We start from the raw sequence: 57671 nt of genomic DNA on the forward strand, positions 1-57671 counted from the left end.
ATGTAACGATTACCTTCTGGATTTTCTACCCATACACCTTCTGCTTTAGCAATAACGATTGGCAGCGGATGATAATTGTTTGCACCGAATTTTTGAGTTTGTTCAATAATTGTCGTTGATTTTGTCGTTGTTCCGTTCATAATCTTTTCCTCCTTATTTACATGCCTTAGAGCATTTCTGATGTTGTTTTTGCCTGCATATGAAGCAGTAAGTAATCAGGACCGCCTGCTTTAGAATCTGTTCCTGACATGTTGAATCCTCCAAATGGCTGATAACCAACAATTGCGCCGGTACATGTGCGGTTAAAATAAAGGTTTCCAACATGGAATTCCGCCCGGGCTCTTTCAATATGTTCGCGGTTGTTTGAGATTAATGCCCCTGTTAAACCATAGTCTGTATTATTGGCAACCTGCATCATATGGTCAAAATCACGTGCTTTACAGAAGGTCACAACCGGCCCGAAAATTTCTTCCTGCATCAGGCGGGCATTTTCATCTAGATCCGCAAATATCGTTGGTTGAATGAAGTAACCAGTTGAGTCGTCTCCTTCTCCACCAGTCATGAGCCTGCCTTCTTCCTTACCAATTTCGATATAGTTCATGATTTTCTTGAACGATTTCTCATCAATTACTGGTCCCATATAAGTTTCAAGTGATTCCGGGTTTCCTAGTTTAAGTGTTTTCGTTAAGGCAACAGCTTTTTCGAGTACTTCATCATAAACATCCTGATGAACGACAGCCCGGGAGCCTGCAGAACATTTTTGACCTGAGAAACCAAAAGCCGAATAAACGATGGATGCTGCAGCTAAATCTAAATCAGCATCATTATCGACAACCACGGTGTCTTTACCGCCCATTTCTGCAATTACACGTTTTAACCAAATTTGTCCTGGATTTACCTTGGCAGCACGCTCATAAATACGGCAGCCCACCTCACGTGAACCTGTGAAAGATACAAAACGAGTTTTCGGATGGTCCACAAGATAATCACCAATTTGTGCGCCACTGCCTGGGACAAAATTTAATACTCCACTTGGCAGCCCTGCTTCATGCATTAACTCAACAAATTTTGCGGCAACAATTGGCGTAGAGTTTGCAGGCTTTAATAGAACGGTATTACCGGAAACAATTGCTGCCACTGTTGTACCTGCCATAATCGCTAATGGGAAATTAAATGGTGAAATAATGATCCCGACACCTAGTGGAATATAGCTAAATTGGTTATATTCTCCGGCGCGGCTTTGAACTGGTACACCTTCTTTGATTTTCAACATTTGTCTGCCATAGTACTCAATGAAGTCAATTGCTTCTGCTGTATCAGCATCCGCTTCTTTCCACGGCTTTCCTGCTTCTTTTACTAGATAACTAGAAAATTCGTGCTTTCGGCGGCGCAAGATGGCAGCAGCTCGGAATAAGATATTAGCTCGATGCTCCGGTTTCCATGTTTTCCATGATTCAAAAGCTGTCAATGCCGCAGTCATCGCTTTTTCCGCTAATTCTTGATCGGCCATTGAAACGCTGCCAATGACCTCTTCTTTATTAGCCGGATTAATAGAAACGATTTTTTCTTCGGTCGTAATCTTTTCACCGCCAATGACCACTGGGTAATGAGTTCCTAACTGGGATTGGACATATGCTAGTGACTCTTCAAAAGCTTTAATATTTTTTTCATCTGCAAAATTTGTAAACGGTTCATGTGTATACGCTTGCATTTTTTTACCCCCTTTTATTGTTCCGTTAAAACATTATGCAAGTTCCGTGCCAACATTATTTTTGCGGTGTAATAGGGTTCCTGATAATCATACCGCCATTATTTTTTGCATAATTCCGCATTATTTTTACCGTAATGCAAAATTATTTTGCATTATTACGTTTTTTTTGATTAAATAAGTGCATAAAGGATTAAACAAAGGGAATGAAGTCATCGTGGAAAGTACAAATCAAACCATTCAATACTTACAATATTTAAATCGGATGTATAAACGGATATTAGATGAGGTCGATGTCGGGGTACATGCCGTCGACGAAACAGGCAAGTCGATTATTTATAATAAAAAAATGATGCAAATGGAATCCATGGATTTTCAAGACGTTATCAATAAAAAGTTATTAGATGTGTTCATGTTTAAGGATGACCAATCTAGTACTCTCGTAAAAGCACTACAGGAAGGCAAGGAAACTGCCAACGTTAAACAAACCTACTTTAATAATAAAGGCCAGGCAATCACAACGATAAACAATACCATCCCTATTTATCAGGGTGATGCCCTGCAAGGTGCTGTCGAGATAGCAAACGATGTGACAAAATTAGAACGTCTCATGAAAGGAAATTTGAATAAGGGGTCTACGAGGTATACCTTTGATAAAATTATTGGAAAAAGTCCTGCTATTCGAGAGGTTATCGAAGCGGCCACCCGCGCAAGCCGTACCTCTTCTTATGTATTAATTGTCGGCGAGACCGGCACAGGGAAAGAGCTTTTTGCCCAAAGCATTCATAATGCCAGCGGCCGGTTATCTGCTCCCTTTATCTCGCAAAACTGTGCAGCTTTACCTGACAATTTAATTGAGGGCCTGCTTTTCGGAACGAAACGAGGTGCGTTTACAGGGGCAACAGATCACCCAGGATTATTTGAACAAGCGGAAGGCGGCACGTTATTGCTTGATGAAATCAATTCCTTAAATTTAAATCTTCAGGCAAAATTATTGCGTGTTCTTCAAGAAAAAATGATACGGCGCATCGGGGATACCAAAGATACACCTGTTGATGTCAGAGTCATTGCCAATATAAATGAGGATCCGATTGATGCCATCGCCAATAATCATTTGCGAAAAGATTTATATTACCGCTTGGGTGTAGTGACCATCTTTATTCCGCCATTAAGAGAAAGAAAAGAAGATATACCGTTATTAGTGGAGCACTTTATTGAAAAATATAATGAACGCTTCCAAATGAATGTAAAAGGATTATCTGAGGAGGTTAAACAATCCTTCTTTGAATATGAATGGCATGGTAATGTCCGTGAATTAGAGCATATTATTGAAGCTGCAATGAACATTATAATGGATGAGGAAATTATTCGTTACTCCCATTTACCCTATCAATATCGCAGCAGAATGCAGCTGAAGGAGCGGATGATCCCCCTCTCAACTGTAGATACATTTATAAATGAAAATGCAGATACCACGGTTCCATTAAAGGACCAAATGGAATTATTTGAAAAATCTTATATCGAGCATGTCTTGAAAAAAAATGATTTTAATATCTCTAAAACGGCGGGCCTTCTAGGTCTAAGCCGGCAAAGCCTGCAATATCGGATGAAGAAATTAAACATTGAGAATAGCTAAAAAGATAACCACTAGGTAAAAAGTATTATAGATAAACTTATAAATTAGTCTGTTGATTGGAGCGGAGGGCACTCGACTCCTGCGGGATATAGAGGTCACTGGAGACCACGCAGGCGCCAAAGTGCCGAGGAGGCTCCAGGACCTCCCCGCGAAAGCGAGTGCCAGGAGCGGAGATCAACAGGCCAAATAGCAGCGACAATCAGTTAATAAAAAATTCAAGCAAAATAAAAAAATGCCGAGAAAAATATCCTTTCTTGACAATCTGACGCTCACAAAAGTGAGCGTTTTTACATATAAAATATTATCAAACAATAATAAAGAAGTTTGATAAATGGAAAATACAAGCATAAAAATTCCATTTTTCCCCCATACTAATGTAAAAAGATGAGGTGAATTAAATGGGACTTCTCAACTCATTTAACCAATGGAAAGAGACAAGATATCAAAATCATGTTTCAAATATGAAAGACCAAGGCAAATGTCCTGATTGCCAAGGCAGAGGCTATACAGTTTATCCTTATAATGAATTTGCATATTTTAATTCCTTTGAATGTCCAGGGTGTCAAGGCAGCGGCAATTATACGGACTGGGAGGAAATGAGATAATCCTTACAAAAACCTTTCACAGCTCTAAAAATAGAGCTGTGAAAGGTTTTTTAAATTAGTCCCATGCTAATTGCTTCTTTTATTTCTTTTTCTAATTCAGTCGAAATCTTCCCAAGGTGCAAGGCATCACGCAATTCTTCTTTTGTTAGTGCGGTTCCTTCATCGTCAATGGGTTCTGATATGACCACTTGGAAATCGTCCTGGAGTTCAATAATCGAGTCAAGTCCTAAGTATTGACTAATTTCCTGAAGATAATTTTCTTCTGCACTCATATCTTGTGAGGCTTTACGAATCTCACTGGAAGTTTTGTTAAAATCTTTTTTGGCATGCTTTAATTGTTTAAGAAAATTATTTTTGGCATGCTTTAATTGTTTAAGAAAATTATTTTTAGCATTGATTGTATCTTGAAGATAGTCATATTTGGCCTTCATTAACTGATATTTTAACTTTTTCTTTTCTTGGTGAATTTCTTCGACATATTGCTTTTTTAAGTCCTTAAGCCTTGCAAGAACCACTTCGAGACGCTTTGCCATAAATGTATTGATTTCATCAAGCCTTTGACTTAATTCATTCATTGTTTCTTCTACTCGTTTTAGATCCTTTTTCACTTGATCATATACTTCCTGTGTTTCTTCACCCCGATTAAATGCTTCTTCCGTTTTCAGAAACCGAACCTTGACATCCTCAAAAACCATTTTTCTTACTTCAAATTCTTCAAAAAGTCCTTTTTTAGCAGTGGCATAACTTTCTTTCACGTTCGTCGCTTCATCAATATATTTTTGCATCATTGAGGCGTATTTACTTTGATCCATCCCATAGTTCCCCCTTCATCGGCTAAAATATTTTTTTATAGTCGATTTCATCCGTTATTAATCAAAATATGCAACAAACCAAGTGAAGGTTTAATAGCCATGAATAAATGGGTTTACTTCATCTGATAAAAAGACCAGCATCTTAAGGATGCTGGCCAAAGGTATTAATTCTATAATATCCTATTTAAATGGCTTTCTTAATAAGACTTTTATAAGCATTTGAGGTTCTTACCTCAACGGTAAGAGAACCTTTTTTTACAATAGCTTTTAAGACAATCGGTACACCAGTGGTATTTTTAAATCGAAAATCCTTACCTCCGTAGGATACTGTAGCATCCCTTCCTTCAGGAACGTATCCTACATGAAGGGAATGATGATGCTTTTCAATATAGCTGACAGCTAGCTGATCAATGGCATTATACAGGGTTGAAGAAGTCTGACAAATCCCGCCGCCATAGCCATCGACTAATTTCCCATCCTGAATCTCAGGTGCTTTTTGATAGCCGTGGGCTGCATCACTTGGGCCAACGGTTGTATTATAAGAGAAGCTGTCTTGGACACCGATGATTATATTATTAATAGCAGCTGCGGATAAAGCAATGTTTTTTGACCTGCCAGCAATCCCGCTATTAAAATGGGTCGTATATGAAGCGACAACTGTCTCCCCTAAATGGGATACGTCTTCCACCTTATAACCACTGGCAGTTACATATAGCGGGACTTCTACATCGCCGCCTGTTTCTGAAAGCTGGAGGATCTTTTCTGTTAATTCATCCTCATCTAGAATGGTTTGAGGAGTTCCTTTAATAACCTGACCATTTGCATCCAATTTATCAAGAATCATTCTTTTATCATATCCAGGGCTATCTTTTGTTCCCCGTGCAAAATCCTTCGCCATTTTTGCTATTTCGGCTTTATATTTTTCAACGTCGGTTTTAAATCCCATATCCTTTGGAGAAATTGTTTTTATAACCGTTTTAGTACTCGGGTCGATAATATTAATAAAAACAGGTTTCTCTTCTTCTTGTTTTTTAGGTTCATCCTTCTTTACCATTTTCTTTTCTTGCTTTTCCGTTGCATGTGCTACCTTTTCTTTTGATGTTTGCAACGAACAGCCCGCCAATCCTATTAAACTGCTTGCTAATAAAAATGAAATTGCCCATTTTAATTTTTCCATTTCCCTCAGCTTTTCCCCTTTTGATTTTCGTCGTTTTAATCTTAGACGTTTTCACACACAATTTTGTTTCAAAAAAATTCCAAATTGCTGCTATGAAAATATGAAACTTGTATCTTTAGTTTTTAATTCTATCACTTTACCAAAAATAAAATAATGACAAAAGTACTAATAAGGAGAAAAAGTCATTATCTATTCTTCCCTATGAATATTTAAGGGCAATTTGTAAATATTAACATTAAACTGGAATTTAATTGGGGGTGCTAAAATGTCTGTGTATGTTTATCAGACGTTTGAAATCAAACAGGATAAATTTAAAGAAGGGATTGATAATTTAAAAGAGATTAAAAAATTTCGGAATGAAAATTATGACCATAAGGTTGAAATATTGACTCCCATATCCGGAGAAGACCATACATATGCACTACTATCGACCTATGAAGGATTAGCAGAAATGGAACTTCAAAATAAAAAGATGTTTGATGATGAAGAATATTTGAAGCTAATTGGTGACTTTTTTCTAGAAAATATCATTCAAGGCAGTATGTATACGCAAATATACAGAGCGTTAAATGAGATGAAATAAAAAATCAAAGTCCGGCATTATGTAAATAAGGTCGGGACTTTGATTTTTTATACTTATTGCACAAAATGGTCATTTCGAATCTAAGCGAAAAAGGGATAATTTTATTAGGCACTATACATAATGTATTTTATCACTTAGAATCATTTAACAATCGAAAACTAGGAAAAATCCTCTCCTCACTTTGGTAGAGACGAGATTTTTCATAGATAACCTCCTATTACGCCGCACCCTCTCCTTCGGCCGGATTTTGAGCTTTTTTTCGATCCATCATGTGTTTAATGAAGAATAATCCTGCTACCATTAGATAAGCATAGACGAAAGGCATTAAGGCAGGCTGGGCAATCGCAACAGCAGCTGAGTGGATAATGCCTAGGAATGATAATGTTGCTGCAATGACAGCGACAATGGCTGCCCGAATTGGTTGGTTTTTTATAGCAAAGATCGCTAAGCATCCCCACAATAAACTACTAAGTGGAGCACCATTACCTAGATGGAACATGCCGTTATAATAAACACCATGGTGTGACATTGCTTCAGCTGTTACTTTAGCCGCATTGGTTCCAGCGGAGGTTAAAACGTTATTGGCTAGTGATAAAGCCCAGTTCCCAATCCATGGAAACAAACAAATGAAGATAACCGGAACTTCCAATTTCGGACTTTCACGAACCACTTGGTTAGCGGTTACGATACCAACATATACAAGAATCGGCACGATGGCGGAAACCGGTATGACAGCTAATAACAATCCTCCAATACCAAAGAGGGAAATGACTAACATAGAGAGGCCAGTTGCGATAGAATATCCAAGACCTGCACCCATGGATTTCCAACCAGCATGACCAATATAAACAGTTACTGGATAAGGGTTACCGCATAAAGCACCAATAGAAGAGGAAATACCATTTGCAAGCATTACCCGGCGTGTTTTATAAGGGTCGCCGGCAGCATGTGCACTTTCAATGTTTTCTAGGTCAAAAATATAGTTAGATAATCCAAGTGGTACAGCTGAAGCTAAATATGGAAGTGCATGTGCAATGCCAGAGAATAAGCTGTCAGCATGGAAAGTAGGAGGGTTAAATCCTAACGTATTCAACGCTGCTGAAATGGCTTCAGGACTTTGCAAACCAAATGCCCACGCAAGAGCAGTACCAGCGGCAAGTAATAAAAAGCCTGTTGGAATCTTTGCGAAAATAGGTGATTTACCGAACCAGTTAATAAAAATAATGATTAGGACAACAAAAGCTACCACAGGAGTTTCAAAGGATTGGAGCATTGGATTCATAGCCAGCAGCAATAATCCAAGTCCAGATAAACATGATAAAAGGACAGTTCTAGGAACAAGTTTTCTTAGTGTGTCACCTAGGAAAGCACCAACGATTAAGATTAGGGCTTCAAATAAACACCAAACTAATGCAAGTGAAAATGCGAATTCAGCATTATTAGTTTCTTTAAATACCGGCAAAATGACTAAGAAAGTAACAGTAAAAATAGAAGGAGCACTAGGGCCTGATGGTAAGGCCGTAATATCATTTCTTCCTGTTTGTTTTGATAATAAATAGCCAAAAACAAAGTAACAGCAGCTTGCTAGAAAGACGCCGAGTCCAAATCCAGGGACAATTCTTCCATAAACTATTTCTTCTGGAAATCCGACGACAAACAGCAATAATGAAATCATCGTTAATAGATTGGTTAAATTGTTGGCAAGTAAGCCGAAATAGGCAGCCCAGTCGCCTTTTTTCCAAAATTTTAATGTCTGATCCATTCCAAATCACCTCTAATGAATTAATTATAAAAATTTGAAACCCTTTACATTAGGAATTGTATTCTCAAAAAGCTATTAATTCATCGTCCACGCATACCAAAAAGAACGCCTTTCATTTATACAAGTTATACAATAGAGTTTGTACAAAATATGTCTTCTAAGCTAGACTAAAAGAAACTCCGAAAATACGAAATGAATTATGTTATAATAACGAAAATTCAACTAGAAAAAGACTGGATTTACTATCATGATTGGACGTGTGGATAGGAATGAAGAAAACAGTAATATACAAGCAAATTGACCAATGTACCATTAAGGCTGATTTTTACGGAACGAGCATCGAGAACTCTCCAGTGGTTATTTATATTCATGGGGGCGGGCTGATTTGGGGAACAAGAGAAGAATTGACAGAAGAAATGATCCAGCTGTACACAGATAATGGGATATCCCTTTTTTCAATCGACTACCGTTTAGCCCCAGAGACAAAACTACTGGATATCCTTGAGGATGTTGAAGACGCACTTCTGTGGCTGCAAACAGAAGGTGCAAAGCGATTTTCTATTGATCCAAAAAGGATTGCAGTAGTGGGCAGTTCAGCCGGTGGATTTTTGGCACTTTCTACTGGGACATTTAAACATAAACCTCGTGCAATCGTCTCCTTCTATGGATATGGCGATCTATTAGGCAGCTGGGCAACAAGTCCGAGTAAATATTACCTTGAAAAGGACCTTGTTTCGAGAAACCTTGCTAACGCACTAGTTACCGATCAGCCAATTACAGAGGCATCTGTAGAGCAAAGATTCCTCCTCTATGTGTATGCAAGACAACACGGAGATTGGATTGAAGAAATCACTGGTGTTAATCCTGCTTTCAACAAAGAAGCACTCCGTCCTTTTTGTCCCAAACACAATGTTACGAAGGAGTACCCGCCAACACTTTTATTACATGGTACAAAAGATACGGATGTCCCTTACGAGCAGTCAGTTTTTATGAGAGCTGCTATTTTAAAACAGTCCGTCGAAGCAAAGTTAATTACGATCCCTAACGGAGAACATGTATTTGATAAAGAATTCGATAATCCCATTGTTCAAAGTGCACTAAAGCAAGTCATTGAATTTCTACATACTCACCTTACAGGTATAGAGTAGCACTAAAAAAAGGCTCTGTTAAACTTTGTTGTTGATTTGCGCTCCAGGTGCTTCGCTCCAATCAACTGTGTTAATAATCAACATTGCCATTTAACAGAGCCCAAAAAAAACGACTTTAACATTCATAAATTTGAATATTAAAGTCGTTTTTTATAAGTTTGTTACTTCTCGTTAAGCTTATGAAAATGCTCAAATAAGTAATCGCAATCATCTCTTGGTTCTACTTTAACCATTTTTATGACGCTATTATCTTCACCTTTTAAATATTTGCGCAGGTGCATATCTGAAAACCCATGCTTATCAGCATCTTCTTTTGTATTAACATAGTAAACCTCATTAATACCCGCCCAAATCATGACAGATACACACATCGGACATGGCTCACAAGTTGCATACATTACACAATCTGATAAATCAAAAGTCCCTAATTTTTTACAAGCTTCTCTAACAGCAACCAGCTCTGCATGTGCGGAAGGGTCTGTATCTCTCATCATTGTATTGCTAACAGCGGCAATGACTTCACCATTGCGTACAATTGTTGCACCAAATGGTCCGCCAATTTTTTTGTTCATTCCATCAATCGTTGCGTCTACCGCCATTTTAATGAAATCCATAGCTTTTTTCCTCCAAGTTTACTTTTACTCTGTTACAGGTCCAATATTTTCTTTTTTATTTATATAGAGTTTAAATGCTAAAAATCCTGCAATTAATAGATATCCCCAAACGAAAGGCATTGCAGTTGTTTGTGCAATTCCGATAGTGTTTGTATGAATGGCACCTACAAAGGTTAAAACAGCCCCGAGCATTGCGGCTATTATGCCTCCAATAGGCGTGTTACGGATCGTAAATATAGCTATACACCCCCAAAGAACACTGGTAATAGGTGCACCATTACCTAGAGCAACCAAGCCATCGTAGAAAAGTCCAGCATTATGCAGGGCAAGTGTAGAAACTTGATTGGCAGCATTTCCAACCGACATACCAGTAGCTGAAATTGCATTATTAACAGCCGTAAGGGCCCAAGTAGCCACCCATGGGAAGAAACATACAAATATTACTGGAACTTCAAATTGCGGACTGTTTTTGACAGCTTGATGCCCTGTTACAATCGCTATAAATACGAGCATCGGAACAATAGCCGCAATTGGGATAACAGCTAGCAACAGACCCATAAGACTTAAAATCGATAATATGAATATGGCAACAGAGCTAGCAATAGAATAGCCTATACCTGCACCAACTTCTTTCCAACCTGCATGACCTACATATACTGTTACTGGGAATGGGTTACCACAAAGGCCGCCTATAGCAGAACAAATACCGTTTGTAAGCATAACGTCTCTAGTTTTGTATTCATCTCCACAAACAGCAGCTGCTTCAACGTTTTCAAGATTAAAAATGTAGTTTGCCAGCCCTAGAGGTACAGCAGTTAATAAATATGGCAGAGCAGCATCAATATGATCAAAAAGCCCATTTAAATGAAGCATAGGAGGATTAAAGCCAAATGATTTCAGCGCTTCACTAACCTCAGCAGGACTTTGATATCCAAATAGCCAAGCAATTGCAGTTCCAATTACGATCAATAATAATCCCGTAGGTATTTTCTTCAATATTGGATGCTTACTTAACCAGTTCATGAAGATGATGGCAATTGCAACAAATGCCACAACAGGCATTTCAAACGATTGCAGCATTGGGTTCATACCCAAGAATACAAATGCCAAACCTGCTAAGGCTGCCAGCAATACAGTTCTTGGGACGAACTTTCTAAGAGTATCACCCAGGAATGCACCTATTATTAGCATGGTAGCTTCAAAGAAGCACCAAAGCACACCGACTGTTGTTGTGAAAGCAGCATCTTTTGTTTGATGATATAGAGGAAGCATAATAACAAATACTATAAGAAAAATACCAGGTGAACTAGAGCCTGATGGTAGTGCGGTAACATCTTTTCTACCTGTTTTCTTAGCTAGTTTATATGCAAAATAAGCAAAAACAAGGCCAGATAGAAGGACAGCAAAACCAAAGCCGGGAACAATTTGTTTAAAAACAAACTCTTTTGGCATACCAACTACAGTAAGTAATAATGAGATCATAACCAAAAAGTCTGTCAAAACATTAACGAACAAACCGAAGGAAGCTGCAAAGTCTCCTTTTTTCCATAAAGCTATATTTCCCATGTAAAAATCTCCTTAAAAAAGTATTCTTTCTTATTGCAGCTAAATTGAAAAATCATTAATTTTTTAAATCGTCATGAGTTTCTTTTTTTTTACAATATGGGTTCCTGCTTTTTCTTGAATCGCATCCTTTAGACTTTCAGGGTTTGTAATGATGACCCTCGAACCGCCCTTTTCCAAGAAGTTTATACTTGCTTCAATTTTGGGAAGCATGCTGCCTTGAGGAAAGTGGCCTTCTGCAACATACTGTTTTGTTTCTTCAATTGAAATATTTTCAAGCGACTGTTGATTTGGCTTACCAAAATGAATGCAAACTCTGGACACGCCAGTCGTAATAATCAAGGTATCTGCCTGAACTTGTTCAGCTAATAGGCTTGTTGCAAAGTCTTTATCAATAACGGCATCAACGCCCACATACTTATTGCTTGCTGCTTTAACGACTGGAATACCGCCGCCGCCGACAGCAATGACAACAAAACCGGCCTCAATTAAGGTTTTAATTGCGTCTTTTTCTACAATATCAATTGGTTTCGGTGATGGTACCACTCTTCTGTAGCCGCGGCCGGAGTCTTCAATAAAGATCCAATCCGGATGTTCCTTCTTCATTTCTTCCGCTTGTTCAGAAGTAAAGAATGAACCTACAGGCTTTGTTGGATTTTCAAAATTCGGGTCATCCGCACTAACTGCAACCTGTGTAATAACAGTTGCCACTTTTTTGTTAATGCCTCTTTTGGCAAATTCATTAATCAAAGCTTGTTGAACTTGATAACCGATTCCGCCCTGGGTTTCGGCGCCGCAATTGACCAGGGGCACTTCCGGCATTCCGGCAATTTCATTGGCTATTTCAGATCTTCTTAGACCGAACCCTACCTGCGGGCCGTTACCATGTGTAACAACTACGTTTAAGCCTTCGGCAACCATATCAGCGATATTTACTGCCGTTTCGCAGACGGCTTCATATTGATCTTGAACGGAATCACGTCCATTTTCGCGGACTAATGAATTCCCTCCGATTGCGACAATCACTAATTTTTCCACTGCGTTCTCTCCTATCAGTTTTCTAGTTGTTTAATAATTTAATAGACTGCTCTTTATGAAGATGATATAAAGGGTTCGATGGGTCATGTTTAATGGCATTCTCAATTGCTTCTATCGCTTCAATATGTCTCCCTAATGATCTGAGACTGTTAGCCTTGTGGAAGGAGAAATCATAGCGATGTGGCTGCATGGCAAGCAGCTTATCCATTTCCCTTACTGCTTCCTCATGTCTGCCCAATTCTCTTAAATAATTGGATTTGTGGTAACGGTAAAACGTTTCATCAGGGTTTAATTCACAAGCTTTATCATATTCTGTAAGCGCTTCCTCAGTTTTGTTCATTAATCTTAAGCAATTTGCTGTATAGAAATAGAAATCAAGATCATTGGAGTTGATTACTAAAGCTTTGTTGTACTCTTCCAGCGCTTCTTCGTATCTCTTTAGTTCTTGCAAGCTATATCCTTTGTAGTAATAATAATCAAGAGTGCTTGGGTCCTCTGAAAGAGCTTGATTGATTACTAGGATTGCATCTTCAAAGCTATTTTCTTTATATAGCTTTTTGGCAGTTTGAATCGCTTGGTTATCTTCTTGATATTCCTTTTTAAGAATTTTAACTACTTTATCCTGCTTTAATTCTTCGGCATGCTGAAGGGATGATTTTCCGTCTCGATCTGGCAAATTCACATCTGCCCCAGCTTTCACAAGAACTTCAATAATGTTAGAGTATAATCGGCCTCCATTACCCAAAATCACAGATTCTAGAAGTGCTGACCAACCTAAATTATTCACATGATTGACAGGAACTCCTGCATCTAAGCATACTTGAACTGTCTTTAAATACCCTTTCTCACTTGAAGGTAATAGGGCTGTACCTCCAAAGCGATTGACACTTTCAAGGTCCGCTCCATACTTTAACATCAGGCTAAGAATTTCATGAAAACCATTTGCACCAGAACAAATGAAAGGAGTTAGCTGGGTAATATCTCTGGTATTTACATCACTGCCTGCTTCTAACAACAGTTTTACAGTATTTGATTGATTTTTTTGAGTTGCCGCCATTAACGCTGTCCGGCCATTTTCATCTTTAAAATCAACACTGGCGCCGTCCTGTAGTAATCTTCGTACAGCTTCTGCATCTCCCTGTTCACTTGCATAGATAAGTTCCATATTTAAGGATCTATTCTCCATTTTTAACCGCTCCTGTTCTAATATCACCAACACTGCTCCAATGACGCATTTGGGGAGGTTACCAAAACCAAATTATCAAGGTTTCGGATATCGCCTTCCCCAATACGTGTAATTGATTAATGAATATTTTCGCTTAAGGCCAACATTGCTTTCTCAAAAGACTCTACTGGTGGATGGGTAATCCCCGCACCAATCATTCCAATACCTGCCTCTTTATGGGCAATTGCAGTATTTATAATTGGCATAATTCCGGTTTGAACAACCTTTCGAACATCAATTCCAGTTGGAATACCCATAAAATCAAGTAAAGGAATTGTCACGTTAGGGTTTTGCGCTGTGGTGATTTCTTTCATTTTAGTTGTAAAACCGATCGCTTCTTCCACGGTACCACCCACTAATGCCACAATTGCTGGAGCAGTTGCCATTGCAAATCCGCCGAATCCATAGGTTTCAGTGATAGCACTATCACCGATATCAAGTCCGGAATCCTCCGGCTTGTAACCAGCAAACATTGGACCAATTACTTTTTGTGCTGGACCAGTAAACCATGTGTTTCCTGCCATTCCACTGACACGGATTCCGAATTCCACACCGTTACGAGCCATCGTTGTCACAATGGTACTATTTTCAATACCATGAGCTGCATCTAGGGCACATTTCGCCATTGCCATCCAGGTTGGGCCGGAGAAATAATCGCTGCTTGCTACAAAATCCAATACTTCCTTCTTCTGCTCGATTGTGTAATCTGTTTGCAAAATATAAGGAGCTAATGCTTGTATTAATAGAGTTGTTCCAGCAACATTCCGGTTGTGGCACTCATCTCCCATATGAAGGGCCTGTGCAAGCATCAAACGTAAATCAATGCCCTCTGAATTTAGTTTCATAGCATCTCTTAAAATAGGACCAAATACATCGCGCATCCAAACTAAACGATCGATAACACTCTGATCATTAGCGCCCATTCTAAGAATTTTTGCTAGCTGTTCACTTAAGTTTGTATAGGCAATATTGCCATATGTTTTGTTCTCAACGATATGCATGAACATTGATGCAGAAGTAACGCCAGCCATAGAACCAACACAGTTGTGTTCGTGACATGGTGAGAATGTAATTTCACCAGATGCAGCAAGCTCAGCTGCTTCCGCTAAATTCTTGGCCAAGCCTTCAAATACCAACGCACCGGTAACAGCCCCCTTCATCGGACCATTCATTTTATCCCAAGTGATTGGAGGTCCGGCATGAAGAATGGTTGTTTTTGTCATACCAGGAACACAGTTAATCGCTTGATCATAACCAATTAATACTGGCTGCGAATTTATAATTCTTTCAACTGCTAATCTATTAGCTTCTTCAATTTTTTGCATAATAGCTGGATTTTCAAGTTTATCAAGAGCCGCAATTAAAGCAGGATTCCCCCTACCAGGAGGTGTCCAATCTAAATGAATGACTTGTGCACCTTGTTGTAATAAATCATCTTTGAATGACTCAATTCCTACATTGACAACATGTGGCTTACTTTTAAAAAGTTCATTAATCTTACTCATGACTATTCTCCCTTCACAACAAATTCACGAGCCAATAAACCTGCATTCTGCATGCTGCTTGCATGAGTTACATCAGCAGCCAACAGTTTATTTATTTGCTCTTCATAATCTTGCGGATCTAATTCTGTACCAAGTACATATCCAATGATTTCTAAATGTCTTCCTTCTTGTTCCGCCTTCTGTTTTGCTTCTATAATGGCAGGAAGGAATGCTCCGACTGGATCTTCGTGAGCACCGTAGCCTAAAACAAAGTCCATTACGATTACACCAACGGATGGATCTTTTGCCTCTTGAATAAACCTTTCTAGACGAGTAGACGGATCAATCATTGGGTGCGGCTTACCTTGCGTGTATTCATCATCGCCAAAGTCGATAAATGTATGCTCCTGGCTTGTATATCTATCTTTCAAACGAAATTCTGGATTTCTTTGAATGTTACTGTAAACATTGTCAAACTTCTCCATTGCCGCATGCATTGCTTCATCAGCCAACGTTCCGCCGCTGAAAAGTCCACGAATATATTTCTGTTCCGCAGTTAACTTTGTGCGAACTTCTTCAATAAGCGGAATATTTAATGCTCGTTTGTTTAACTTGCTTTCATCTGCTCCAGCTAAAAGTACTGCTTTAAGTGCAGCTTCTTTGGACATTTTTGCAAAATGGGCGCCCGCAGCAGTAATTTTTTCTTCATCACCGCCAACAAACCAAACGACAACCGGTTTTTTACATAATTTAATTTTTGCTAACACTTTCTCTTCTACGCTAGATGCAGGCGGCTTTGAAACAAGAACGATTACATTTGTTTCTTCATCGTCTTCAAGTGCTTGAATACCATCAAGCATCATGATTCCTCCTACCTCTTCTTTCAAATCTCTTCCACCTGTACCGATCAATTGGGAAATTCCGCCACCAAATTCGTGGATGCGTACGCTTACCTCTTGGCTGCCAGTTCCAGATGCCGCAACAATACCGATGTTTCCTTTTCTTACAGCATTTGCGAAGCAGAGGGCTGTATTGCCGATAATTGCTGTTCCACAGTCAGGGCCCATCATTAATAAACCTTTTTCATGAGCTAAATTCTTTAATTGAATTTCATCTTCGATGCTTACATTGTCGCTGAACATCATGACATGTAAATCATTCTCAAGAGCTTTTCTTGCTTCTCTGGCTGCATATGCCCCATTTACAGCAATAATCGCCAAGTTCGCATCTTCGTTATTTTCGGCTGCCGCGGAAATCGTAGAATATTTAATATCACTTTTCCCTTTTTTGCCTGAATCTTTTTTAGTAAATAAATCATTAATTTTTGCGAAAGCGTTTTCGCAAAGTTCGTCAGTTTCAGCTTTTACTACAATGATTAAATCACTTGTGCCAGCTGCCTCCACTTCAGTTGTCATTAAACCGACATTTTTCATAACCTCTTTATTCATTTCTGTTCCCATTGCAATAATGGCCTGTTCCACACCATCAATTTGATTTGCTTTCGTTGATAGCGACATTAAAGAAACTGAATCGAAATATGTGTTTGGCTTAATTAAGGCTTGAACTAACATAGTTTACCTCCTGCTTTTATATTGGCTTCTAATCCGCAGACAAGTCCTAGGGCTAGATCTGTCCCAGATGAAGAACCGATGTTTAATACTTTATTTAAAGAGAGAATTAAGTCATCCTCATTCCCAATTAACAAGGAGTTAACCAATGAAATGATAGACTCTCTCACTTTACCAATGGATGCTTGCTTTAACGCTGAATAACTGATGTCATTCGTTAATGGTTTGGCTTTCTTTGTTACTTTTTCACAAAATGACCTGTGTTCAAAAAGGGGACTGTGCGCCATATGAAAGGTTATAAATAATCCAGTTAAGAAATCATCCCCTGATGGTGTCAACCCAGGTCCAAGTCCTACCAATGAAACGGCATGTTTAATTGCAAGGTCTATTCGATTCATGGCTAAATCATTTAAAAGAGATTTAGTTCGCTGTTCAAGCATTTTGCACGTTTCAGCTTCAAATGGGTTTAAGGGTTTTGGGCATTTTTTTATCCCTCCGCCTTTACCTTGACAATCAATGTATTTCCTTGCCCTCCTAACATTGTGAAGGAGGAATTCTTCATTGTTTGGATACGGCGGCAGAAGGCTTTCCCTTGTAATTGCTTGACTAATATTTAAGGCGAGTTTATTTGAGATGTATAAGATTTTATCTTCCACAAACACCCTGTCATTTACCTCAATGTTCCATTGACTAGTATTTTCTGTATCAACAATTAACGTATTGGGTGCATTATCAATAGATCTGCATGCAATCGTGAATAACTCGCCACTATCGAAACATTGAATATTAAAGGTCCGCTTAAATACACTATGAACAAATCCTAAGAAATTAGAGCCATTTATTCTCTTGATAAAATCGACATCACCAGATAATATATTTCTCACGAAAAACACCTCATAGATCCAGACTTTTTAGCTCTAATTTCTAATATTCAAATTGAACCCCCTTACAATTTCATTTGACAATTTAAAACCCTTACATGATTATTTTAGTAATAATGCATAAGACAGTCTTCGTTTAATCAAACCAAAAAGCTCTATTTTCATTTGTGCATCGTGCACAATGAAATGTGTGGAATTTTTGACAAGGGAGAGGTAAGGATTGCTTCGAGTTAAAGATCTTTTTGAAATAAAAGCTATCGATGGTTTAAAAATAGTGGCAGGAGAAAAAGGAATTAATAATGAAATATCATTGGTTAACATCATTGAAAATCCAGAGGCCTTTGATTGGCTTTCACCTAATGAACTTCTATTATCAACTGGATACATTTTTAAAGATGATACAGAATTACAAATTAGAATACTTAACGAACTTTCACAAATCAATTGTGCTGGCCTTATTGTAAAAATGAAACGATACTTCGAGACTCTGCCGCAAGCTATGATCGATCACGCTGACAAGTTAGGGCTGCCATTAATCGAGTTACCCTTTGAATATACATTATCAAGAGTTATTTCTATCATTAATGAAAAGGCTTCTGGAAGATACGACCTCTTGAATAGAAAAACATTGGACATGCATAACTTGTTTTTTAGAATTACCCTTGAAGGCGGTGGAATTGAGAAAATTTCATCAATGCTGTCGGAAACAATTAATAATCCGATTATTTTAGTAGACAATGATTGGAAATTACTACATTATACTGAGCATGTCGATAACAAAATCCCGCTCGCCTATTGTCTTGATTTAGTCAAAAACAGATCTGTATTCAAAAATGAATTCATCGAAACCATTCCACACAACATCAGTGAAATGAAGAAATCCATTAATCGGATGTATCGTTTAGAAGGGATGGAAATAAAATGCCGCATTCTTCCTGTTGCTGTATCCAATAATATTTATGGGTATTTAGTTGTTTGGCAGACAGTCCGTGAATTATCGGAGTTTGACTTTATTATTTTAGAACAGGCGTCAACCAATATGGCGCTAGAAAGGATTAAAGCAAAGGAAATCGAGGAAGTAAAATTAAAAATTAGGGAAGATTTCTTTGATGATTTATTAACTGGAAAAATAACCTCCAGTGAAACCATCCAGACCTTGAGTGAATTGCATGGACTAAATTCTAGTTATAAATACTATTGTATCGTCATTGATATTCAGTCAAAGGAATTGGACAAATATATTGACTTCATTGCACGAAAAGTCCAATTGGAAATCCGAACCAGAAAATGTGTGGACTTAATCTATGATCATTCAAATTTAGCAAACGGGGAGATTACTTGTTTTTATCGAAATAACCGCATTATCATTTTAATTGGTCAGAATGAACATAGACCGCCGATTACTGTAGTCGAAGCGAAGCTTTACGGTTCAAAAATTTATGATATTCTCAAAAAACAACTGAATGATACCATCCTACTAATTGGAATTGGAAGGCAGTATGAAAAGATCCATTCGCTGCACAAAAGTTTTTCAGAAGCTAATGAATCCTTAAGGCTGATGCAAAAATTTGATGAACGCGGCGGGATATCTCATTTTGAAGATCATTCCGTTTATTATTTCCTGGATTCCAATATTAAAGATCTAGAATTAGAGGACTTTTTTATGAAGCATCTTGGAAAAATCTATGAACATGATCAATTACACGGAACCGGTTATCTTTATACATTAGAGAATTATTTTTCAAATAATCTTAATACCAGTGAAACAGCAAAAGCAATGTTCTTACACAGAAATACGCTCATTTACAGGATTGAAAAAATAAAGGAGATCTTGAATACCGATTTAAAAAATTCAGAGGAACTGCTGCAGATTCAACTTTCTTTAAAGATATTTAGACTTTTAAATAAAAACTTGCGATTAGATTCAAAATGAATGGTCCCGTCCAAATTCTAGACGGGACCTTTTACTATAACACTTATTGGAGTTGACCAAATACCACTTTCCCTTTAAAGATAACAGCCTCACGTTTTGGTGTTCTGGCAACGGCTTCTGCTGAACAAGAAGCATTTAATAGAACAAGGTTGGCATCCTCGCCATTAAGCGGCCAGGCCATTTCTCCATTTTTAGTTAATGGTGTTGGTCCGCCTGTTGCAAATTTTAACGACTGGGCAAGCGAACGTTCATCACTTTTCCGATAAAGCTCACAATACTTTGTTACTTTTTCTAATAGATCCCCTGTTCCGTATGGGCCCCATGAGTCATAGAAGCCATCACAGCCAAGGAAGACATTGACACCCTTCTGTTCAAATAACTCGATTGGCGGTAATGTTCTGTTTATAGGGATAGTGGACATGATTGACATACCTAAATCACTTAATTTATCAGCAATTTCTTCTTGCTGCGGGAGCGGAACATCACCTAAACAAAAGGCATGGCTGACAGCAACGCGATTGTACCATTTTGCGTCTGCTGCCAATTCTGCTAATTTATCGACTGTATAAAAACCAACATGGCCGCCGTCATGCAAATGAATATCAACATCAGCATCAAATTCTACTGCAAGGTTCATAACCTCATAAAGAGACTTTTCGATATTATGATCAATTCCGGCTGGGTCTAAGCCGCCAACTAGATTCGCACCTGATCTCATCGCCTCTCTCATTAGCGGTAGGACATTCTCTCTTAAAAGTCCGTGCTGTGGGAAGGCGACAATTTCATAGGTTAGTCTATCTGAATAATCCTCAAGAGCTGCTTTGACGCCCTCTAAATTTTTTAAACCGATATAGGGGTCAATATTTACATGAGTGCGAATATGTGAAGCACCTTGTGATAGCAGTAAGTCGATCATGGCGCTTGCCCGCTGTTTAGTGGTTGAAGCCAATTCCGGTAGCTCCATCGCTTCCAGACGTAATCGTTCTTCCAAATTCTTGGCTGGTATTGGGGCTTTCCAATTTAGTGAAAGATAGGTTTTATCTAAATGGTTATGCATTTCTTTAAAAGTTGGCACGGCCAAATATCCTTTCCCATCAACCGTTTTCTCGCCGGATGTTATGGGAAAACGGTTCTTCTGCTTTTCGACTATTTTTCCATCTTGTATTTTTAAATGAAAAAGTTCTGTCTTTGTTTCATAGACTCCCTTTTCATCCTGGAAGTAGCCTGTTTCTAACCGTACATTTTTTAACCAATATGAGGTTGTCATTGTATCTCCTCCTTATATGTCTCTTTTAAAATTGCTGTTGATTTGCACTCCAGGCGCTTCGCTCCAATCAACAGGGTTAATAATATAATTTCAGCGTTTAACACAGCCTACATCTTAAACTCGTACTGAATCCGTTTCTGTCAGCTTGCTTTCCACTTTTTTCCCTTTGAAAAACAACGCTTCTACGGTTGCTCTTCTTGCAACTGCTTCTGCTGAACATGATGCATGGACGAGCATCATGGTTGCCTCATCGCCAACCTTTGGCCAGACGCGCTCTCCTTTTTCATTAAGTGGCGTCACACCGCCAGTTCCGTACTTAAGGACAGTAGATAAAGAATATTCGTCGCTCAATCTGAATCTTTCGGCAAGAGTTCCTAGCTTTTGGATTGTATTGCCTGTCCCGAATGGGGACCAATGATCCGTAATACTATCATGGCCAACAGAAACGGGAACACCTAATTTATCTAGAGTTGGAATCGGAATCGTCGCCCGATTAATCGGTACTGTCGTAGTCACATCCATCTCTTGATCTTTTAAAATAGCAGCCATTTCCGTAAGTGCTTCCCCATTTAAATCGCCTAATGCAATCCCATGGCTAACGGTGGATCTTCCTTTTAACCCTGCTTCCTTTGTATAATGTGCCATCCTTTCAAAAGTAAATGCCCCTAAGGTGTTGGGATCATGAAGATGAATGTCGACGCCTTTATTATTTTCAACCGCAATATCAAAGATGGTAAATAGGGATTTTTCGATATTACGGTCCACTGTTGCAGGGTCAACCCCGCCAACTAATGTGGCGCCATTCTTCATGGCATTCCGGATGAGCTGCACTGAATCACTTTTTAATAGTCCATGCTGTGGAAATGCGACAATATCATAGGTGAGCACATCCTCGTATTTTTTCAAGGCATTTACAGTTGCCTCTAAATTTTTCAAACCGATAACGGGATCCACATTACAATGGGTGCGAATATGGGTATGTCCGTTTTTCAATAATAATTCAATCATTTTCTCAGCCCGTTCTTGAGCCGTTGGAAGCAGCTTCGGAAGTAATTCTTTCTCCTCTTCCAATCTAGTAAAAATACCGTTGGTGATAGGTGTACAGGCTTTCCATGGTCCGCCATAATATGTTTTATCGATATGGATATGCATGTCCCTTAAGGAAGGAAGCAGAAGCATACCATTAGCATCCTTTTGCTTTACGTCCATTTCAGGCTTTATATTTGTAATTTCAGTAATGGTTCCGTCTTTAATCTTTAAGTGGCAAAGTTCGGTCTCTGTACCGGAAATACGATCATTTTCATATGTAAATCCTTTTTCTAAGCGGACATTTGTCAGCCAAAATGTTGTCATCCCAATTCCTCCTAATTTAAATTAGGAAAAGTACTTTTTTTTCAAAAGTACTTTTCCCTTTTCTTATTTTATGACTACATCATCAATCATTAAATAACTTGCAGCATTTAACCAGAATCCACTTACATTTTTACTATAGGCAGCGATATGCTCGTAGTTTCGGATTGGAACATAAACGGCATCGTCAATTTCCTTCTGCATAACTTCTTCATAAAGTTTTAAACGCTTTTTCTCATCTGTTTCTCTTCGTGCGTCTTCAATCATTTTGTCTACATCAGGATTGCTATAGTAGAAATGGTTTCCTGGAGGTCCCTGAGATGCTGAATGGAATAGGTTATATTGGTTGTAATCTCCATCTCCTGTTGCATTTCCCCAACCGCCAATCGCCATGTCGTGCTCACCTTTTTCAATCATACCGATATATGCGCCATACTCCATAACTTGGATTTTCACATCTACGCCAATCCCTTTTAACTGAGATTGAATAACTTCTGCCATATTGATACGTTCTTTTCGGTCACTCGTTAATAATGTCACTTTAAGGCCTTTTTCATAGCCAGCTTCTTTTAATAGTTTCTTTGCTTCGTTTAAATCATAGTCATATGGCTTAACTTTATCACTATAGCCAAACACTTTCGGGCTCATCGCTACATTTGCAAGCGTTCCTACATTATTATAGACACCTTTGATAATGGCTTCTCTTTCAATCGCGTGGCTGATTGCCTTACGAACTCTTACATCATCAAATGGCTTTTTCTTTACATTGAATCCAAGATATTCAACAGCTAGTCCCTCTGTACGGTAAAGAGCCATTTTATCAGAGGCTTCAATGCGATCAATTTCTGTTACAGGTACTTGGTCATTGATTTGTGCTTCTCCTGTTTCAATCATGGCAAGACGAGTAGCATCTTCAGGTACAACCTTGAATACAACACGATCAATATTAGGTTTTTTGCCCCAATAGTTTTCATTTTTCTTTAAGGAAATTTCTTGTCCTGTCTTCCAAGACTCGAACACAAAAGGCCCTGTCCCAACTGGATGCTGAGATAATGAATCCGGATTTTCTGCCAAAGCTTTTGGACTAATAATACTTCCCTCATTACTTGCCAGAATAGATAGAAGTGGCGCATACGGATATTCAAGGATTAATTGAACCGTGTTTTCATCCACAACTTTCACTTCTTTAATCATTGAAAACTTTTCGCGCTGCGGTGAAGCTGTTTTCGGATCGAGCAACCGATCAAAGGTTTTTTTAACAGCATCTGCATTAAATGGTGCACCATCGTGGAATTTTATGCCTTCTCTTAATTTAAATTCCCAAGTAGTACCATCGATCACTTTCCACTCTTTCGCTAATAATGGTTGAATTTTAAAATCTTTATCTGGTTCAACCAGGCCCTCATAAACCTTTTGATAAACAATATTTGCGGAAGGTATATCGGTAATAAAATGCGGGTCTAGCTTAGTTGCATCAGAAAGCCTGACTACGGTTAGGGTTCCGCCTTGCTTTGGCCCTTCTTGTTTATTTGCTGACTCATTAGATGTAGATGGTTTTGTAGAACATGCTTGAGCAATCATCAGCATTAATCCAATTAATACAAATAGAATGCCATTTTTAATGGTTCGTCTTTTTCTCTCCATTTTCCCCTGCTCCTTTGTTGTTTTTTTAAAAATTCAGAATCTAAGATGTAACCAATTTCACCTGCCTCTAAATTTGCTTATCTGCATTATAGAAGATGATGAACAAGAATATTTACAGAATATTTACTGAATTTTTAACTATTTTGACAAACAATTTAAAAAATATTTACATTCATTAAAATTTTGATAATTTGTACATATTCCCATTGAAAAAATGGTTTGGAAGGGGGATTAACCAGCGAGAGTCAGCATCATGTTTTTTCAAAAAATATAAGGAGGTTTTTTCATGTCAGTAGAAGTGAAAACAGAGCGTTCTGTCGTAATCAAACAATCTATGAGTCAACCAAAACAATCTAAATTGAAAGATTTCTTATCTGTTTTAATGTTAAATAAAGCTGCTTTAGTTGGGGCAGTGATTATTGTTTTTTATATTCTCATCGCGATCTTTGCCCCACTTTTGGCTCCCTATGATCCATATGCAATAAAATTGGAAAATAAATTAATGCCGCCCTCTGGTGACCATTGGATGGGAACAGATGATAAAGGAAGAGATATTTTAAGCCGGATTATTTACGGTTCAAGACTTTCCATGGGTGTTGGATTTGCAGCTGTATTTTTCGGTGCATTCTTCGGTATTATTTTTGGACTTGTCGCCGGCTACTATGGAAAATGGGTTGATTCTATCATTATGAGAATGATGGACGTTATGCTGGCTTTCCCGGGAATCTTACTTGCTCTTGCGATTATTAGCGCCCTTGGACCAAGTCTGATTAATGTTACGATTGCAGTTGGGGCGTTTTCAGTCCCATTATTTGCCCGTATTGTCCGCGGCTCTACCCTTGAGGTCAAAAGACTCGAGTATATCGATGCCATAAGGTCGTTAGGTGCCAATGATTTGACGATTATTTTTAAACATATTCTTCCGAATATTCTTTCACCCATTATTGTCCAAGGGACATTAAGACTTGCTACTGCGATTCTTTCCGCAGCAGGATTGTCATTCCTTGGTCTTGGGGCACAACCCCCTTCACCTGAATGGGGAACGATGTTAAGTAATGGAAGGGATTTCTTGTTCTCTGCCCCTTATATTGCTATTTTCCCAGGGTTAACGATATCAATACTCGTACTTGGATTTAATATTTTCGGAGATGGATTACGCGATGCGTTCGATCCACGAATGAAAAAATAATAGTTTAAAAGGAGGATGGCCCATCAATGTTAATGTTTATTTTTCGTCGTTTATTACAAACCATCCCGGTCGTAATCGGGGTAACGTTCGTTGTTTTCTTCATTATGCAGCTCGTTCCTGGTGATCCTGCCGTTTTGCTCGCAGGTGAGGGGGCTTCTAAAGAAACTATTAATGGAATTCGTGAACAATTAGGATTAAACCGGCCTTTATTGGTTCAATATTTTGATTACTTAACGAATATCTTTCATGGTGATTTTGGCACTTCGTTAAAAAATAGCCAGCCAGTTTTGGATGAAATTATGGTTCGCTTACCGATCACCATGGAGCTTGCATTTTTTAGTATTCTTATCACCATCATTTTAGGGATGGCTGCTGGGATTATTTCAGCAATAAAGCCTTACTCCCTTACAGATACAGGTGTAATGTTAGTTGCCCTTCTAGGGATTTCACTTCCAAGCTTTTGGTTTGGATTGATGATGATGTATTTCTTTTCCGTTAAGCTGCAAATTCTTCCCGTTGCCGGATGGGACAGCATCTTGCATGTTATTCTTCCGTCCCTTACATTAGGTGCCGGGGGTGCCGCCATCGTAGCCCGGATGACTAGATCTAGTATGTTAGAGGTCGTTCGTCAGGATTATATCCGGACAGCGCGTGCCAAAGGACTTCGTGAACGCGTAATTATTTATAAACATGCTTTAAGAAATGCTCTAATTCCAGTTATCACCGTAGTGGGGTTACAATTTGGTTCTCTTCTTGGGGGAACGGTACTTGTTGAATCGATATTCGCCATCAATGGACTAGGCCGTATGATTGTAGATGCGATTCGGATGCGCGATTTACCAATGGTCCAGGGCGGAGTATTAATGGCCTCGCTTATCTTCGTAATCGTGAATTTATTTGTAGATGTATTTTATCGATTCTTCAATAAACGGATTGAATTAAATTAATAGGTGGTGAATGTAGACATGACTGAGAAAAACAAACCTATATTAGAAGTCAAAGGATTAAAAACCCATTTTTATACGAAGCGGGGCGTAAGTAAAGCAGTAGATGGCATCGATTTTACACTTAAAAAGGGTGAGACCTTGGGTATTGTCGGCGAATCCGGCTGTGGGAAAAGTATGACATCCCTTTCGATTCTCCGTTTAATCCCCTCCCCTCCTGGTAAAATCGCGGGCGGGCAGATTCTTTTCAAAGGAAAGGATTTGGTGTCCCTTCCAGAGGACGAAATGAGGAAAATTCGCGGAAACGAAATTTCAATGATCTTCCAAGAGCCGATGACCTCTTTAAATCCCGTCATTCCGGTTGGTGAACAAATTGCGGAAGCTTTAAGACTACATCAAAATATGGGAAAAAAAGAAGCATGGACTAAATCCATTGAAATGCTCAAACTCGTTGGAATCCCCTCTCCTGATAAAAGGGCAAAGCAGGAGCCTTTCCAATTAAGCGGCGGTATGCGCCAGAGGGTCATGATTGCGATGGCACTCGCCTGTACCCCTGAGGTATTAATTGCTGACGAACCAACGACAGCTTTGGATGTTACGATCCAAGCACAAATACTAGCGTTAATTAAAGACCTGCAAACCAAGTTAGGCATGGGTGTCATCATGATTACACATGATTTGGGAGTTGTCGCAGAAACATGTGACTCCGTTGCAGTTATGTATGCCGGCAATATTGTCGAGCATGCAGCTACCGAATACATCTTCACCAACCCAAAGCATCCCTATACCCTAGGGTTAATAAATTCTTTACCGAAGATTCACGAAGATCAGGAAGAATTACAAACGATTGAAGGCAGTGTCCCAAGTCCTTATAATATGCCGATTGGCTGCAGGTTCGCCTCAAGATGCCCTTTCCAGCAGCCAATATGTCATTCCAAACAGCCGGAGTTAGTAGAACAAGCTGATGGCTCAAAGGTTCGCTGTTGGATGTATACAGATAAATGGACTGGTCAAGTTATTGAAAAGGAGGCTGTACAATAATGCAAACTGTGGAAAAAAAGAAATTATTATTAGAAGTGGATCATTTAAAGCAGTATTTCCCAGTTAAGACAGACTCCGTATTTAAACCAAAAAACTATGTAAAAGCTGTTGATGATGTTTCCTTCCATCTCTATGAAGGGGAAACGTTAAGTATTGTCGGTGAATCTGGCTGCGGAAAATCAACGACTGGACGAGCGATTTTAAGACTGGATGAACCGACAGACGGAAAAGTCTTATATTCTGGGCAAAATATACTCGATTTTAATAAAAAAGAAATGAGAAAGCTTAGAGGAGATCTGCAGGTTATTTTCCAGGATCCTTTTGCCTCACTCAACCCACGGCAAACGGTCAAGCAAATATTAAATGAAGCAATGGCGATTCAACAAGTTGTTCCGAAGGAAAAACGGATGGAAAGAATGTTAGAATTACTTGGTTATGTCGGTCTTCCTGAGGAAGCACTAGATCGCTATCCCCACGAGTTTAGCGGAGGGCAGCGACAGCGGATTGGAATTGCCCGCGCTCTTGCGGTAAATCCTAAATTAATTATTTGTGATGAGGCGGTTTCTGCTTTAGATGTATCCATCCAAGCGCAAATACTAAATCTATTAAAAAAGCTGCAAAATCAATTTCAACTCACCTTCCTTTTTATTTCGCACGATTTAAGTGTCGTACGTCATATTTCTGACCGGGTTATGGTAATGTATCTTGGTAAGGTCGTTGAAATTGCAGAAAAGAAAGCACTATTTGATTCACCGCATCATCCTTATACAAAGGCATTATTATCATCTATTCCTGTTCCAAATCCAACGTATTCAAGGGAGAAAGTTATATTAAAAGGAGATGTCCCCTCCCCTATCGACCCGCCTAGCGGATGTCGTTTTCATACCCGCTGTCCGTTTGCGACAGAGAGGTGTAAAATAGAAGAACCTGCTTTACGCGAGATAAATAAAAATCATTATGTCAGCTGCCATTTTGCAGAGCAGCTATTCCAATAAAGCTATTTTCAAAAATGAAATAAATTAGATAAAATATTATATTAAAAAAGGGAGTGAGGTTTGACTCCCTTTTTCTACATCTAAAGGAGCATCTCGTTCCATGCTTAATATTGAAACCTTCTCCCTTTATATCATGCTATGTGTGTTAGCCCCTTTATTAGGTGCTTTTACCTTGTTGTTCTTATTTGTATTTGAAAAAAGAATTGACCTTCTAGAAAAACAAACACGGGAAATTGCCCTTGAAAAAGAGCTGCAAACAGCGCTATATAATCAATTAAATCAAGAAATCCAGCCGCATTTTCTCTTTAATACATTAAATTCGATTTTAAGCTTAGCCAGGTTAGACAGAAAATCGGAACTAATTCGCTCGATTGAAACTCTTTCAAGATTACTTAAATTTAAATATAAAACCAATTCCCCCCTTATTACAATCAATGAGGAATTATCTTATATTAATTACTACTTGGAAATACAAAAAATAAGGTTTCGTGAAAGACTTCATTATGAAATATCGATCGATCCAGAGGTTGGCCAATCAGTTATTATCCCTTTTTTAATTCAAACTCTTGTCGAGAATGCCTTTAAACATGCCTTTGAAAAGCATATCGGTGAAGCCTTTTTAAAAATCATAATTAATAAAAAAAATGAAGAAGTATATGTAACCGTTTGGAATAATGCTCTAGAAGGACAGGTCCTCCAATCTAACGATGGCGGGCTTGGATTAGAGAATATCGCCAAAAGGCTTGAGATTCTTTTTCCCGGAGATCGTACTTCCGTAACATTAAACAATACAGATATTGGGACCACTGTAACCGCCATTTTCCCATTAGCAAAAGAAGGTGCAATGTAATGAATATCCTTTTAGTCGATGATGAACCGCTTGAATTAGAACAACTTGAATATTTAATTCAGAAAAAATTTCCAAACTGGAAATTTTTCAAGGCCCTGGATGCCTCCCAAGCCCTTCAAATTATCAAACAACATGAAATCTTTCTTGCTTTTTTAGATATCCAGCTGCCAGGAAAATCTGGTTTGGAGTTAGCGAAGGAACTGACCAGTTCTTATTCGATGGACATTATTATGGTGACAGCATTCCAAAATTTTGAATATGCACAGGCCTCGATAAGATTAGGGGTTGTTGATTACATTACAAAGCCTGTTATTGAAGACGAGCTGATGGGTGTATTGAGTAAGTATGAAAGGTTGGGGCGATATACTGAGCCAATCATAAACGCATTACAAATCATCCACCAGGAATATAGTGAAAAATTATCATTGAATTATTTGGCGTCTAAAATCCACATTAACCCTGCTTATTTAAGCAGAAAATTTCATGAGGAAGTCGGGATGGGCTTTTCGGAATATTTAAATGATTACCGTTTAAAAGAAGCGCAAAAAATGCTAATCGATTCCCCTGATTTAAGCATTAGCACAATCTCTGAAAGATGCGGCTTTAACAGCCAGCACTACTTTAGTCAAATCTTTCGAAAAATGACTGGACAATCACCCCGTGACTACCGTTTAAAGGAGACATACCGTTGAATAAGAATTCTTATCAATTTTATATTAGCGGTGCAATTAAATTAGGTGTTGGCTTTGGGGTTGTCAGTCTTTTAGCAAGGTGGATAACAGGCAATACCATCCTTTCCTCTCCTGAAACGTTAATTAAATACGGATTAACAGGAGGACTCGGCTATTCATTAATGGGGGCATTAGCTCTCATTTTGTTTGGATTTATTGCCAAGGTATTGCGTGATAAATTCCCTGAGGAACAAACGATTGGGGATGTATTAAGAAAAAAATTAACACCTGCCGGCTACTGGATTGTCATCGCTGTGCTTATTTTTACGAGCCTGCACTCTTTATTTATTCAGGCAATGGGTGCCGGAATTCTCATTCACATTATGTTCCCTATTCCTGTTTTTATTGGGATGTTGTTGTTTTTAGGATTTTGTTTTTTTGTCGGGGGAGTGGGTGGAATGCAGCGGATCCATCAACTTGCAGGTGTGAATGTCACCTTAATCTTCGGGACCGTTATCGTTATCCCTGTCTATTTCTATATCCAGGAAGGTGTTCATCCTGTTTACGAGGGAATCAAATTATATCATCCGTACATTTTATTCTTTAAAAATACAGATTCGATCTGGTTTATTTTCACAGCTATCTTGATTGGTTTTGGACAGGCCATGATTGACCGGGCAACATGGCAAAGAGTTTTTATTATTCAACGAGAAAAAGTACAGATGACCTTTACCCTTGCAGGTGTTATTTGGGCCACGGTTCCACTGGCCTTTACCTCACTCCTCATGATTATTATGTTTGGCAGAAGCTACAAAAATATATATTCTTTGCTGTTTGAACTTGTGGATAAAATTCAATCAACCATGCTCATTGTTTTATTTGTCTTATTTTGCTTTAGTGTCATATCGTCTGCCATTAGTTCAGAGCTCCATGCCACGACAACCTTGGTTGTTAAAAACATAATAGAATTATTTCGTCCTTTATCGGATCGTGAGAAATGGAAATTTTCCTACATTTTTTCCGGTATCGTGTGTATTGGTTTACTTCTTATTGTGAGTATCCTTTCACCTAACCCACTGCAGCTTTTGTTTTTCTCCGGAAATATTTATGCAGCAATCATAGTGCCGATGTTATTTATTATACTGAGCAACAAAACTTTACCTGTAATCATTCCACTTTCCTCCTTGATTGGTACTGTAGGTGGTTTGTTACTAATACCCTGGAACGACAATTTGCTGACCATTTGGGTAAGTTTCATTATATCTGGTGTTATCTGTATATTGGTTATGATTTATCAACAATTTTCAAGACGTTATAGACCTATAAGAAAGTCGGGGTGAGTCTTAATTGAAACAAGAAGATTCCATGATGTATAGCCCGGATTTATTACCAACAGCCCCCGAAGCTCGTACCTGGAAATTTGGACATTATTTCTCCGTTTGGATGGGCTCCGTACATAATGTCCCATCCTACGTTACGATTGGTGGTTTTTTTGCGTTAGGTTTATCCATATGGCAAGTATTTTTTATCATTATCCTTTCAGCCCTCATCTTGTCAGTTATGATGATCTTGAATGGGCATGCCGGAGGGAAATATGGAATCCCCTTCTCAATCTTAATCCGGACAAGCTTTGGTCGGAAAGGAGCCATTTTTCCGGGAATACTTAGGGGAGTTGTGGCAGCGATTATGTGGTTTGGACTGCAAACCTATGCTGGCAGCCTGGCTGTCACCATATTGATTGGGGAAATTTGGGCGCCCTATCCAGCATTAGGAGCTACTTGGAGCTTTTTAGGATTAAGTCTGTCCAGTCTTATTTCCTTTTTGCTCTTTTGGATCATCAATGTTTTATTTATTTTTACCGGCATCAAATCATTAGGGAAGTTAACGAAGCTGCTCTCTCCTTTGGTTTTTGTGGTTTTTGGCGGAATGGCAATTTGGGCCATTCATTTTGCCGGAGGAATCGCTCCCATCTTAAACTATCGGTCGAAAGGTGTAGACGGAAATAGTATTTTAATTATTTTAAGCTGCATTTCCGCCATTTTAGCCACGTGGGTAGCGCAAATACTAAGCGTTTCGGATGTGACTAGATATTCTCGATCCAATAAAGAACAATTTTGGGGTCAAGCTGCTGGGCTTTTGAGTACTTATTTATTGTTTGCCATTGCTAGTATTACGATTATCATTGGGTCAGAGGTTGCCTTTGGGGTACCCATTTGGAATGTTCTTGAAGTGATCGATCGATTTGATAGCAAATTTGCAATTGTCCTTTCTTTGCTAACCATTTGTTTATCGACATTATCTGTTAACATTGTTGGAAATATTATTCCTGCCGGTTCTCAATTTGCTGCCTTATTACCGAAAAGTCTCAACTTTAAATCTGGCGCAATACTTGCTGCGGTGATGGGTTTACTGATTATGCCCTGGAAGCTTATGGAGAACCCTGAAAGTATTTTTACCTTTTTAAATATGGTTGGAGGAATGTTAAGTCCTGTAATCGGGGTGATGCTTGTGCATTACTTTTTAATAAATAAAAAAGAAATTAATTTACAAGAGTTGTATTCTTTAAAAATCAATATGCGAATAACGAATGAATATCATATTCCTGCCATACTATCTACTCTTTTGGCCGGCAGTCTAAGCTTACTAGGAAAATTTATCCCAAGCCTTGAACCGCTTTATAGGGTATCCTGGTTTAGTGGAATCCTTGTTTCTGCTATTCTTTATCTAATATTCTATTATTTTAGCAATTGGTTTATTGCCCGCCGGTTGGGTCAGAATACAGCAAGCATACCAAAAAGGGGATAAGGGCATTATCCCCTTTTGCTATAAAAATTAAGTTAACGACCCAGAAACCAAGTTACCTTGGAAAAATACGGCTTTTCGGTTTGAACGCCTTGCAACGGCCTCTGCTGAACAGCTTGCTTCTACCAATACTATATTGGCTGTATCTCCTTCTTTTGGCCATACCCGACTGCCTTCTTTGTTTAAAGGAGTTATTCCGCCAGTTATATATTTTAAGGATTGTGCGAGTGATACTTCATCTGTCCAGCGGCAGCGTTCAATTAATCTTCCAACTCTTTCAAAGACATCCCCATTTCCCGTCGGCCACCACGAATCATAGATATTATCGTTGCCGATAGCCACTTCCACACCATATTCAGTTAAAAGATTTACAGGAGGAATGTTTCTTCCAATTGGAAGACTTGTAACAATTGAAATTCCTGCATCTCTTAAAATTTCCGCCATTTCAATTGCTTCTTCACGAGAGACATCTCCTAAACCAAAAGCATGACTGACTGCTACTCTTCCTTCCCAGCCTGCTTCTTTCGTTAAGATGGCAAGTCGCTTCATCGTGAATGTACCTAAATGGCCAGGATCATGTAAATGCAAATCAATATCGGCATTCCCTTCAACTGCCAAATCCATTAACTGGACCAACGAGGCTTCAATATTTTGATCGACCGTCGCTGGATCGACAGCTCCCACAAGTCCTGCCCCGTTCCTCAACGCCTCTCGTAATAATTCTGGTGTTCCGGGACGGAGTAACCCGTGTTGGGCGAACGCTACAATTTCTGAACTTACTTTATGGGAATAGGTTTCTAAGGCATGCTGCACGCCTTCTAAATTTTGCAATTTCACTTCAGGATAAATATCGACATGTGTTCGAACATGTGTGGAACCATAGGATAATAGCTCTTCAAGCAGCGCCTCTGCCCGCTGTTGTGTGCTGGATGGGATGGATGCGAGAATATTTTTTTCAATATTACAGCGGTCTATTACCCCTTTAGCCGGGATACATGCGCGCCAAGCATCACCCATGTAAGTTTTATCTAGATGGACATGCTTTTCAATAAAGGAAGGGAGCAAAAGCAGGCCTTTTGCATCTTTAACCGGATAATCATCTTCCCTTTGTTCTGAAGCTTTGATGATTTTTGCTATTTTCCCATCCTCTATTAAAAGGTGACAAAGTTCTGTCTTTGTTCCTACAACTCTTTCATTCTCTTTTTTATGTCCAGTTTCTAACCGAGCATTCTGTAACCAATATTTGTTATTCATTTCAAAACTTCCTTTCATTTTTTATTAACAAGATAAAAGGGGTTATCCAATGGATATCCCTCTTATCTGATAGAGTCTATTTTATTGAGACATCATTTAATTCCAGATAGCCAGATGGACTAATAGCAAAGCCTTTTACATCCTTTGAGACAGCTGCTAAATTTTCAATAACTCGAACTGGAATATAAACCGCTTCTTTCATTTCTAATTGTTGTGACTGGGCATATAATTCTTTCCGTTTTTCTTGGTCCTTTTCACTGCGGGCAGCTTCAATTAAGCGATCCGCTTCTTTATTACTGTAGAAGAAGGTATTCCCAGCTCCACCCTGTGAGTTTGTATGGAAAAGGTTATACTGATTATAATCGGCATCACCCGTCGCATTTCTCCAGCTCAGGATAAACATTTCAGTGTCTCCCTTGTTTGCTTGGTCAACAAAGGTACCGTACTCCAACACCTGGATTTTTAATTTTACTCCAATCCCTTTTAATTGTGATTGAAGTACTTCGGCCATATTCACTCTTTCTTTGCTATCCATTGTTTTAAGAGTCGCTTCAAAGCCATTTGGATAACCTGCCTCAGCCAGTAATTTCTTCGCTTCATTTAAGTTATATTCGTACGCTTTCATATCAGGATTGTAGCCGAAAACTTTTGAACCTAATAACGAATTAGCCTTCTTCCCTACGTTGTTATAAACCCCTTTCAGGATGGAATCCATTTCAACTGCATGGGCAATGGCCTTCCGGACTCTTTCATCATTAAATGGTTTCTTTTGAACGTTAAATCCAATATATTCGGTTCCATATCCTTCACTTCGATAAACATCTACTGCCTGCGAAGCTGCGACCGTATCCATCATTGGGACCGAAAGCGGTTCAGCAATTTGGGCTTCTCCCGTTTCCAGCATGGAAATTCTGGTGGTTTCCTCGGGTACGACTTTAAATACTACTTTGTCGACCTTTGCTTTTTCTCCCCAATAATTTTTATTTTTGGTTAAGACAATTTCTTGTCCAGGCGTCCACGATTCAAAAACAAATGGGCCTGTTCCATTTGGTTCTTTAATAATGTTCTTTCCGTATTTTTCGATGGTTTTCGGACTAATAATTCCGCCTTCATGGCTTGCCAAAATTGAAAGCAGCGGGGAAAATGGCTCTGATAAAATAAACTGAACAGTATAATCATCAATTACCTTTACTTCTTTTACCATTTTAAAAACAACAGCTCTTGGAGAAGCTACCTTAGGATCTAAGAGGCGATCAAATGTAGCTTTCACGGCATTAGCATTAAAATCGGTACCATCATGGAATTTAACACCTTTTCTTAATTTGAATTCCCATGTGGTATCATTCAACTGTTCCCATTTTTCTGCTAATAATGGCTGGATTTCGGCATTTTTATCACGGCCAACTAAACCTTCATACACTTTGCGGTGTGTAACGCTTGCTGCATTAATGGTAGACATAAACTGCTGATCTAAGTTTTCTGCATCAGACAAACGGGCTATCACTAGTGTCCCACCGTCTTTTGACGCTGTCTTCTTCCCAGTCTCTTTTGTGCTCACGTCCTTATTGGTTGAGCACCCGGTAATAAGAAACAACACCAGCATCACCAGAAATAAACTTCTTCCCCCCCGAATTGCATTCATCGACTCTACCTCCTGAATATTTTTATAATATTTGTTATTACTTGTCTAATTATAGAAAATATTCAGATAATTTTATTTCGAAAATATTTACTTTAATTTTCAATATCTTTACTTCTTTTTAACAATTTAAATAGAATCTACTACTTTAAAGGAAGGAGGAAATAATTCATTTTCTTGCAATCTCTGATAATCCCTTTCTAAATAGCCCTTTCTCATCTTGTTAAAATACTTCTGTCCTTTTGTTTTGATTTCTTCTAAATCTAAATTAGGGATTTTTTGATCTTTCATTACGATTTTTCCGTTGATAATAGATAGCTTTACGTCCCTTCCTGATCCACTTGCAATCATAGTCCGGATTGGATCGTCAAGAACTCCCAAATGATAACCATCTAAGTCAATGGCAATAATATCTGCTTTTGCGCCAACTGAAAGTCGGCCGAGATCCTCTCTTCCTAGAAATTTTGCAGCACCAATTGTAGCCGCCCGGAAGAAATCTGCGTAGGTGGAATCCTCTAGTTCTTTTTCGATGAATCGTGAAAACATACTTCCGGTCCGAATGTTTTGGAACATATCCGGTGGAAAGGTATCTGTTCCAAGCGCCAAATTGATTCCCGCTCTTTTATATTTTGCAAATGATTCTAATGCTGACATATGTCTGCCAATGATTAATGGACAATGAATGACAGTAGTGTTCGTTTCTTTTAAAAGAGCAATATCATCACCCTCACCTTTTTGCGTGTCACTATATCCAGCAATAAAATGAGCATGGGGAATTCCCGTTTTTGGACCTAAGAAGCCGAGGTTATATAAATACTGAATTGGTGTTACTCCGTACCTTTCTAAAATGGCATGGTACTCAAAGCTTCCCTGGGCTGCATGTAGTTTAATGGGAACACCTAATTGATCACTAAAATATTTTGTTTGTGTGAGACTTTCTGCCGTTTGACACTCAATCCGTTCCGGTGCGAGCATCCCCCTGACCAATCCATCATTTGTGCCGTCGAATTCCTCCACAAACCTTACTGCCCGCTGTAAACCTTCTTTTCCTGCCGCTTCATCCCAGTATAGTTTAATCGTACCATCAGGCTGTACCACTCTAATCCCTGATTGGTAGCTTGGACCAAGATAAATTCTTAATCCCAGACTAGCGGCATGATGTGCTGCCGCAGCAAGCTCCTCATACGTTTCTGCCCATTTTTTATAAAAAACAGATGTGATTGGCATCGCAGTCGTGATCCCATGAAGAATCAGTTGTGAATATGCGTAAAGGGATTTGAAGGCCTCCTCTTCAGCGGTCATGACCTCATGATGCCCGTTTTGAACATACTGCTCTGACCAAAGCAGGTTCTTCTGTCTTCTCGAACTAGCCTCTACATGTAGGATATCATGGTCAATATCCCCGAGAGCATTTAAATCGATAAAGCCTGGACTTATGACAGCATTCCCTGCATCGATTTCCTCGTTTACTTCACCTGCGTAATTTTTTCCAACATAAATAATGGTGTCGTGTTCATAAACGACTTCAGCGTTTTCGATTAGGACGTGATCATGGCCATCAAAACCGATGACGTATCTGCCTTTTAGTTTTGTTTTCATTTCATCTAGCTCCTTTCGTCAGAGTGGACCATAGTACTTCCTATTAATTATAAAGAAATAGTATTTTATTTATTTTCGGAATAATTACTATTTTTTAAAATATTTTTACTTCTAAATTTCGAAACCTCCAAAAATACCCCATTACGATTTGTAAGAGGGTACGTTATGTGCTCTTCATAGTGATCGAGGCCTTTTTCAATGGTGCATTTTGTCCTTCATCTCCTTTGATAAAAGACAATTTGCCTTTTTTTCCAAGAAGTATTTATCTAATTTCTTCGCACGTATGGGCGAATTGCTCATATGGTATAATTAAGGCAGAAATTATTTATTAACCTCACCCTCACTGCAACGGATTCCCCTTTTAGACTCCAAAAAAATGAACGAATTTCCAAATCGATTTCTGCTCCCTGGTATTGCAGTAAATAAAGGGGGGAATTTAGATGCTACAAGTCATCATCCTTCTTCTTTTTCTCATTTTCACCATTTTTCTGGTGTTAGGTGTGATCTCCAAAATCAAAAGAACGGCCGGAAAGTGGATTTACTTTAGCCTGTCTGCGATAAGTTTTATAGGTGTCCTATACATGTTATTTTTTCAAACTCTGAACATATTTGACCAAGGTAAACCAATTAAATCACCCACTGTTGAGACTCCTGTTGACAGCGGTCAAAATAACGGTCCTGTTCCAGGCAAAGAAGATCCACCTGTTAAGGAGAATCCGCCGCCGGAAACTCCAAATGAGGGAAAACCAGATAACCCAACGCCGGAAACTCCCGAAAAAATTAATGTACCCGCTGATGAAATTGTGAAGTATGAAGTTGTTAAAGGGGATACACTATACGCCATTGCAACTCGCGCAGAAGTAACAGTGGTAAAAATTAAACAATGGAATAACCTTAAATCCAATGTCATTTATACAGGACAGATTTTAAAGCTTTATGGAAAAAACGTAGAGCCCCCTCCGCCTGTTGAACCGCCGAAGCAGGATCCACCTCCAACTACAGCTTCATCCGTACTCATCTCTAACGGCAGCCTGCAGAAAAAAGAAATTGCCTTAACCTTTGATGCCGGAAGTGATGCCGCAGGGATTGCGATCTTAGATGTTCTGAAAAAATATAATCTTAAAGCAACCTTTTTCCTTACTGGCAAATGGGTTGAAAAGTATCCAGACCTTGCAAAAAGAATTGCCGATGAAGGACACGAAATTGGCAACCATTCCTATTCCCATCCTGATGCAGTAAAAACGTCTGCCGCTGCCTTTAAGCAGGATATTCTTAAGGCGGATCAGGCGATTAAAAAAGCGACCGGAAAATCCCCGCAGCCCTATTTCCGCTTTCCATTTGGTTCTTACAACCCCTTAGCATTAAAAACTGTTGGGCAGGCAGGTTATCCATACAGCATTCAATGGTCTCTCGATACGATTGACTGGCAGCAGCCATCAACCGAGACACTCGTTTCAAGGATAAAAGCAGGTGCAAGCAATGGCGATATCATTCTTATGCATATTGGGGGCATCAATACCCCTGAAGCAGTCGACGACGTCATTCCGTGGCTCCAAGTACAAGGCTACCAATTGGTTACACTAACAGAACTATTAAATTAAAGTAGGGCCGGCAAACCTAGCCGCCCTTTTTGCATTTTTTATAGAAAGAAATCATAAAATGGACAAGGAAGGTTTATTGGGGAGGGATTATTGCAGCTGAATATGAAAAAAACACTGTTAACCTATTTCTGTTTACTATTTGGAGCTGCGCTGCAAGGTTTCTCTATGTCTATCTTTTTATTTCCGCACTCGATTCCTTCTGGAGGCGCAGCAGGGCTAGCAATATTATTGAATCACTGGTTTCATTTATCACTTGGATTTTCCTTATGGCTGGCTAATATTGTTTTTTTAATGTTTGCCTTAAAATATTTTGGGTTCACCTGGACAATACGAACAATTATTTCAGTTGCAACAACCTCTACAGTTGTCAGCTTCTTAACTTCTCAAGTCCCCTTTCAGCATATAAATTTATTGTTTGATATCGTAAGCGGCTCCATCTTTTTTGGTATTGGAGTAGGTTTGTTGATTCGCGCAGGTGCTTCGAGCGGAGGAATGGTCATTCCGGCTTTAATGATCGCCAACTACAAGAAATGGAGCCCTGGGAAAGTAATGATGGGCATAAATTTTATTATTTTTCTATTAACCGCACTTGTTATCAACTATAAAATCGTTGTATTTGCAATTATTTGCCAATTTTTCTCTACCAATATTATTGACTATATCTATAGTTTCAAGTTTCAAAAACTAAGTTTTTTATCTGCAAACTGGAGAAAAAAATAGAAGATCCCTCCTACAGGATCTTCATTTCCCTTAAATAGGCAATGACTGCCTCGACTGACTCATCAATTGATAGTTTATTCGTTTCAATAATGATTTCTGGATTATCTGGAATTTCATATGGCGAGGAGATTCCTGTAAATTCAGGGATTTCCCCCTTTCTCGCTTTTACGTATAGTCCCTTGGGATCCCGATCCTCGCATACATCAATAGGACATTTAACAAAGATTTCAATAAACTCTTCAGGTTCGAATAACTGGCGAACAAGTTCGCGGTCCCCCTGAAAAGGAGAGATAAATGCCGAAGAAACAATATGACCGCTATCAACAAAAAGCTTCGCTACTTCCCCAATTCTACGAATATTTTCCTTTCGGTCCTCGGGCCTGAAGTTTAAATCACTGTTCAAGCCATGGCGGATATTGTCTCCATCTAATACATAACTTCGAAAGCCAAGTCCGAATAATGCATGATCTACTGCGTTAGCCAACGTTGATTTCCCGGAGCCTGATAAACCGGTAAACCATAAAACACAGCTTTTATGCCGATTTAATTGATGGCGGTCTGTTTTTGTAACAGCGGATTGATGCCAAGTAATGTTGCTATTCCCCATTTAATACACCCTTTAGTTTTTGGTATAAACTTCCTTCATCCCTTGAATCAGTATCTCTACAACCTCAGGACGGCTGAATTCCTTGGGGGGCTGTTCTCCGTCCTTCAGCATCCCTCTAACCTTTGTACCTGATAAAATAACATGATATTGTCTGTCATGAGGACACGTTTTTTCCGAGGCCATATTTTCGCATTTTTTGCAGTAAAAACTATGTTCAAAAAAGAGCGGTTTAATTCCTAATTCATCTTCAGAAAAGTGGCTGAATATTTTCTGCGAATCATAGGTTCCATAATAATTACCTACACCTGCATGATCTCTTCCTACGATAAAATGGGTACAGCCAAAATTCTTCCTGACCATTGCATGAAAAATAGCCTCTCTTGGTCCGGCATAACGCATGGAAGCTGGGAACACAGATAAAAACACCCTATCTTTTGGGTAATAGTTTTCTAGCAGCACTTGATAGCTTTTCATTCGAATTTCACTTGGGATATCATCCGCCTTTGTCTCCCCAACAAGCGGGTTTAGGAAGAGTCCATCGACAGTCTCCAGTGCTGTTTTTTGGATATATTCATGGGCCCGGTGAACAGGATTACGTGTTTGGAAACCTACTACCGTCTTCCAGCCTAATTCTTGAAATTTCAGCCTTGTTTGAAAAGGGTCTAAATAGTAGGTTGTAAACAATAATTTGGGCGGCCGTTTAATAAGGGTAATAGGACCTCCGACATAAATTTCTGCTCTCTCAAATAGTTTTTTTACACCTGGGTGATTTATGTCCGTTGTCCGGTAAACCATCTCAGCCTCTAATTTTTTGTCCGGAATAAAGATTTCCTCAATGCTCATCACGCCATAGACCGTACCATCATGAACTAAATTGATCGTATCTCCAGCTTTGATTTCCATTGCCTTCTTTTTGTTAATGGCCAGTGTAATCGGAATAGACCAAGGCAATCCATTTGACAATCTCATACTTTTCACAACTGTGTCATAATCCACTTTTCCCATAAAACCTTCGAGCGGACTATAAGCTCCGTTTGCGATTAATTCCAAATCACTTAATTCTAATTTGTCTAGTTCTATATGGTTAAGCGATAAATCGATCGGGTAATTAGGGTCTATACGATTGATTAATTTACCGCCATGGGGCACACTTTCACTCACCATTTCTTCCTCCCAAAACCTCTATTATTGATGAAGTCCGCATTCTGTTTTTGAATGATCCGACCAGCGGCCAGATCGGCTGTCAACTGTATTCTTGATTGCTTTTGTACATGTAGCACAGCCTATACTTGGATAACCTTTATCGTGCAATGGATTATAGGGGAGCTTGTTTAAGTGGATATAGGTCATGATATCGTCCCAAGTCCAATGGATAAGGGGGCAAATTTTTATTTTATGGAATTTTTCATCTCTATTAATATAATTCGTGAGGCTCCTTGTTGGGGATTGTTCTCTTCTTAAGCCAGAAATCCATGCTTTCACATCATTTAGGGCTTCTCTTAGGGGAACAACTTTCCTCATATGGCAGCAAAGATTGGGGTTATGCTTCCAAAGTTCTTCACCATACCATTTCTCCTGCTGGCTGAGTGTCATAATGGGTTTTTTCAATCTAATTTGTAATGTTGGATAACGCTCTTTAACTTTTTCAATTAATTCATAAGTCTCGGAAAAATGCAGGCCGGTATCAAGGAAAATAATTTTGGCGTTTTTCTTAACCTTATGGATTAAATCAATTAATACGATCCCCTCTGCTCCAAAGCTGCAGGCATAAACAATTTCATCTCCATATTCCTGGAACGCCCATTTTAACACGTCTAAAAAGTCTGGATACTTTTCTAGAATCTCTGCCTCTTTTCGTTCATCCCAATTTTCATAAGTCAACATTTCAGGCAAATCCTCCCCTCCCATTCAAAATGTAACGGTAATACATTCATTGTTTTCGATGGTGATCTTATTCATATTGTTTACATGACCATATTGATTATAGGAAATTGCCGCCCTAATCCAAGAACCATGGCCAAATGCTAGAATATTAGAGGATTTTCGATATTTTTCTAAAAACAATACAATTCTTTTCTCTAAATTTTCAATACTTTCACCTAAAACAATTTCCTTTGGGGATTGTCTCCACTTTTCACCGAATTCTTTAATCATGTCAGTCTTTGGCACACCTTCATAGGCCCCAAAATCTAATTCGTCCAACAAACTTTCTATTTCGCATTTATATCCATAAAGCCTTGCTGTTTGATGAGTGCGCTTTAAGGAACTGGCTAAAACATGAGTAAATGGGGATAGTTTTTCGAGAAGCATTTGATTGTCAGTAATCTCTTTGTTTACGGCCTCGGTAATTTCCGAAATTTCAATATCTTGCCGTCCTTGAAGCCAAGTCTTTTTATTCCATTCTGTTGGAAGATGTCTGATTAAGGTAAGTTGCATTCATGTTCCTCCAAAAAAAAGGTTTCACTTCTAAGGCCGCAACGCTGGGCTTCTAGAACTAGGACATCAGTTAATTTTACATTTCCTAAATTAACGTTCGGTCCGATTTCATTTATAAAGTACATTTGGTGTTTAGCGGAAGGCGCTTCAAAAATTATTTTATTATGATCAATATCTCTCAGTAATTCCTTAATTAAATCGGATTTTATGTTTCCGCATTGTTTATATATACCCGAAGTTCCTGAATCTCTTCCTTCCGTAATCACATAATCACAGCCGGCTTCTAGCAAAAGCTGCATTTCCTTTCTCCATTCAGAGACTGGCATTTCTTTATGGCAATCCTTTGAACCTACCTCTGAAATCACATGAAAATCCTGTTTAAAAAGAGAAATCAGATAGAGGCGTTCTTCTATTGGAATATCTAAGGTCCCGTTTGAAATTTCGACCCAGTTCACACCTAAATCATGTAAATATGTTTGATACTCTTTGAGTTTATTTTGGAAATAGCATTTTTCAAATAAAGTGCCACCGCAATAAGGAATAATATTAAATTGCTTATACAGCTCTATTTTTTCCTTTATGTTAGGTGTAACTACTGCAGACCCGATTCCAATTTTTGCAATGTCAATGTATGGGCTGTAATCAGCTAAAATATTTTTTAATTCACCAATTGGAGTTCCGAAATCGACAACTGAAGTCAAGCCGTAGGTCCTTGTTCCGGAAGTCCTTTTTGGCAAGGTTAAAAAATCCATAAGGATGCGCCTCCCCTATTTTTCTAAAATAGATTATTCGGAAATTGGGTGAATGTGTAAATAATGGGCCCATTCCTTAGAAAATAGGCATTTGCCTGAATAATCGAAAGCCTCGCATCAAACAATAAAATAGCTAATTATTATTGTCAGGGGTGTACACTCAGTGCCGAAGCAAAAACATAAAGGCTTAACGATTTTCGCCATCGGTTCCATTCCGATGATTCTTGTACTGGGAAACTCGATGTTGATACCGATTCTTCCAAAAATGAAAGCTGTGCTTGATGTTTCTCAATTTAAAGTAAGTTTCATTATTTCGGTATTTTCGATTGCGGCTGCTGTATCTATTCCCATTTTAGGTTACTTATCAGACCGCTTTTCCAGGAAGGCCGTGATCATACCTGCGCTCATTTTATATGGAAGCGGCGGTTTTTTAGCAGGAGCTGCAGCCGCTTGGTTTTCCAATTCTTATATGTGGATCCTAGCAGGAAGAATTATGCAGGGGATCGGCGCTGCTGGGACTGCACCGATTGCCATGGCTTTAACTGGGGACTTATTTAAAGGCGGAGAACAAAGTAAAGTTTTAGGATTAGTAGAAGCATCAAATGGCTTCGGTAAGGTTATTAGTCCAATCATTGGTTCATTATTAGCACTTCTGTTCTGGTATGCCGTATTTTTTGCCTTTCCGATTTTTTGCCTTATCTCTGTACTATTAACGATTTTTTTTATCAAGGAGAAGAAAAAGGAAAAAGAGCCGCCGCCAGTTGGAAAATATATTAAAGGGTTGATTTCCGTATTTAAAACAGAAGGGCGCTGGTTATTTGCCGCCTATTTAACTGGGGCAACCTGCCTATTTGCTCTTTTTGGAATTTTGTTCTATATTTCCGATATTCTGGAAAAGGAGCATCAAATTGATGGTTTATTAAAAGGAGGTATCTTGGCCATTCCCCTTTTATTTATGACCACCACCTCTTATATAACTGGAAGTAAAATCGGGAAAAAGATGAAATTAATGAAATCGTTAATTATTTTGGGTTTGCTTCTAATGACTGCGTCTTTTTCGACCTTGATTTTATTTCACAAATTAGTTCCTTTTTTTGCTGTTCTTGTGATTAGCAGTATTGGGACAGGACTTGTTCTCCCATGTATAAATAGCTTTATTACAGGATCTGTACCAGCTGATCGGAGAGGCTTCGTTACTTCTCTATATGGATCGGTCCGTTTTTTAGGAGTAGCCATCGGCCCGCCTATTTTTAGTAAATTAATGGAGTGGTCCCGTACAGGAATGTTTTTAACAACTGCCGGATTAACGTTGCTTTGCGGCTTGCTTTGCCTTATTCTAATTCATGTCGCGAAAAAAGAACCTGCAGAAGATAGCGACACTCTTTTTGAAAAATTACAATTCACATAAAGGGATGATAGGATTGCAAATATATTTTTCACCTGAGGTAATCACACCTCAATTTCAAGTCCTTAATGTCGTTGATTCAAAAAACAAAGCGGTCGGGAATGTTGCCTTTTTGTTTGATGAAAAAAAGTTGTTTGTTTACGGGATATTGGAAGAAGAAGGTGTGGGTGCGGACTTTAAAGATTTAGTGACTCCTTATTTAAAAGGTTTGACAAAAGCAAAACCAGGTCTTGATATATTCACCTGCTTATATATTGGATGTAAAAAAATTAAACTGAATGACGAGGAAGAAAAATAAAAGGTGACTCAAAATAATTACTTTGAGTCACCTTTTTTTGTTAACAAGACATTTAACCATTACATAATTTAATTTTGTAAATTCATCTTGTTATAGATAAATTCGGGGTGTGCCTAATGAGTATTGGTATTATTGTAATGGGTCTTATAATTGGATTTTTGGTGGGCCTGACCGGTGTTGGAGGTGCCGCGTTATTGACACCTGTATTAATCCTGTTAGGTATAAATCCGGCCATTGCTGTAGGAACTGATCTTGTATATAATTCCATCACCAAGCTGTTCGGTTCGATCCAGCATTGGAGGCAAAAGACAATTAACCTCCAGCTTGTGAAATACTTGGCTATGGGCAGTATCCCCAGCGCCATCGCCGCAGTTTCGATCCTCCATCTTTTTGATTCTTTTTTTCACAATCAAGAGCTGGTGATTAAACATGCACTCGGATATGTTTTAATATTAGTAGCCATAACCACACTCATAAAAACCTTTGCAAAGGATAAATTTGAATTGAATTCTTTTCAAATGAAACCTATTCATGACAAAAGGTTTTTAACAATAGGTATTGGCGCTATATTAGGATTTATCGTTGGGCTTACTTCCATTGGTTCAGGATCATTATTCGCTTTAGCCATGCTGTATCTTTATAAAATGAGACCCTCAGAGCTAGTCGGAACGGATATCGCGCATGCCTTTTTACTGGTCACCGCGGCAGGAATCATGCATGCGGGTATTGGCAATGTCGATTATCTTCTAATGTTTAACCTTTTACTAGGTTCGATCCCAGGTGTCATTTTAGGCAGCACCTTATCAGCCAAATTCCCTGCAAAACCTCTACGGACGATTATGGCCGTAATCATATTAATCAGTGGGTTTAAACTAATTTGACCTTGATGCCTGCTAGTTATTCAAGGTCTTTTTTTCTTGTTTTTTTCTTGTGACCTTTTTTACGAAAATAAACAAGACGACAATCATCATTTCCAAGAATAGTCCTAATGAACTCCATGTATAAAACGAATAATGGAGGTGATCCATATTGTTTTTATAAATGAGAATCGATAAAAAGCCCAGAATAAATGAAACCGGGAATAAAAATTTGTTTGTATTGGATTTATAAAGGAAACTAAGGCAATGGTTTAATGCATATAGTACATAAGAAATTTTAACAATGAAGGCTGGTACCCAGACTGCTACAATAATTAAATCCAGCCGGTCAAGAAAATCTGTTATATTTATTTGCTGAATAAGAATAAGACTTGGATACATGGCTTCTTTGACAATTTTTGTCCCTAAAACTGCAATTTGTAATAGAATTATAATAAAAAACAGGAATAACCCAATGGCAGTTCCAGTTATAACCGCGCTTTTTGAAGAACTAATTGGATTTACATTTCCGATGATAATAAGAAATAAAATAATCTCTCCCATCCAGGAAAAGGAGAAATAAACAGATTTCATTAAAGTTATGATGGTATTAAGACGTGGAAGCGGCATTAAATTTCCTGGCTCCCACTCATTCAGCAGCAGGAACGGAAGAAGACAAACGACCGTCAGCAGAATGCCAAAATAAATGGCATTTATTCTGGAAACTACTTCAAGCCCAGACATAGTAATATACGAAATAACTAGTACAGAAAGGACCATTAAAATATCAATAGGTGTATTTGGCAATAATACAGCTGCAATGAAATCAACTATTGACCTTAGATCTCGTAAAAAGACAGATATTACAAATAAGAGAAAGAGAAAAATAAATCCTTTCTCCACTATTTTGCTTTCCTCTCCGATGACAAATAAGTGTTTAAAAGATTCTGCCCCGCCTTTTTTTCCAAAAACAACAAAAATAATGATCAACGTTATGGGAAAAATCAGAAAGGGAACAAGCCAAGAATTTTGTCCCCCGATATGGACTATAATTTGCGGCAAACTGATAACGGTTGAGGAAAATATAAAGTTGGCTGTTAAAAAAATTAATTGGAGATTGGATATTTTTTGCTTCATATTTTCACAACCATTCTCGAAAGTCTTCCAAAAGTATTATTTAAAAAAGATGTCGCACTGTTTAAAGAAACATCGAATTCAACGAGCAAAGAGCAGCCAATTGCCACCAAGACGAGTAAATATACCCATTTACGTTCCTTCTTATCAATAATTTTTGCTTTATGGATAATAAAAACATAAATAGTAAGAGACAACCAAACAATTATTACTCCTAAATCCATATCGTCATTCCTTCTCAATCTTTCCAGAATTTGTCGCTCTTTGGATATCTGCATCCACATTTATACGTACCTTTAAGCTTGGCAAAGTATTTGCCCAATCCTTTTTCCACTTATCTTCCCAATCCTGATTATGAGTTTTGTAAAGATTCCAGCCAAAACCAAAGATATCCACTCCTAATGAGTGAGAGTGTTTTAATATTGTTTGGATATCACTTTTGATTTTTTTCTCCATTTGTCCAATAACCCAATGATAGGTTTTGGGATCCTCAATCCGAAGGTTCGGCTCATTTTCAAGCAGAGTGCCCGTTGCCCTGATTGAAAGATTAAACTCCGGTTTTCCGTTCACAATGTTAACGTTAGGATGAACTTGGTGGTTAATGATTTGCAAGGTTAATTCTTTATTTTTAGAGACAGGGAAAGAAAAGCTTTTCTTTTTCATTTTTTCGAGAAGCCACAAGATCCCTTGGGATTCATTTTTATTGGTAGTAAAGGAAAGCTTGTCATCTTTAAAGACGGCAAAACTACTCATGTTGATTTCTTTCCCGTCTTTTTCCTTTTTGATTGTGCCCGTATTCTCAATGAACGGAACAATTGTATCGATACCTTGTCGGTCTATATTCTGAATGGCATCCATTACCGTCATATTTATACCTGCTTTTGCCATCTCCCGAATCGCTTCGCCAGAAAATTGTTCCATTCTCGGCTGTGCCTGAAGCATATTGACAGCATCTCCTTTGGAAATGACCAGAATTGTCGATAATCTTGATTGCGGCTGAATGAAAACAGAATTTAAAGTCTCCATTATGCCCACTTTGGCAAGATCCTCTCCAACAATCATCACCCTTCTATGAGAAAAATAAAGCTTTCGAGATAATCTTGTTTGAATATCCTCGATACCTTGCCGTAGATTTCCACCTGTCCCCTGAGCTACTAAAAAAGGACCTTCGCCACTCGTTCCTCCGCCGCCGCCGCTTGAACCTGCTCCTCCAAGAGAGCTTGGCAAAGGGATTTGAACCGAAAAACGGTATTGCCGATTCTTTCCTTTATCTACTCCTGTTGCCACCACGAAGGCCAAATCGTTTACCTCAGTTCGATCCCAGCAGCCGGACAATAAAAAAACAGCACAAACAACCACGAATAGAAAACGAATTTTTCTCATTGGTTTATGAGGAGCTCCCTTCATCGCCGAGTTTAGGTGGAGAAGGCATTAAATGATCTCCCTGCCTTTTCTGATCCTGTTTCACAAATTGATCAGGGCGCTGATCCATTGCCCACCATGGAACCCTGATCAGCACATCCTTAAGTGCTTTGAAAGATAAAGGCGCCAATGGCGAGAAATACGGTACTCCGAACGAACGTAATTTACAAAGATGCGTCAAAACCAAAATAGTGCCGATAATGGTACCAAACAGCCCAAACATCCCTGAAAGGATCATTAATGGAAACCTAAGAATTCTTATTGATATTGACATATTAAATCTGGGAATCGTAAAAGAAGCAATTCCCGTAATGGAAACTACAATAACCGTCGGGGCTGAAACAATACCTGCTTCCACTGCAGCCTGGCCAATAACGAGTGCTCCCAGGATTCCAACAGCCTGCCCGACAACCTGCGGGAGGCGAACACCAGCTTCCCGCAATGCTTCAAAGGACAATTCCATAATCATCGCTTCCACAAACATCGGAAATGGGATCGCTTCTCTGCTGGCAGCAATAGATAAAAGCAGACTGGTTGGAATCATTTCTTGATGATAGGTGGTTACTGCCACGTAAATGCTGGGCAATGTTAGTGCAACAAAGATAAGGAATATCCGGAGTAATCTTAAAAACACCACAATATGATAACGCCCGTAATAATCCTCACTGGCTTGAAAAAACTGCCAAAAGGTGGCAGGCATAATCAGGGCAAATGGTGTCCCGTCCACTACGATGGCCACTCTTCCCTCGAGAAGATTTGCCGCAACCGTATCAGGCCGTTCTGTGTTTTGAATTTGCGGAAACATACTCCAAGGGCTGTCTTCAATAAACTCCTCTATATATCCGCTCTCCAGAATTCCGTCTATTTTGATTCGATTGAGTCGGGATAAGACCTCTTCCACTAGTTCAGGTGCTGCCAATCCCTCAACATAAAAAATGGCAATGTTAGTTTTAGTTTCCTCTCCAATGTCTTTTGAAAGAATTTTTAGGCGGTTCGATCGGATTTTATGCCGGACAAGTGCCGTATTAACCCTTAATCTTTCCGTGAATCCTTCTCTAGGTCCGCGAACCGCTGATTCTGTTTCCGGTTGCGCTACCCCCCTTCTTTCTCCTCCCTTTGCATCAAATATTAATGCTTTTGCGACCCCATCAACTAAAAGGACTGTATTAGCTTTTAAAACATTGCTGACCACTTCATCAAGTTTAATGGTTTCCCCTAAAGAGCTAATCGAAATAACTCTTTCCTTTAAAAGGTCAGCGGTTATCCTGTTGCTTTTGATATCTTCAATTAATTGTCTTAAACCGTGCATTTCAATAGCTGCAGAATCAACAAACCCATCGACAAATATTAGATAGGCCTCCACTTCCCCAACGATGAAATTCCTGAAAACAACATCCGAACAATCTTTAAATAAGTCCTTCAATATATCAATGTTCTCTGAGAGATCAGTTTGGACAACCTTATTTGTTTCATCACTAGACAGTGCACTGGATTTGGAGATTTGTGATTTTTTATATTTCTTCATAATTAGACTCCGTATTTTCATTTAAAAATTAATGTAACCCAGAAATAGAAAATTATCCCTTTTATTGTTGTCCTTCATAATTTAAAAACATGTCCTTTTATCGGAAAAATCAACATATAATTTGTTAGAAATAGTTAGAAACAGGAGGATTTCATGTTTACCTTTATTGAAAAAGCCGTATTGGGCATGGCATTTTTAAGAATTATCTCAGGATGCATTGAGATAAGTGCTGCTATTTTAATGATCAAGTTTAATTCCATTGAAAAAGCACTTATTGTTAATGGTTCTCTTGCATTAGTGGGACCTCTCATTTTGATTTTAACGACAACAATCGGTACTCTGAGCATTGTTGAAAAAATATCATATCTAAAGATGCTATGGATTTTCCTAGGTGTCAGTTTCATATTAATAGGCGTAAAGTCATAGAGTCTTTTCTTCCCCATCCGTAAATGGTATGATACTTTTCGAGATTACTATTTTACAAGGATGGATAAGATGTACAAGCTGCTTAATATGGCCCTTATTTCCACTTTAGCGCTTTCGGGCTGCAGCCTATCAAAGGCAGACGCAAAGATGCATAAAGCAGAAAAACCGGTTAAACATTCAGAGATATCTAAAGAACCTAAGACTAAAGAACCCAAGTATAATCAGCCAGAAGTGAACAAAATGACAGTCTTCCAGCCAAAAGCTGGCATCTCAGTCAGCCCCTTCGCCTATGAATCTGCAAATGCTATGATATCCACAATAGATAGAACAGTAGAAGTATCAGAGATAAACTACCATATTTGGCGTACAGCCGACGGTCCCGCGAGTATGAAATCCTTTATTTCAAATCAAAAAGAAAATAATTTTTCGTTTTTATTTAATACGAAGGAATTTTCGGGAAAGCGCGGCGAGTACCAGGTAGAGGCATATGGTATTCTCCCAGATGGAACTGAAGAGCTGCTGGCAAAATCGTCCGTAACGTTTCAACAATATGTACCAATTCTGATGTATCACGCGATTGATGAATATAAAGGTGAAGGACTAAAAGAGTTATTCGTAACTCCAGCTAATTTCGAAGCTCAAATGCGCTATTTAAAGGATAACGGCTACACCCTTCTCACCTTTGAACGCTGGGATGAAATAAATAAGGTAAATAAACCGATACTCGTTACATTCGATGATGGCATGAAAAATAATTTAAATGCTTTTCATATCCTACAAGAATTGAAAGATGATAAGTTCCAGCCCGCTGCCACGGAATATGTCATCGCCGGCTATATCGACAGCGGGGATTATCGCTTATCCTCATTAGATATAAAGGAAATGGTGAATTCGGGAATATTCTCTATTCAATCCCATACGATGTCCCATGCGGATCTTCCGAAAATTATAGATTATGAGGAAGAGCTTAACGCTTCAAAGGAAAAAATTGAACAAATCACGGGCAAACCTGTAATTGCCATCGCTTATCCCTATGGTCATTTTAATGATCAAGTTGTAGCTGAAACAAAGAAATACTATCAATTTGCCACTACCACAAAACCAGGACAATTTATTCAGAAGGGTGAACCTGATGAAATGTTGGTCATGCACCGCGTTCGCATCTCTTACTCTACAACTATTAACCAATTCGCTGCATTAGTTGCACCAAAATAGGAAGCTGGATAGCTTCCTATTTTATTTTTCAAAAATATTTAGTACTTACACATTAGATATTCTGCCAAAATAATAATTCGTTCTCCGGAGTATTTGGGGATGAGAAAAAAACGATTTGAAATTAAATCGACATGTTTTTCTTTCTTTTTCTTACCTTGCTTGTTTTGTAACCGTTTACAGTTGTTAAAACCTTTTTTTATAAACAACGCATGATGTCGAAAGTGATAATTTTGTCGAAATTTATCTAAATCTTTAATTTTCTGACATCTTATATTACCAACTCAGTCATGTTATAATCTATGTAAATATTATTTTAATATTATAAATTTTTAAAATTGGTTAAATTGACAGGAAGGAAGGTCCATAAAAAAGACATGGTAACTAATGAGAACGCTGCAATTCCGCAGCCTAAAACGTACGGCCCGCTTGGTAACCTCCCACAACTTGATTTACATAAACCAACACAATCGATCATGAAACTAAGCTATGAATACGGTCCAATTTTTAAACTAAAATTTCCAACAGGGACTGGTATATTTATTTCTTCTGCTGAATTAGTTGAAGATGCATCCGATGAGTCGCGTTTTGATAAACTTGTCAATGCACCGTTGCAAAAAGTACGATCCTTTTCCGGTGATGGTCTTTTTACGAGCTGGACTAAGGAGGAAAATTGGAAGAAGGCTCATAATATTCTCCTCCCAAGCTTTAGTCAAAGTGCCATGAAAGGATACCATTCGATGATGGTGGATATTGCCATCCAGCTTATCCAGAAATGGGCTAGGTTAAATTCTGACGAGAGTATCGATGTATCGGAAGACATGACCCGTCTCACGTTAGATACGATTGGATTATGCGGATTCAATTATCGTTTTAACAGCTTTTACCGTGAAAAACCACACCGTTTTATTAAGAGTATGAGCCGTGCTCTTGATGAAGCAATGAATCAAAGCAATCGCCTTGGCATACATGATAAATTAATGGTAAAGAAAAAGCAGCAGTTTAAGCGTGATATTCAATACATGTTTTCTTTAGTGGATCAAATCATTGAAGAACGTAAATCGAGTGAAGACCATGACGCGGAAGACCTTCTATCACGAATGCTTAACAGTGCGGATCCAATTACAGGTGAAAAGCTAAGTGACGAAAATATCCGCTATCAAATTATTACATTTTTAATTGCCGGACATGAAACAACAAGTGGATTACTTTCCTTTACCTTGTATTTTCTAATGAAACATCCTGAAATCTTGGCAAAGGCATACCATGAGGTAGACAGAGTACTAACTGGTACTGTTCCAACGTATCAGCAAGTTCGCAGTTTGAAATACATTCGCATGATTTTAAATGAATCCTTAAGACTATGGCCTACAGCACCGCTCTTCTCTCTTTATGCAAAAGAAGACACGATGCTGGCTGGAAAATATCCCCTAAAGAAACGGGATGTTGTCAATGTATTTAACCTGAAACTTCATCGTGATCCATCAGCATGGGGCGATGATGTTGAGGAATTCAGACCAGAAAGATTTGAGGATCCAAAAACCGTCCCTCACCATGCCTATAAACCATTCGGTAACGGCCAACGAGCATGTATTGGACAACAATTTGCAATGCATGAAGCTACATTATTAATAGGAATGATTTTAAAGCACTTCCAGCTGGTAGACCATACCAATTATCAATTGTCCGTTAAAGAAACCTTGACTCTTAAGCCGGACGGATTAACGATGCAGGTTCGTCCGCGTGAATCCCAAAGTGCGGCTGCCCTATTCCTAAATGAGACTGGTAGTGATATGACTAAACAAAAGATGGATTTAGCTCCGGTTAATCAATCCGTTATTGGTTCGCACAATACCCCTTTTCTTGTCCTTTATGGTTCAAATATGGGTACTGCAGAAGGGATTGCCAAGGATTTGGCGGTAACAGCTCGTTTCAAAGGTTTCCAAAGTGAAGCTGCTCCGCTCGATGGGTATGTCGACTCCCTGCCTAAAGAAGGGTTAGTAGTAATTGTTTCCTCTTCTTATAATGGCAACCCGCCAAAAAATGCCCGCAAATTTGTGAAGTGGCTTAAAGAAGATGAAACAAGCTTAAAAGGAGTTGGTTATGCTGTTTTTGGATGCGGTGACACCAATTGGGCAAGCACCTATCAAAGTATACCGACTTTTATAGATGAAAAGCTGGCTGAAAAAGGTGCCACTCGATTAGTACCAAAGGGACAAGGCGACGCTAGCAGCGATTTTGAAAAGCAGTTCGAGGATTGGCATGAACAATTTTGGCCAAATGTCATCGAGGCATTGGGTATAGATTTCAAGGAAGAGCCTGATCAGTCTATCAATGGATTAACAGTACAATTTTTAAATGGGGATTCCCAGCCTCAAGAAAAGGCTAATTTTGGCGAGAATGTCCATATTGAAGAACTTCCGCATAATACAGCAGGACTAGTGGAACGAGCTCTTCTTCGTTATGGTTTGGAAGGTAATGACCAATTGCTTTTAACAGGAATGGAACATAATGCAACACATCTTCCATTAGATTTTCCTGTTCGTGCCTGGGATTTGCTAAGCTTTAGTGTTGACCTCGAGGAGACTGTTACTCATGAACAACTTCAGGAACTTGCTTCCTTTACAGTATGTCCTCCACATAAAAGAGAAATAAATGCACTTCTTAATGAGGATTTGTTCAAAGATCAGGTCGTTGATAAAGGCATTTCAATGCTATCCTTATTAGAAAAATATCCGGCATGTGAGCTTCCTTTTGAAAGATTTATTGAGCTTTTATCGCCAATGAAACATACAAGTAAAACAAAATAAAAAAAGAGGCTGACCAAAAGTTGTATTGTCGACTTTTTGCGTCACCTCTTTTTTCTATTCAATAAGGACGGATTTATTGTATTTTTTTAAAAGCATGGCAAATGTTTGTCGTTCTTCATCCGTCCAATTTCTCGTTACCTCTCCTACTCTTTTCATCCTGATATGTTTTTCTTCTTTTAATTCCTTTAAACCTTGTTCTGTTATCTGAAGCGAATATGCCCTACCATCTGTTTCATCCGGAATCCGATACACTAAGCCTTTTTGTTCTAAAGAAGCAGCTTGTCTACTAACAGTAGAAATATCAAGTTGAAATTCACCGGCCAATGCTTTCACTCCAGCAGCACCTTTTGTAGCTATTTGATGAAGTAACAGATATGCAGAGCGGTCAAGATGGCCGACTTTTTTATGAGAAGTTGCAGATGTAATTCTGCGAATGAGGACTGCCAATTCTATTTCTAAGATTTCCAAGGAATCATCATACATTTTCTAACTCCCCCACCTAATTTTTTCTATGAATAATGATAACATATTCCGATGAGCAAATGTAATGCAGGACAATTATGCATTATTAATTTACGCTATTGACACTTCGAATAATAGTTGTATAATACAAATATATACTTTCATTATACAACTATTTTATTAAAAAGAAACATTTATAGGGGGGAAAATCATGAAAGCAAAAGATATTATGGTTAGCCAAGTATATAAGGTAAAGGAAACTGATACAGTCAGATCTGTTATCGATAAATTTATTGAATATCAAATAAGCGGCCTTCCAATTGTTAACGATAGAAATGAAATAGTTGGATTTATAAGTGATGGAGATGTATTGCGATATATTGGAAAACATGATGATCACATCGTGGACAGTTTTTATTTTGCCTTTGTTATAAAAGGAGACCAGGAAGATTTTGAGGATAGAATAGAAAGGATCTTAAATTTAAATGTAATGGAAATTGCCAAAAAGAAGGTTTTCACAGTGTCCTGGGAAGAGGATATTGAGAATATTGCTGCTTTTTTAGGAAAGAAGCAAATTAAAAAGGTTCCTGTTGAGAAAAATGGGGTATTAGCAGGAATAATCAGCCGTGGAGATGTAATTAGAAATTCCTTTAAAGCATTAGTTTAATGTCAAAGGGAGACTTTTTTAAAAGGGGAGAATTTTGAATGCCGTCAACAACACAATCTATTTCGTCAGGTTCAGCAAAGGTAAAAGCCGAATCTAGTTTACTAAAACAACCAAAGGCTGTCTGGGCCGTTTTTTTCGCTTGTATCATTGCTTTTATGGGTCTTGGACTTGTTGACCCAATCCTTCCGGCAATTGCCGAGAAGCTGCATGCATCACAAAGCCAAGTAACCCTGCTATTTACAAGCTATAATGCCGTTATGGCTGTGGCGATGTTGATCACTGGCATGATTTCGTCAAGACTCGGAATTAAATGGACTCTTATGGCGGGGATTGTTATCATCGCTGTTTTCTCTGCATTGGGTGGCTCTTCCAATGGTATTTGGGCACTTGTTGGTCTTCGTGGAGGATGGGGTTTAGGTAATGCCTTGTTTGTGGCAACTGCTTTAGCAGCTATTGTATCGCTCTCAAATAGCGGAACTGCAAAAGCGATTATCCTTTATGAGGCAGCTATCGGACTTGGAATCTCTGTTGGTCCCCTTCTAGGAGGCTGGTTAGGCGCCATGTCATGGAGAGGCCCATTCCTTGGTGTCGCATCCTTAATGGTCATTGCCTTCTTTGGTTTATTAATTTTAATGCCAAAAGCTGCATCACACAGTACTGTGAAAACTAAAACATCCTTGGCTGATCCGTTTAGAGCCTTGAAGCATTGTTCATTGCTTGTTTTCGGTATCGCTGCAGCCTTATATAATTTTGGATTTTTCACATTATTAGCCTTTGCACCATTCGTTATGGGCTTAGATGAACATGGATTAGGCTATGTTTTCTTAGGTTGGGGAATTTTATTAGCTGTTACTTCGGTTTTCATGGCACCAAAATTACAGTCTCGCTTTGGCACCATTAAATCTATGTGTGCAATGTTAACTTTGTTTGCCCTTGTTTTAGTTGCAATGGGTATTTGGACTTCAACTCAATGGGTAATTATCGCAGCGGTTATCGTGGCGGGGGCATTATTAGGCAATAATAATACCCTCATTACGACTGCTGTAATGAACGCGGCCCCTGTGGAGCGGTCAACTGCATCTGCGGCATACAGCTTTTTACGCTTTATCGGCGGTGCGATTGCTCCTTATACAGCTGGAAAACTAGCCGAGATTTATAACCCATCCGTACCATTTATTGTGGGAGCTGGATTTGTATTAGTTTCCGTGCTGTTTATCTGGTTTAATAGCAAGCATATTAAACATGTGGATGATATTGGGGCTGGGCATTAATATGATGATGGGATCTGCTATCTAGCAGGTCCTTTTTTTTATAGGTTCACAGTGACCGCCGGCATCTTTTTTTTACTGCTCACGGGCACTCTGACTCCTTCACAGTGAACACTTTCTTCTTTTTCTACCACACACGGTCACTCTGACTCTTTCACAGTGACCGCCGGCATTTTTTTTACTGCTCACGGGCACTCTGATTTCTTCACAGTGACCACCGGCATTTTTTTTACTGCTCATGGGCACTCTGATTCCTTCACAGTGACCACCGGCATCTTTTTTTACTGCTCATGGGCACTCTGACTCCTTCACAGTGACCGCCGGCATCTTTTTTTACTGCCCACGAACACTCTGATTCCTTCACAGTGACCACCGGCATTTTTTTTACTGCTCACGGGCACTCTGACTCTTTCACAGTGACCGCTTATTTCTTTTTCTACTGCTCAAGGTCACTCTGTCCCTTTCACAGTGACCGCCGGCATCTTTTTTTACTGCTCACGGGCACTCTGACTCTTTTATGCTAATGCAGCAAATATTTTTTCAATACAAAAGAACCAGTAAACATTACATGACTGTTTACTGGTTCTTTATCGATTTCTATTCAGTAAACCCAACCGACATTTCATCCGGATCGGAGCCTACGCGTTCATCCTTGTTTAGCCCATCAATTTTTTCCATATCCTCTAGAGATAATTCAAAATCAAAAATATTGGCATTTTCAATGATGCGCTGTTCTTTGATTGATTTTGGAATGGTAACCACTTTATTTTGTAAATCCCAGCGCAAAATCACCTGAGCTGCGGATTTTCCATACTTTGCAGCAATTTCAGTAATCACTGGATCATTTAATAACTGCCCTTGTTTAAGCGGCGACCATGCCTCAAGCTGAATACCTTCCTTTTGACAAAAAGCGAGTAACTCTTTCTGGGCAAGATGCGGATGATATTCGACCTGGTTAACCATTGGTTTAATTTCAGCATCCTTTAGTAAGTCCTCTAAATGATGCACTTTAAAATTACTTACACCAATTGCCCTGACACGACCGTCTTTATAAAGCTTTTCAAGCGCTTTCCACGTTTCTTTATAC

General features: G+C 38.7%; 52 protein-coding genes (2 of these 52 cut by a window edge). 23 read left to right on the forward strand and 29 right to left on the reverse strand.

The annotated features are described in order from the left end of the window. Together LC455_RS02065 and pruA are read right to left on the reverse strand one after the other, a co-directional pair. Positions 1–140 carry the 5' portion of an ornithine--oxo-acid transaminase gene (locus LC455_RS02065; RefSeq protein WP_223587898.1) on the reverse strand. The gene continues 1063 nt to the left of window position 1, outside the view, so only the first 140 of its 1203 coding nucleotides appear in the window; the start codon lies at positions 138–140; its stop codon lies beyond the left edge, outside the window. 26 nt (positions 141–166) lie between these two features. After that, complete coding sequence (gene pruA, locus LC455_RS02070) at positions 167–1711, reverse strand: L-glutamate gamma-semialdehyde dehydrogenase (RefSeq protein WP_223587899.1); 1545 nt, start codon at positions 1709–1711, stop codon at positions 167–169. Between the two features lie 262 nt (positions 1712–1973). Here pruA and LC455_RS02075 point away from each other — a divergent pair, with 262 nt between their 5' ends. Continuing rightward, on the forward strand, positions 1974–3344 hold the full coding sequence (locus tag LC455_RS02075; RefSeq protein WP_223588664.1) for a sigma-54 interaction domain-containing protein: 1371 nt from the start codon (positions 1974–1976) through the stop codon (positions 3342–3344). 398 nt (positions 3345–3742) lie between these two features. Then, on the forward strand, positions 3743–3949 hold the full coding sequence (locus LC455_RS02080) for a methionine aminopeptidase (protein ID WP_223587900.1): 207 nt from the start codon (positions 3743–3745) through the stop codon (positions 3947–3949). Between the two features lie 50 nt (positions 3950–3999). On the opposite strand, the gene LC455_RS02085 is transcribed toward LC455_RS02080, so the two are convergent. Both LC455_RS02085 and LC455_RS02090 read right to left on the reverse strand, forming a co-directional pair. Beyond that, positions 4000–4761: a hypothetical protein gene (locus tag LC455_RS02085; protein ID WP_223587901.1), complete on the reverse strand. Its 762-nt coding sequence runs from the start codon at positions 4759–4761 to the stop codon at positions 4000–4002. A 184-nt stretch (positions 4762–4945) separates the two neighbouring features. Beyond that, positions 4946–5938 (reverse strand): VanW family protein, encoded by a 993-nt coding sequence (locus LC455_RS02090; RefSeq protein ID WP_223587902.1) that lies wholly within the window; start codon positions 5936–5938, stop codon positions 4946–4948. 265 nt (positions 5939–6203) lie between these two features. Between LC455_RS02090 and LC455_RS02095 the strand changes: the two genes are divergently transcribed. Next, positions 6204–6521: a hypothetical protein gene (locus tag LC455_RS02095; RefSeq protein ID WP_223587903.1), complete on the forward strand. Its 318-nt coding sequence runs from the start codon at positions 6204–6206 to the stop codon at positions 6519–6521. A gap of 217 nt (positions 6522–6738) precedes the next feature. Here LC455_RS02095 and LC455_RS02100 read toward each other — a convergent pair whose 3' ends face one another. Beyond that, positions 6739–8283 (reverse strand): xanthine permease, encoded by a 1545-nt coding sequence (locus tag LC455_RS02100; RefSeq protein WP_223587904.1) that lies wholly within the window; start codon positions 8281–8283, stop codon positions 6739–6741. 269 nt (positions 8284–8552) lie between these two features. Between LC455_RS02100 and LC455_RS02105 the strand changes: the two genes are divergently transcribed. Then, the gene (locus tag LC455_RS02105) at positions 8553–9431 is read left to right on the forward strand and encodes an alpha/beta hydrolase (RefSeq protein WP_223587905.1); all 879 of its coding nucleotides are present in this window, start codon (positions 8553–8555) and stop codon (positions 9429–9431) included. A gap of 161 nt (positions 9432–9592) precedes the next feature. Here the strand turns inward: LC455_RS02105 and LC455_RS02110 are convergent, their stop codons facing one another. The 7 genes from LC455_RS02110 to LC455_RS31635 all read right to left on the reverse strand — a co-directional run bounded on the left by LC455_RS02110 (position 9593) and on the right by LC455_RS31635 (position 17807). Next, complete coding sequence (locus LC455_RS02110; protein ID WP_223587906.1) at positions 9593–10045, reverse strand: nucleoside deaminase; 453 nt, start codon at positions 10043–10045, stop codon at positions 9593–9595. A 24-nt stretch (positions 10046–10069) separates the two neighbouring features. Continuing rightward, complete coding sequence (locus LC455_RS02115; RefSeq protein ID WP_223587907.1) at positions 10070–11611, reverse strand: xanthine permease; 1542 nt, start codon at positions 11609–11611, stop codon at positions 10070–10072. Between the two features lie 63 nt (positions 11612–11674). Continuing rightward, on the reverse strand, positions 11675–12646 hold the full coding sequence (gene arcC, locus LC455_RS02120; RefSeq protein WP_223587908.1) for a carbamate kinase: 972 nt from the start codon (positions 12644–12646) through the stop codon (positions 11675–11677). Between the two features lie 22 nt (positions 12647–12668). Next, positions 12669–13832 carry an ankyrin repeat domain-containing protein gene (locus LC455_RS02125; protein WP_223587909.1) on the reverse strand — a complete coding sequence of 388 codons (1164 nt, stop codon included), beginning with the start codon at positions 13830–13832 and terminating at the stop codon, positions 12669–12671. Positions 13833–13948: 116 nt separating this feature from the next. Next, entirely contained in the window at positions 13949–15376 is a 1428-nt protein-coding gene (locus LC455_RS02130; RefSeq protein WP_223587910.1) for a DUF1116 domain-containing protein, read from the reverse strand. A 2-nt stretch (positions 15377–15378) separates the two neighbouring features. Then, the gene (gene fdrA / locus LC455_RS02135) at positions 15379–16926 is read right to left on the reverse strand and encodes an acyl-CoA synthetase FdrA (RefSeq protein WP_223587911.1); all 1548 of its coding nucleotides are present in this window, start codon (positions 16924–16926) and stop codon (positions 15379–15381) included. Further along, positions 16920–17807: a DUF2877 domain-containing protein gene (locus LC455_RS31635; protein ID WP_223587912.1), complete on the reverse strand. Its 888-nt coding sequence runs from the start codon at positions 17805–17807 to the stop codon at positions 16920–16922. The genes fdrA and LC455_RS31635 overlap by 7 nt, the downstream gene beginning before the upstream one ends. 217 nt (positions 17808–18024) lie before the next feature. On the opposite strand from LC455_RS31635, the gene LC455_RS02145 reads away from it, so the two are divergent. After that, positions 18025–19737: a PucR family transcriptional regulator gene (locus LC455_RS02145; protein ID WP_223587913.1), complete on the forward strand. Its 1713-nt coding sequence runs from the start codon at positions 18025–18027 to the stop codon at positions 19735–19737. 43 nt (positions 19738–19780) lie between these two features. On the opposite strand, the gene LC455_RS02150 is transcribed toward LC455_RS02145, so the two are convergent. The 3 genes from LC455_RS02150 to LC455_RS02160 all read right to left on the reverse strand — a co-directional run bounded on the left by LC455_RS02150 (position 19781) and on the right by LC455_RS02160 (position 23998). Then, complete coding sequence (locus LC455_RS02150; protein WP_223587914.1) at positions 19781–21004, reverse strand: amidohydrolase family protein; 1224 nt, start codon at positions 21002–21004, stop codon at positions 19781–19783. 114 nt (positions 21005–21118) lie between these two features. Beyond that, positions 21119–22357, reverse strand: a complete 1239-nt coding sequence (locus LC455_RS02155) for an amidohydrolase family protein (RefSeq protein ID WP_223587915.1) — start codon at positions 22355–22357, stop codon at positions 21119–21121. A 63-nt stretch (positions 22358–22420) separates the two neighbouring features. Then, complete coding sequence (locus LC455_RS02160; RefSeq protein ID WP_440446370.1) at positions 22421–23998, reverse strand: glutathione ABC transporter substrate-binding protein; 1578 nt, start codon at positions 23996–23998, stop codon at positions 22421–22423. 334 nt (positions 23999–24332) lie between these two features. On the opposite strand from LC455_RS02160, the gene LC455_RS02165 reads away from it, so the two are divergent. From LC455_RS02165 to ncs1, 8 genes are all read left to right on the forward strand, one after another. Continuing rightward, positions 24333–25187 (forward strand): ABC transporter permease, encoded by an 855-nt coding sequence (locus LC455_RS02165; RefSeq protein WP_223588667.1) that lies wholly within the window; start codon positions 24333–24335, stop codon positions 25185–25187. Positions 25188–25213: 26 nt separating this feature from the next. Then, complete coding sequence (gene nikB / locus LC455_RS02170; protein WP_223587916.1) at positions 25214–26134, forward strand: nickel ABC transporter permease; 921 nt, start codon at positions 25214–25216, stop codon at positions 26132–26134. A gap of 18 nt (positions 26135–26152) precedes the next feature. Next, positions 26153–27172, forward strand: coding sequence for an ABC transporter ATP-binding protein (locus tag LC455_RS02175; protein ID WP_223587917.1), 1020 nt, complete (start codon positions 26153–26155; stop codon positions 27170–27172). Continuing rightward, a complete protein-coding gene (locus LC455_RS02180; protein WP_223587918.1) occupies positions 27172–28167 on the forward strand; it encodes an ABC transporter ATP-binding protein in 996 nt (331 codons plus the stop codon). Before LC455_RS02175 ends, LC455_RS02180 begins: the two co-directional genes overlap by 1 nt. 100 nt (positions 28168–28267) lie before the next feature. Then, the gene (locus LC455_RS02185) at positions 28268–29017 is read left to right on the forward strand and encodes a sensor histidine kinase (protein WP_223587919.1); all 750 of its coding nucleotides are present in this window, start codon (positions 28268–28270) and stop codon (positions 29015–29017) included. After that, entirely contained in the window at positions 29017–29709 is a 693-nt protein-coding gene (locus LC455_RS02190) for a response regulator transcription factor (RefSeq protein WP_223587920.1), read from the forward strand. The genes LC455_RS02185 and LC455_RS02190 overlap by 1 nt, the downstream gene beginning before the upstream one ends. Further along, positions 29706–31028, forward strand: coding sequence for a hypothetical protein (locus tag LC455_RS02195; protein WP_223587921.1), 1323 nt, complete (start codon positions 29706–29708; stop codon positions 31026–31028). Before LC455_RS02190 ends, LC455_RS02195 begins: the two co-directional genes overlap by 4 nt. Positions 31029–31035: 7 nt before the next feature. Continuing rightward, complete coding sequence (gene ncs1, locus LC455_RS02200; RefSeq protein ID WP_223587922.1) at positions 31036–32493, forward strand: NCS1 family nucleobase:cation symporter; 1458 nt, start codon at positions 31036–31038, stop codon at positions 32491–32493. Between the two features lie 27 nt (positions 32494–32520). Here the strand turns inward: ncs1 and LC455_RS02205 are convergent, their stop codons facing one another. The 3 genes from LC455_RS02205 to LC455_RS02215 all read right to left on the reverse strand — a co-directional run bounded on the left by LC455_RS02205 (position 32521) and on the right by LC455_RS02215 (position 36982). Next, on the reverse strand, positions 32521–33744 hold the full coding sequence (locus tag LC455_RS02205) for an amidohydrolase (protein WP_223587923.1): 1224 nt from the start codon (positions 33742–33744) through the stop codon (positions 32521–32523). Positions 33745–33820: 76 nt separating this feature from the next. Beyond that, positions 33821–35386 (reverse strand): glutathione ABC transporter substrate-binding protein, encoded by a 1566-nt coding sequence (locus LC455_RS02210; protein ID WP_223587924.1) that lies wholly within the window; start codon positions 35384–35386, stop codon positions 33821–33823. A gap of 126 nt (positions 35387–35512) precedes the next feature. Next, positions 35513–36982: an amidohydrolase family protein gene (locus LC455_RS02215; RefSeq protein WP_223587925.1), complete on the reverse strand. Its 1470-nt coding sequence runs from the start codon at positions 36980–36982 to the stop codon at positions 35513–35515. A 440-nt stretch (positions 36983–37422) separates the two neighbouring features. Here LC455_RS02215 and LC455_RS02220 point away from each other — a divergent pair, with 440 nt between their 5' ends. Beyond that, the gene (locus LC455_RS02220; protein ID WP_223587926.1) at positions 37423–38583 is read left to right on the forward strand and encodes a polysaccharide deacetylase family protein; all 1161 of its coding nucleotides are present in this window, start codon (positions 37423–37425) and stop codon (positions 38581–38583) included. Positions 38584–38673: 90 nt separating this feature from the next. After that, the gene (locus LC455_RS02225; protein ID WP_317851392.1) at positions 38674–39303 is read left to right on the forward strand and encodes a YitT family protein; all 630 of its coding nucleotides are present in this window, start codon (positions 38674–38676) and stop codon (positions 39301–39303) included. Between the two features lie 10 nt (positions 39304–39313). On the opposite strand, the gene cysC is transcribed toward LC455_RS02225, so the two are convergent. The 5 genes from cysC to LC455_RS02250 are packed head-to-tail and all read right to left on the reverse strand — an operon-like array spanning position 39314 to position 43098. After that, entirely contained in the window at positions 39314–39910 is a 597-nt protein-coding gene (gene cysC, locus LC455_RS02230; protein WP_223587927.1) for an adenylyl-sulfate kinase, read from the reverse strand. Positions 39911–39922: 12 nt separating this feature from the next. Continuing rightward, positions 39923–41071 (reverse strand): sulfate adenylyltransferase, encoded by a 1149-nt coding sequence (gene sat, locus LC455_RS02235; protein WP_223588670.1) that lies wholly within the window; start codon positions 41069–41071, stop codon positions 39923–39925. A gap of 24 nt (positions 41072–41095) precedes the next feature. Beyond that, a complete protein-coding gene (locus LC455_RS02240; RefSeq protein WP_223588672.1) occupies positions 41096–41794 on the reverse strand; it encodes a phosphoadenylyl-sulfate reductase in 699 nt (232 codons plus the stop codon). 24 nt (positions 41795–41818) lie between these two features. After that, positions 41819–42346 (reverse strand): histidine phosphatase family protein, encoded by a 528-nt coding sequence (locus LC455_RS02245; protein WP_223587928.1) that lies wholly within the window; start codon positions 42344–42346, stop codon positions 41819–41821. Beyond that, positions 42331–43098, reverse strand: coding sequence for a phosphosulfolactate synthase (locus tag LC455_RS02250; RefSeq protein WP_223587929.1), 768 nt, complete (start codon positions 43096–43098; stop codon positions 42331–42333). The genes LC455_RS02245 and LC455_RS02250 overlap by 16 nt, the downstream gene beginning before the upstream one ends. Before the next feature lie 217 nt (positions 43099–43315). Here LC455_RS02250 and LC455_RS02255 point away from each other — a divergent pair, with 217 nt between their 5' ends. The 3 genes from LC455_RS02255 (at position 43316) to LC455_RS02265 (ending at position 45682) form a co-directional block, all read left to right on the forward strand. Beyond that, a complete protein-coding gene (locus tag LC455_RS02255; RefSeq protein ID WP_223588673.1) occupies positions 43316–44506 on the forward strand; it encodes an MFS transporter in 1191 nt (396 codons plus the stop codon). A 4-nt stretch (positions 44507–44510) separates the two neighbouring features. After that, positions 44511–44801 carry a hypothetical protein gene (locus tag LC455_RS02260; protein WP_440446378.1) on the forward strand — a complete coding sequence of 97 codons (291 nt, stop codon included), beginning with the start codon at positions 44511–44513 and terminating at the stop codon, positions 44799–44801. A gap of 116 nt (positions 44802–44917) precedes the next feature. Then, the gene (locus LC455_RS02265; RefSeq protein ID WP_223587931.1) at positions 44918–45682 is read left to right on the forward strand and encodes a sulfite exporter TauE/SafE family protein; all 765 of its coding nucleotides are present in this window, start codon (positions 44918–44920) and stop codon (positions 45680–45682) included. Between the two features lie 12 nt (positions 45683–45694). Here LC455_RS02265 and LC455_RS02270 read toward each other — a convergent pair whose 3' ends face one another. From LC455_RS02270 to LC455_RS02285, 4 genes are read right to left on the reverse strand one after another with little or no spacing between them, the layout of a single operon-like run. Beyond that, positions 45695–46795 (reverse strand): GerAB/ArcD/ProY family transporter, encoded by a 1101-nt coding sequence (locus LC455_RS02270; RefSeq protein ID WP_223587932.1) that lies wholly within the window; start codon positions 46793–46795, stop codon positions 45695–45697. Next, on the reverse strand, positions 46792–47016 hold the full coding sequence (locus tag LC455_RS02275; RefSeq protein WP_223587933.1) for a hypothetical protein: 225 nt from the start codon (positions 47014–47016) through the stop codon (positions 46792–46794). Before LC455_RS02275 ends, LC455_RS02270 begins: the two co-directional genes overlap by 4 nt. Before the next feature lie 4 nt (positions 47017–47020). Next, positions 47021–48175 (reverse strand): Ger(x)C family spore germination protein, encoded by a 1155-nt coding sequence (locus LC455_RS02280; protein ID WP_223587934.1) that lies wholly within the window; start codon positions 48173–48175, stop codon positions 47021–47023. Positions 48176–48179: 4 nt separating this feature from the next. Beyond that, positions 48180–49739 carry a spore germination protein gene (locus tag LC455_RS02285; protein ID WP_223587935.1) on the reverse strand — a complete coding sequence of 520 codons (1560 nt, stop codon included), beginning with the start codon at positions 49737–49739 and terminating at the stop codon, positions 48180–48182. Between the two features lie 153 nt (positions 49740–49892). On the opposite strand from LC455_RS02285, the gene LC455_RS02290 reads away from it, so the two are divergent. From LC455_RS02290 to LC455_RS02300, 3 genes are all read left to right on the forward strand, one after another. Further along, complete coding sequence (locus tag LC455_RS02290; RefSeq protein ID WP_223587936.1) at positions 49893–50165, forward strand: YqhV family protein; 273 nt, start codon at positions 49893–49895, stop codon at positions 50163–50165. A 69-nt stretch (positions 50166–50234) separates the two neighbouring features. After that, positions 50235–51380 carry a polysaccharide deacetylase family protein gene (locus tag LC455_RS02295; protein ID WP_223587937.1) on the forward strand — a complete coding sequence of 382 codons (1146 nt, stop codon included), beginning with the start codon at positions 50235–50237 and terminating at the stop codon, positions 51378–51380. 374 nt (positions 51381–51754) lie between these two features. Further along, on the forward strand, positions 51755–54187 hold the full coding sequence (locus tag LC455_RS02300) for a cytochrome P450 (protein ID WP_440446371.1): 2433 nt from the start codon (positions 51755–51757) through the stop codon (positions 54185–54187). Between the two features lie 54 nt (positions 54188–54241). Here the strand turns inward: LC455_RS02300 and LC455_RS02305 are convergent, their stop codons facing one another. Beyond that, on the reverse strand, positions 54242–54670 hold the full coding sequence (locus LC455_RS02305) for a MarR family winged helix-turn-helix transcriptional regulator (RefSeq protein WP_223587938.1): 429 nt from the start codon (positions 54668–54670) through the stop codon (positions 54242–54244). Between the two features lie 190 nt (positions 54671–54860). Between LC455_RS02305 and LC455_RS02310 the strand changes: the two genes are divergently transcribed. Together LC455_RS02310 and LC455_RS02315 are read left to right on the forward strand one after the other, a co-directional pair. Beyond that, on the forward strand, positions 54861–55316 hold the full coding sequence (locus LC455_RS02310) for a CBS domain-containing protein (protein WP_223587939.1): 456 nt from the start codon (positions 54861–54863) through the stop codon (positions 55314–55316). 38 nt (positions 55317–55354) lie between these two features. Further along, entirely contained in the window at positions 55355–56587 is a 1233-nt protein-coding gene (locus LC455_RS02315; RefSeq protein WP_223587940.1) for an MFS transporter, read from the forward strand. A 594-nt stretch (positions 56588–57181) separates the two neighbouring features. Here the strand turns inward: LC455_RS02315 and LC455_RS02320 are convergent. Next, positions 57182–57671 carry the 3' portion of an aldo/keto reductase gene (locus tag LC455_RS02320; RefSeq protein WP_223587941.1) on the reverse strand. Its footprint extends 353 nt past the window's final position, so the window shows 490 of its 843 coding nt (coding positions 354–843); its start codon lies off the right edge, out of view; its stop codon occupies positions 57182–57184.

The organism is Neobacillus bataviensis (genome assembly GCF_019969725.1).

Excerpts from the sequence above, each read along its gene's own strand:
- LC455_RS02210 (WP_223587924.1), bottom strand. The coding sequence starts at position 35,386 with ATGAATGCAATTCGGGGGGGAAGAAGTTTATTTCTGGTGATGCTGGTG.
- nikB (WP_223587916.1), top strand. The coding sequence starts at position 25,214 with ATGTTAATGTTTATTTTTCGTCGTTTATTACAAACCATCCCGGTCGTA.
- LC455_RS02090 (WP_223587902.1), bottom strand. The coding sequence starts at position 5,938 with ATGGAAAAATTAAAATGGGCAATTTCATTTTTATTAGCAAGCAGTTTA.
- LC455_RS02080 (WP_223587900.1), top strand. The coding sequence starts at position 3,743 with ATGGGACTTCTCAACTCATTTAACCAATGGAAAGAGACAAGATATCAA.
- LC455_RS02215 (WP_223587925.1), bottom strand. The coding sequence starts at position 36,982 with ATGAAAACAAAACTAAAAGGCAGATACGTCATCGGTTTTGATGGCCAT.
- LC455_RS02125 (WP_223587909.1), bottom strand. The coding sequence starts at position 13,832 with ATGGAGAATAGATCCTTAAATATGGAACTTATCTATGCAAGTGAACAG.
- LC455_RS02250 (WP_223587929.1), bottom strand. The coding sequence starts at position 43,098 with ATGGATTTTTTAACCTTGCCAAAAAGGACTTCCGGAACAAGGACCTAC.
- LC455_RS02315 (WP_223587940.1), top strand. The coding sequence starts at position 55,355 with ATGCCGTCAACAACACAATCTATTTCGTCAGGTTCAGCAAAGGTAAAA.
- LC455_RS02270 (WP_223587932.1), bottom strand. The coding sequence starts at position 46,795 with ATGAAGCAAAAAATATCCAATCTCCAATTAATTTTTTTAACAGCCAAC.
- LC455_RS02305 (WP_223587938.1), bottom strand. The coding sequence starts at position 54,670 with ATGTATGATGATTCCTTGGAAATCTTAGAAATAGAATTGGCAGTCCTC.
- LC455_RS02095 (WP_223587903.1), top strand. The coding sequence starts at position 6,204 with ATGTCTGTGTATGTTTATCAGACGTTTGAAATCAAACAGGATAAATTT.
- LC455_RS02110 (WP_223587906.1), bottom strand. The coding sequence starts at position 10,045 with ATGGATTTCATTAAAATGGCGGTAGACGCAACGATTGATGGAATGAAC.
- LC455_RS02255 (WP_223588673.1), top strand. The coding sequence starts at position 43,316 with ATGATTCTTGTACTGGGAAACTCGATGTTGATACCGATTCTTCCAAAA.
- LC455_RS02100 (WP_223587904.1), bottom strand. The coding sequence starts at position 8,283 with ATGGATCAGACATTAAAATTTTGGAAAAAAGGCGACTGGGCTGCCTAT.
- LC455_RS02280 (WP_223587934.1), bottom strand. The coding sequence starts at position 48,175 with ATGAGAAAAATTCGTTTTCTATTCGTGGTTGTTTGTGCTGTTTTTTTA.
- LC455_RS02185 (WP_223587919.1), top strand. The coding sequence starts at position 28,268 with ATGCTTAATATTGAAACCTTCTCCCTTTATATCATGCTATGTGTGTTA.
- LC455_RS02295 (WP_223587937.1), top strand. The coding sequence starts at position 50,235 with ATGTACAAGCTGCTTAATATGGCCCTTATTTCCACTTTAGCGCTTTCG.
- LC455_RS02190 (WP_223587920.1), top strand. The coding sequence starts at position 29,017 with ATGAATATCCTTTTAGTCGATGATGAACCGCTTGAATTAGAACAACTT.
- LC455_RS02180 (WP_223587918.1), top strand. The coding sequence starts at position 27,172 with ATGCAAACTGTGGAAAAAAAGAAATTATTATTAGAAGTGGATCATTTA.
- LC455_RS02275 (WP_223587933.1), bottom strand. The coding sequence starts at position 47,016 with ATGGATTTAGGAGTAATAATTGTTTGGTTGTCTCTTACTATTTATGTT.
- LC455_RS02285 (WP_223587935.1), bottom strand. The coding sequence starts at position 49,739 with ATGAAGAAATATAAAAAATCACAAATCTCCAAATCCAGTGCACTGTCT.
- LC455_RS02260 (WP_440446378.1), top strand. The coding sequence starts at position 44,511 with ATGATAGGATTGCAAATATATTTTTCACCTGAGGTAATCACACCTCAA.
- LC455_RS02310 (WP_223587939.1), top strand. The coding sequence starts at position 54,861 with ATGAAAGCAAAAGATATTATGGTTAGCCAAGTATATAAGGTAAAGGAA.
- LC455_RS02160 (WP_440446370.1), bottom strand. The coding sequence starts at position 23,998 with ATGGAGAGAAAAAGACGAACCATTAAAAATGGCATTCTATTTGTATTA.
- LC455_RS02150 (WP_223587914.1), bottom strand. The coding sequence starts at position 21,004 with ATGACAACCTCATATTGGTTAAAAAATGTACGGTTAGAAACAGGCTAC.
- pruA (WP_223587899.1), bottom strand. The coding sequence starts at position 1,711 with ATGCAAGCGTATACACATGAACCGTTTACAAATTTTGCAGATGAAAAA.
- LC455_RS02240 (WP_223588672.1), bottom strand. The coding sequence starts at position 41,794 with ATGTTGACTTATGAAAATTGGGATGAACGAAAAGAGGCAGAGATTCTA.
- LC455_RS02130 (WP_223587910.1), bottom strand. The coding sequence starts at position 15,376 with ATGAGTAAGATTAATGAACTTTTTAAAAGTAAGCCACATGTTGTCAAT.
- LC455_RS02165 (WP_223588667.1), top strand. The coding sequence starts at position 24,333 with ATGAGTCAACCAAAACAATCTAAATTGAAAGATTTCTTATCTGTTTTA.
- LC455_RS02105 (WP_223587905.1), top strand. The coding sequence starts at position 8,553 with ATGAAGAAAACAGTAATATACAAGCAAATTGACCAATGTACCATTAAG.
- LC455_RS02085 (WP_223587901.1), bottom strand. The coding sequence starts at position 4,761 with ATGGATCAAAGTAAATACGCCTCAATGATGCAAAAATATATTGATGAA.
- fdrA (WP_223587911.1), bottom strand. The coding sequence starts at position 16,926 with ATGTTAGTTCAAGCCTTAATTAAGCCAAACACATATTTCGATTCAGTT.
- LC455_RS02300 (WP_440446371.1), top strand. The coding sequence starts at position 51,755 with ATGGTAACTAATGAGAACGCTGCAATTCCGCAGCCTAAAACGTACGGC.
- LC455_RS02205 (WP_223587923.1), bottom strand. The coding sequence starts at position 33,744 with ATGAATAACAAATATTGGTTACAGAATGCTCGGTTAGAAACTGGACAT.
- LC455_RS02220 (WP_223587926.1), top strand. The coding sequence starts at position 37,423 with ATGCTACAAGTCATCATCCTTCTTCTTTTTCTCATTTTCACCATTTTT.
- LC455_RS02115 (WP_223587907.1), bottom strand. The coding sequence starts at position 11,611 with ATGGGAAATATAGCTTTATGGAAAAAAGGAGACTTTGCAGCTTCCTTC.
- LC455_RS02245 (WP_223587928.1), bottom strand. The coding sequence starts at position 42,346 with ATGCAACTTACCTTAATCAGACATCTTCCAACAGAATGGAATAAAAAG.
- cysC (WP_223587927.1), bottom strand. The coding sequence starts at position 39,910 with ATGGGGAATAGCAACATTACTTGGCATCAATCCGCTGTTACAAAAACA.
- LC455_RS02075 (WP_223588664.1), top strand. The coding sequence starts at position 1,974 with ATGTATAAACGGATATTAGATGAGGTCGATGTCGGGGTACATGCCGTC.
- LC455_RS02290 (WP_223587936.1), top strand. The coding sequence starts at position 49,893 with ATGTTTACCTTTATTGAAAAAGCCGTATTGGGCATGGCATTTTTAAGA.
- LC455_RS02265 (WP_223587931.1), top strand. The coding sequence starts at position 44,918 with ATGAGTATTGGTATTATTGTAATGGGTCTTATAATTGGATTTTTGGTG.
- LC455_RS02175 (WP_223587917.1), top strand. The coding sequence starts at position 26,153 with ATGACTGAGAAAAACAAACCTATATTAGAAGTCAAAGGATTAAAAACC.
- LC455_RS02155 (WP_223587915.1), bottom strand. The coding sequence starts at position 22,357 with ATGACAACATTTTGGCTGACAAATGTCCGCTTAGAAAAAGGATTTACA.